General features: G+C 65.2%; 41 protein-coding genes, 2 tRNA genes and 3 pseudogenes. 20 read left to right on the top strand and 26 right to left on the bottom strand.

Translation table 11 applies throughout. The annotated features are described in order from the left end of the window. Positions 1-198: 198 nt before the first annotated feature. A pseudogene (gene tadA / locus BUA29_RS07745) lies at positions 199-576 on the top strand (tRNA adenosine(34) deaminase TadA); the annotation flags it as partial. Between the two features lie 68 nt (positions 577-644). Here tadA and BUA29_RS07740 read toward each other — a convergent pair. Further along, the gene (locus BUA29_RS07740) at positions 645-1,148 is read right to left on the bottom strand and encodes a DUF2721 domain-containing protein (RefSeq protein ID WP_072756036.1); all 504 of its coding nucleotides are present in this window, start codon (positions 1,146-1,148) and stop codon (positions 645-647) included. 60 nt (positions 1,149-1,208) lie between these two features. On the opposite strand from BUA29_RS07740, the gene orn reads away from it, so the two are divergent. Next, positions 1,209-1,784 carry an oligoribonuclease gene (orn, locus tag BUA29_RS07735; protein ID WP_072756035.1) on the top strand — a complete coding sequence of 192 codons (576 nt, stop codon included), beginning with the start codon at positions 1,209-1,211 and terminating at the stop codon, positions 1,782-1,784. A gap of 50 nt (positions 1,785-1,834) precedes the next feature. Here orn and BUA29_RS07730 read toward each other — a convergent pair. Together BUA29_RS07730 and ppsA are read right to left on the bottom strand one after the other, a co-directional pair. Beyond that, positions 1,835-2,704, bottom strand: a pseudogene (locus tag BUA29_RS07730) (mechanosensitive ion channel family protein); the annotation flags it as partial. 62 nt (positions 2,705-2,766) lie between these two features. Next, complete coding sequence (gene ppsA / locus BUA29_RS07725) at positions 2,767-5,154, bottom strand: phosphoenolpyruvate synthase (protein ID WP_072756033.1); 2,388 nt, start codon at positions 5,152-5,154, stop codon at positions 2,767-2,769. 73 nt (positions 5,155-5,227) lie between these two features. Between ppsA and ppsR the strand changes: the two genes are divergently transcribed. The 4 genes from ppsR to BUA29_RS07705 all read left to right on the top strand — a co-directional run bounded on the left by ppsR (position 5,228) and on the right by BUA29_RS07705 (position 6,915). Continuing rightward, positions 5,228-6,049, top strand: coding sequence for a posphoenolpyruvate synthetase regulatory kinase/phosphorylase PpsR (gene ppsR / locus BUA29_RS07720; protein WP_072756032.1), 822 nt, complete (start codon positions 5,228-5,230; stop codon positions 6,047-6,049). Between the two features lie 103 nt (positions 6,050-6,152). Next, complete coding sequence (locus BUA29_RS07715) at positions 6,153-6,659, top strand: DUF1249 domain-containing protein (RefSeq protein ID WP_072756031.1); 507 nt, start codon at positions 6,153-6,155, stop codon at positions 6,657-6,659. Positions 6,660-6,737: 78 nt separating this feature from the next. Then, positions 6,738-6,813: transfer RNA gene (locus BUA29_RS07710), tRNA-Ala, on the top strand. A 26-nt stretch (positions 6,814-6,839) separates the two neighbouring features. Further along, a tRNA-Glu gene (locus tag BUA29_RS07705) sits at positions 6,840-6,915 on the top strand. 233 nt (positions 6,916-7,148) lie between these two features. Here the strand turns inward: BUA29_RS07705 and smpB are convergent. Continuing rightward, a complete protein-coding gene (gene smpB, locus BUA29_RS07700; RefSeq protein WP_072756030.1) occupies positions 7,149-7,643 on the bottom strand; it encodes an SsrA-binding protein SmpB in 495 nt (164 codons plus the stop codon). Positions 7,644-7,705: 62 nt separating this feature from the next. On the opposite strand from smpB, the gene BUA29_RS07695 reads away from it, so the two are divergent. Next, entirely contained in the window at positions 7,706-8,137 is a 432-nt protein-coding gene (locus tag BUA29_RS07695; RefSeq protein ID WP_072756029.1) for a type II toxin-antitoxin system RatA family toxin, read from the top strand. Continuing rightward, positions 8,137-8,406, top strand: a complete 270-nt coding sequence (locus BUA29_RS07690; RefSeq protein WP_072756028.1) for an RnfH family protein — start codon at positions 8,137-8,139, stop codon at positions 8,404-8,406. The genes BUA29_RS07695 and BUA29_RS07690 overlap by 1 nt, the downstream gene beginning before the upstream one ends. Here BUA29_RS07690 and BUA29_RS07685 read toward each other — a convergent pair. Next, complete coding sequence (locus BUA29_RS07685) at positions 8,403-8,810, bottom strand: outer membrane protein assembly factor BamE (protein ID WP_072756038.1); 408 nt, start codon at positions 8,808-8,810, stop codon at positions 8,403-8,405. The genes BUA29_RS07690 and BUA29_RS07685 overlap by 4 nt on opposite strands. Before the next feature lie 209 nt (positions 8,811-9,019). Here BUA29_RS07685 and fur point away from each other — a divergent pair, with 209 nt between their 5' ends. Next, positions 9,020-9,418 (top strand): ferric iron uptake transcriptional regulator, encoded by a 399-nt coding sequence (fur, locus tag BUA29_RS07680; protein ID WP_072756027.1) that lies wholly within the window; start codon positions 9,020-9,022, stop codon positions 9,416-9,418. A gap of 10 nt (positions 9,419-9,428) precedes the next feature. Here the strand turns inward: fur and BUA29_RS07675 are convergent, their stop codons facing one another. The 6 genes from BUA29_RS07675 to BUA29_RS07650 are packed head-to-tail and all read right to left on the bottom strand — an operon-like array spanning position 9,429 to position 14,939. Further along, positions 9,429-10,316: a copper resistance protein B gene (locus BUA29_RS07675; protein WP_178137908.1), complete on the bottom strand. Its 888-nt coding sequence runs from the start codon at positions 10,314-10,316 to the stop codon at positions 9,429-9,431. A 2-nt stretch (positions 10,317-10,318) separates the two neighbouring features. Further along, entirely contained in the window at positions 10,319-12,049 is a 1,731-nt protein-coding gene (locus BUA29_RS07670) for a copper resistance system multicopper oxidase (RefSeq protein WP_072756025.1), read from the bottom strand. A gap of 2 nt (positions 12,050-12,051) precedes the next feature. Beyond that, entirely contained in the window at positions 12,052-12,252 is a 201-nt protein-coding gene (locus tag BUA29_RS07665; protein ID WP_072756024.1) for a heavy-metal-associated domain-containing protein, read from the bottom strand. A 54-nt stretch (positions 12,253-12,306) separates the two neighbouring features. After that, a complete protein-coding gene (gene arsJ, locus BUA29_RS07660; RefSeq protein WP_072756023.1) occupies positions 12,307-13,539 on the bottom strand; it encodes an organoarsenical effux MFS transporter ArsJ in 1,233 nt (410 codons plus the stop codon). Between the two features lie 5 nt (positions 13,540-13,544). Beyond that, entirely contained in the window at positions 13,545-14,549 is a 1,005-nt protein-coding gene (locus BUA29_RS07655; RefSeq protein WP_072756022.1) for an ArsJ-associated glyceraldehyde-3-phosphate dehydrogenase, read from the bottom strand. A gap of 54 nt (positions 14,550-14,603) precedes the next feature. Next, positions 14,604-14,939 carry an ArsR/SmtB family transcription factor gene (locus BUA29_RS07650; protein ID WP_072756037.1) on the bottom strand — a complete coding sequence of 112 codons (336 nt, stop codon included), beginning with the start codon at positions 14,937-14,939 and terminating at the stop codon, positions 14,604-14,606. Between the two features lie 119 nt (positions 14,940-15,058). Between BUA29_RS07650 and BUA29_RS07645 the strand changes: the two genes are divergently transcribed. Then, positions 15,059-17,278 carry a heavy metal translocating P-type ATPase gene (locus tag BUA29_RS07645; protein ID WP_072756021.1) on the top strand — a complete coding sequence of 740 codons (2,220 nt, stop codon included), beginning with the start codon at positions 15,059-15,061 and terminating at the stop codon, positions 17,276-17,278. A gap of 92 nt (positions 17,279-17,370) precedes the next feature. Then, a complete protein-coding gene (locus BUA29_RS12530; RefSeq protein ID WP_084602403.1) occupies positions 17,371-17,802 on the top strand; it encodes a DUF4124 domain-containing protein in 432 nt (143 codons plus the stop codon). A 6-nt stretch (positions 17,803-17,808) separates the two neighbouring features. Here BUA29_RS12530 and BUA29_RS07635 read toward each other — a convergent pair whose 3' ends face one another. Genes BUA29_RS07635 through BUA29_RS07600 form a run of 8 tightly spaced genes read right to left on the bottom strand, consistent with a single transcriptional unit; the run spans position 17,809 to position 25,014 of the window. After that, the gene (locus BUA29_RS07635) at positions 17,809-18,363 is read right to left on the bottom strand and encodes a lipocalin family protein (protein WP_072756019.1); all 555 of its coding nucleotides are present in this window, start codon (positions 18,361-18,363) and stop codon (positions 17,809-17,811) included. Positions 18,364-18,408: 45 nt separating this feature from the next. Beyond that, positions 18,409-19,455: an SAM-dependent methyltransferase gene (locus BUA29_RS07630; protein ID WP_072756018.1), complete on the bottom strand. Its 1,047-nt coding sequence runs from the start codon at positions 19,453-19,455 to the stop codon at positions 18,409-18,411. A 17-nt stretch (positions 19,456-19,472) separates the two neighbouring features. Then, positions 19,473-20,246 (bottom strand): DUF1295 domain-containing protein, encoded by a 774-nt coding sequence (locus BUA29_RS07625; protein WP_072756017.1) that lies wholly within the window; start codon positions 20,244-20,246, stop codon positions 19,473-19,475. A 17-nt stretch (positions 20,247-20,263) separates the two neighbouring features. Then, positions 20,264-20,773, bottom strand: coding sequence for a DUF2878 domain-containing protein (locus BUA29_RS07620; RefSeq protein WP_072756016.1), 510 nt, complete (start codon positions 20,771-20,773; stop codon positions 20,264-20,266). Continuing rightward, positions 20,770-22,023, bottom strand: a complete 1,254-nt coding sequence (locus BUA29_RS07615) for an SAM-dependent methyltransferase (RefSeq protein WP_072756015.1) — start codon at positions 22,021-22,023, stop codon at positions 20,770-20,772. The genes BUA29_RS07620 and BUA29_RS07615 overlap by 4 nt, the downstream gene beginning before the upstream one ends. Beyond that, positions 22,020-22,796, bottom strand: coding sequence for a DUF1365 domain-containing protein (locus BUA29_RS07610; RefSeq protein ID WP_072756014.1), 777 nt, complete (start codon positions 22,794-22,796; stop codon positions 22,020-22,022). The genes BUA29_RS07615 and BUA29_RS07610 overlap by 4 nt, the downstream gene beginning before the upstream one ends. After that, a complete protein-coding gene (locus BUA29_RS07605) occupies positions 22,793-24,058 on the bottom strand; it encodes an NAD(P)/FAD-dependent oxidoreductase (protein WP_072756013.1) in 1,266 nt (421 codons plus the stop codon). Before BUA29_RS07605 ends, BUA29_RS07610 begins: the two co-directional genes overlap by 4 nt. Before the next feature lie 2 nt (positions 24,059-24,060). After that, positions 24,061-25,014, bottom strand: coding sequence for an acyl-CoA desaturase (locus tag BUA29_RS07600; protein ID WP_425443771.1), 954 nt, complete (start codon positions 25,012-25,014; stop codon positions 24,061-24,063). Positions 25,015-25,158: 144 nt separating this feature from the next. On the opposite strand from BUA29_RS07600, the gene BUA29_RS07595 reads away from it, so the two are divergent. Further along, complete coding sequence (locus BUA29_RS07595) at positions 25,159-25,791, top strand: sigma-70 family RNA polymerase sigma factor (RefSeq protein WP_072756011.1); 633 nt, start codon at positions 25,159-25,161, stop codon at positions 25,789-25,791. Beyond that, on the top strand, positions 25,788-26,459 hold the full coding sequence (locus BUA29_RS07590; protein ID WP_072756010.1) for a ChrR family anti-sigma-E factor: 672 nt from the start codon (positions 25,788-25,790) through the stop codon (positions 26,457-26,459). The genes BUA29_RS07595 and BUA29_RS07590 overlap by 4 nt, the downstream gene beginning before the upstream one ends. 78 nt (positions 26,460-26,537) lie before the next feature. Here BUA29_RS07590 and folE read toward each other — a convergent pair whose 3' ends face one another. The 4 genes from folE to BUA29_RS07570 form a co-directional block, all read right to left on the bottom strand. After that, positions 26,538-27,203: a GTP cyclohydrolase I gene (gene folE, locus BUA29_RS07585; protein WP_245770526.1), complete on the bottom strand. Its 666-nt coding sequence runs from the start codon at positions 27,201-27,203 to the stop codon at positions 26,538-26,540. 158 nt (positions 27,204-27,361) lie between these two features. After that, positions 27,362-28,891, bottom strand: coding sequence for a cryptochrome/photolyase family protein (locus tag BUA29_RS07580; RefSeq protein ID WP_072756008.1), 1,530 nt, complete (start codon positions 28,889-28,891; stop codon positions 27,362-27,364). Next, positions 28,888-29,076: a hypothetical protein gene (locus BUA29_RS07575; protein WP_072756007.1), complete on the bottom strand. Its 189-nt coding sequence runs from the start codon at positions 29,074-29,076 to the stop codon at positions 28,888-28,890. Before BUA29_RS07575 ends, BUA29_RS07580 begins: the two co-directional genes overlap by 4 nt. After that, positions 29,073-29,648: a lipocalin family protein gene (locus BUA29_RS07570; RefSeq protein WP_072756006.1), complete on the bottom strand. Its 576-nt coding sequence runs from the start codon at positions 29,646-29,648 to the stop codon at positions 29,073-29,075. Before BUA29_RS07570 ends, BUA29_RS07575 begins: the two co-directional genes overlap by 4 nt. Before the next feature lie 239 nt (positions 29,649-29,887). On the opposite strand from BUA29_RS07570, the gene BUA29_RS07565 reads away from it, so the two are divergent. The 5 genes from BUA29_RS07565 (at position 29,888) to BUA29_RS07545 (ending at position 35,706) form a co-directional block, all read left to right on the top strand. Next, positions 29,888-30,964, top strand: a complete 1,077-nt coding sequence (locus BUA29_RS07565; RefSeq protein WP_072756005.1) for an efflux RND transporter periplasmic adaptor subunit — start codon at positions 29,888-29,890, stop codon at positions 30,962-30,964. Continuing rightward, positions 30,961-34,053: an efflux RND transporter permease subunit gene (locus BUA29_RS07560; protein ID WP_072756004.1), complete on the top strand. Its 3,093-nt coding sequence runs from the start codon at positions 30,961-30,963 to the stop codon at positions 34,051-34,053. The genes BUA29_RS07565 and BUA29_RS07560 overlap by 4 nt, the downstream gene beginning before the upstream one ends. Positions 34,054-34,164: 111 nt before the next feature. After that, positions 34,165-34,890, top strand: coding sequence for an SDR family NAD(P)-dependent oxidoreductase (locus BUA29_RS07555; RefSeq protein WP_072756003.1), 726 nt, complete (start codon positions 34,165-34,167; stop codon positions 34,888-34,890). 10 nt (positions 34,891-34,900) lie between these two features. After that, the gene (locus BUA29_RS07550; RefSeq protein ID WP_072756002.1) at positions 34,901-35,041 is read left to right on the top strand and encodes a DUF2256 domain-containing protein; all 141 of its coding nucleotides are present in this window, start codon (positions 34,901-34,903) and stop codon (positions 35,039-35,041) included. An 11-nt stretch (positions 35,042-35,052) separates the two neighbouring features. After that, positions 35,053-35,706: an NAD(P)H-binding protein gene (locus BUA29_RS07545; protein ID WP_072756001.1), complete on the top strand. Its 654-nt coding sequence runs from the start codon at positions 35,053-35,055 to the stop codon at positions 35,704-35,706. Positions 35,707-35,714: 8 nt separating this feature from the next. On the opposite strand, the gene BUA29_RS07540 is transcribed toward BUA29_RS07545, so the two are convergent. Then, positions 35,715-37,130: a cryptochrome/photolyase family protein gene (locus tag BUA29_RS07540; protein ID WP_072756000.1), complete on the bottom strand. Its 1,416-nt coding sequence runs from the start codon at positions 37,128-37,130 to the stop codon at positions 35,715-35,717. 229 nt (positions 37,131-37,359) lie between these two features. Here BUA29_RS07540 and BUA29_RS07535 point away from each other — a divergent pair, with 229 nt between their 5' ends. Both BUA29_RS07535 and BUA29_RS07530 read left to right on the top strand, forming a co-directional pair. After that, positions 37,360-38,622 carry an HD-GYP domain-containing protein gene (locus BUA29_RS07535; RefSeq protein WP_072755999.1) on the top strand — a complete coding sequence of 421 codons (1,263 nt, stop codon included), beginning with the start codon at positions 37,360-37,362 and terminating at the stop codon, positions 38,620-38,622. Positions 38,623-38,625: 3 nt separating this feature from the next. Continuing rightward, positions 38,626-40,401 (top strand): EAL domain-containing protein, encoded by a 1,776-nt coding sequence (locus BUA29_RS07530; protein WP_072755998.1) that lies wholly within the window; start codon positions 38,626-38,628, stop codon positions 40,399-40,401. A gap of 33 nt (positions 40,402-40,434) precedes the next feature. Here BUA29_RS07530 and BUA29_RS07525 read toward each other — a convergent pair. Beyond that, a pseudogene (locus tag BUA29_RS07525) lies at positions 40,435-41,154 on the bottom strand (ATP-binding protein); the annotation flags it as partial. Positions 41,155-41,164: 10 nt separating this feature from the next. After that, the coding region (locus BUA29_RS07520; RefSeq protein WP_143148850.1) for a transposase at positions 41,165-41,477 on the bottom strand (313 nt) is incomplete at its 5' end.

Here is a 41,477-nt window from a genome sequence, read left to right as displayed (position 1 = left end):
CCGCCGCCCCGCAGACCGGACAGGCCAGCCGGGCCGTATCGCACGACACCTCGAAGTGGATCGCCCCCTCATCCGGACGAAACGACACGCTGTCTACCGCCCACGGCGGCGTCAGCCCCAAAGCCTGGGTGAAGAGTTGTTCTTGCATCCGCCAAGGCTGACATCATCCGGCGGCCCGTTCCACACCAGACGCGATGGAGCCTGATCGTCGATGCCCAGGGGCAGGTGGTGGGGGAGGGCTGGAACCGCAACATCCGCGAGCACGATCCCAGCGCCCATGCCGAGATCGTGGCGATGCGCAAGGCAGGGCAGGCGCTGGGCAACCATCGGCTGGTCGGTTGCACCTTGTACGTCACGCTCGAACCCTGCGCCATGTGTGCCATGGCGATGGTGCATGCTCGCCTGAAGCGGGTGGTGTTTGCGGCCTATGACCCCAAGACGGGCGCGGCTGGCAGCGTCTTCGATCTGCTTGCGGATCCCCGCCACAATCACCACGTCGAGGTGTGCGGTGGCGTCCTGGCTGACCTGGCCGGGCCGATGCTAACCGCATACTTTCGCGCCAAGCGTGGGCGCTAGCGCGAGAAGTCGCACACTTCTCACACCGATGTGGCCAGGGCGCGTCGATGCTGGCATGCCAGCCGACGTTAGCGCCGCGGTGAAGTGCCGGCGTTCTGCTGGCGCACCGCCAGTTCCTGATCCAGTTCCAGATCGAAGTTCTGCACCGCCAGACTGACTTCTCGCCACAACGCCACGCTGGCCAGTAACAGGCACAGCACGCCGAGCACGGCGGTGATCGTCGGCAGTGCGCTCAGCCGTGAGGCCAGCAGCGCATCGGCGGCCAGTGCCAGGCTGGTTCCCACGAAGCAGGCCAGTGCCACGTACAGCAGGCGACAGGCCCGCAGGACCAGATGCGCACGCTGGCGATGCCGGCGGATCTGTGCTTCGAGTTTGGCGATATCGGGGTCGTCATGACGCAGCCCAGCGATCAGGCTGCGCAGGCGGTCCACCACCCGCGCCAGACGGGCATTGGCGGAGGTGAGCAGCCCGGCGGTGGCCGTCAGGAAGAACGCGGGCGCCAACATTGCAGAAAGGATGGCGTGATGGCCCAGCGCATTGGCGGCGATCGCGGTGGCGGTTTGCTGGAGCATGCGGCGTCGTCTTATCGGCAAGCCGGTATCATGCCGCTACCTGCGATGACATGCGAGATCATGAGTACCGACGACCTGCCACACAACCGGCTGATCTGGATCGATCTGGAGATGACGGGCCTGGATACTGGGTGCGACTCCATTCTGGAGATCGCCACGGTGGTGACCGATGCCCAGCTCAACGTGCTGGCCGAAGGCCCGGCACTGGCGATTGCCCATCCGCTGGCCACGCTTGAGGCGATGGACGACTGGAATCGCAATCAGCACCGTAAATCCGGGCTATGGGACCGGGTGCTGAGCGAAGGGGTACCGATGGCGGAGGCGGAGGCGCAGACCCTGGCGTTTCTGCAGGCCTGGGTGCCGGCGGGTGCCTCCCCGATGTGCGGCAACTCGATCTGCCAGGACCGACGTTTCCTGCACCGCCTGATGCCGACCCTGGAAGCCTATTTCCACTACCGCAATCTGGACGTCAGCACGATCAAAGAGCTGGCCAAACGCTGGGCGCCGCAGGTGCTGGCCGGGTTCCAGAAAGAATCCGCCCACACCGCGTTGAGCGACGTGCACGACTCGATCGCAGAGATGCGCCACTACCGCGCCCATTTTGCGGCCCTGGCCGATCCGTCCAGCAACGCTTGATCGGTACCCGCCCTGCGCCTTCAACTGGCGTTGGTCGGAGGCGGCGTTGGGTAATGCAGATGCAGGTCGCGCTGCGGGAAGGGGATATGGATGCCGTTTGCGGTGAGCACGTCGCGCACGGCCTCCACCACCTGGCTGCGCGCGTCCATGTAGTCCTCGTTGCGGGCAAAGGCGTACAGGGTCAGGGTGATGCTGCTGTCGGCCAGCGCCATCACGCGCACCACCGGTGCAGGGTCGTCCACGATCAGCGGGTTGTCACGGGCGATCTGCAGTAACAACGTGCGCGCCAGTTTCAGGTCATCGTCATAGCCCACACCGACGCTGACCTCCATCCGGCGCAGTGGCAGCATCGAGTAGTTGATGATCTGAGTGGTGGTGATCTGGCTGTTGGGCAGGATCACTACCCGATGGTCGAAACTGCGCAGCCAGGTCTGGAAGACCCGGATTTCCTGGACGATGCCTTCCTGCCCGCCGATCACCACATGATCGCCGGCGCGGAACGGCCGCAGCACGATCAGCATCACCCCGGCAGCGATATTGGACAGGGAGTCCTTGATCGCCAGCCCCACCGCCAGACCGGCGGCGCCGAGCATGGCGAGCATCGACGTGGTGGGGATGCCGAGTGCCGTCAGCGCAGTGACGATCACCAGCACCAGCATCACCGCATAGGCGATGTTGCGCAGGAAGCCGCCCAGGGTGGGATCGACATTGGCTCGAGCCAACACCCGGTCCAGGGCATTCGACAATCGGCGCACCAGCCAGCGGCCGATCACGAAGATCGCAATCGCCGCTAGCAGCCGCAGGCCCCAGGTTTCCAGCAGGTTCAGCCAGTCGATCCCGCGCACGTCCTTGATCAGGGTGACGGCTTCGTGGCGGGTGGCCTCGGTGGCAGGGGCGAACAGCGACAGGGCGGCGAGCATGCGGTTTCCGTCAGGGGCATCAGTGTGCCCGGCCTGGCGAGCAGGCCGGGCACAGGGGTTTTTCAGCCTGCTTTGGCCTTGGCCAGCGCCAGCCAGGTGTCGACCACCGTGTCCGGGTTCAGCGACACCGATTCGATGCCCTGTTCCATCAGCCACTGCGCCAGATCCGGATGGTCGCTGGGGCCCTGACCGCAGATGCCGACATATTTGCCTTTCTTGCGGGCGGCGGCGATGGCCATGGCCAGCATCTTCTTCACGGCCGGGTCGCGCTCATCGAACAGACCCGCGACGATGGCGCTGTCGCGATCCAGCCCAAGGGTGAGCTGGGTCATGTCGTTGGAGCCGATCGAGAAGCCGTCGAAGATCTCCAGGAATTCCTCGGCCAGCAGGGCATTGGACGGGATTTCGCACATCATGATGATCTTCAAACCGTGCTCGCCCTGCACCAGACCGTTCTCGCGCAGGACGTCAATGACCCTGCGGCCTTCGTCCAGCGTGCGTACGAACGGGATCATCACCCACACGTTGTCCAGCCCCATGACCTCGCGCACGCGCTTGACCGCCACGCATTCCAGCGCGAAGGCATCGCGGAAGCCCGGATCGACATAGCGGGAAGCGCCACGGAACCCGATCATCGGGTTCTCTTCGTGCGGTTCATAGCGTTGACCGCCGAGCAGGTTGGCGTATTCGTTGGACTTGAAGTCGGACAAGCGCACGATCACCGGTTTCGGGTACACCGAGGCGGCGATGGTGGCAATGCCTTCCTTCAGACGCTCGATGTAGAACTCCACCGGGCTTGCATAGCCCTTGATGCGCTCGTCGATCTTCGCCCGGGTGGCTGCATCCTGTCGGTCATACTCCAGCAGCGCCTTGGGGTGCACGCCGATGTGGCTGGCGATGATCATCTCCAGCCGTGCCAGGCCGATGCCGGCATTGGGCAGCATGCCGAAGTCGAATGCCCGCTCCGGGTTGGCCACGTTCATCATGATCTTCAGCGGCGCCGGCGGCATGTTGTCGAGATCGGTCGTGGTGCGCTCGAAGGGCAGGGCGCCGGCATAGATATAGCCGGTGTCGCCTTCGGCACAGCTCACGGTCACCGTATCGCCGTCGCGGATGGTATCCAGCGCATTGCCAGTGCCGACCACCGCCGGCACGCCCAGCTCGCGCGCGATGATCGCCGCGTGGCAGGTGCGGCCGCCACGGTTGGTGACGATGGCGGCGCTGCGCTTCATCACCGGCTCCCAGTCGGGGTCGGTCATGTCCGCCACCAGCACATCGCCCGGCTGCACCTTGTGCATGTCGTCGAGCGTGCGCACTACCCGGGCGGTGCCGACGCCGATCTTGTGACCGATGGCGCGGCCCTCGGCCAGGACCTGACCGCGGGCCGACAGGGTGTAGCGTTCGATCTGGGTGGCATGCGCGCGCGACTTCACGGTTTCCGGGCGCGCCTGCAGGATGTACAGCTTGCCGGTATTGCCATCCTTGCCCCATTCGATGTCCATCGGGCGGCCATAGTGCTGCTCAATGATCAGGGCCTGGCGGGCGAGTTCATGCACATCCGCGTCGGTGAGCGAGAAGCGGTCGCGCAGCTCGGCGGGCGTTTCCTCGGTACGCACGCGTTCGCCCGGCACATCGGAATAGACCATGCGCAGCTGCTTGCTGCCCAGCGTGCGGCGCAGGATCGCCGGCTTGCCCGCTTTGAGGGTGGGCTTGAAGACGTAGAACTCGTCCGGGTTCACTGCACCCTGCACGACCATTTCACCCAGACCGTAGCTGGCAGTGATGAACACCACGTCGCGGAAGCCGGATTCGGTGTCGAGGGTGAACAGCACGCCGGATGCGCCAACATCGGAACGCACCATCAGCTGGATACCAGCGGACAGGAATACGTCCTCGTGCTTGAAGCCGTGATGCACGCGATAGGCGATCGCACGGTCGTTGTAGAGGCTGGCGAACACTTCCTTGACCTTGCGCACCACGTCATCGGCGCCGGTCACGTTGAGGAAGGTTTCCTGCTGGCCGGCGAAGCTGGCATCAGGCAGGTCTTCGGCGGTGGCGGAGGAGCGCACGGCCACGGCCACATCCTGCTGGCCAGCGTCAGCACACAGTCGCGCATAGGCTGCGCGGATATCGGCTTCAAGGTCTGGCTGCAGCGGAGCCTCCACCACCCAGCGACGGATTTCAGCACCGGCGTGGGTCAGCGCCTGCACGTCCTCGACATCGATCGCTGCCAGTCGGTCGTAAATACGCTGGTGCAGATCATTGTGGGCGATGAAGGCCTTGAAGGCATCGGCGGTGGTGGCAAATCCCCCCGGAACCGAGACGCCAAGACCGGATAGCTGACCGATCATTTCACCCAAGGATGCGTTCTTGCCGCCGACCTGGGCGAGGTCGGTCAGGCGTAGCTCATTCAGCCAAAGGACATTGGGATGCGAGGCGGGGCGGGTCAAGGCAGGCTCCGTAGACACAGCGCAAGGGCGCGGAAGTCCGGTATTTTAGCCTGCCTGCCGATGAGGATTGCCGATGGCCACAGCCCGCCCCGTGTTCTTTGTCTCTGATGGCACCGGCATCACCGCCGAAACCATCGGACATAGCCTGCTGACCCAGTTTTCCGGCATCAAGTTCGTGACCGACCGGCTACCGTTTGTCGATACCCTGGACAAGGCGGTGGACGCCGCTGAGCGCATCCGGAGTGCCGGTGAGCAGGCCGGCGTTCGCCCGATCGTGGTCAGTTCCTGTGTCGATCCGGCCTTCACGGCTGCACTGGCAGGCAGCGGGGCGCTGATGCTGGATATCTTTGCGCCGTTCATCGAACCGCTGGAGCGCGAGCTTGGCCAGACCCGGCAGTCGCGGGTCGGATATGCGCATGGCATCGTGGATTTCGAGACGTATCACCGCCGCATCAACGCCATGAACTATGCGTTGGCGCATGACGACGGCGCACGGTTGGATTACAGCGATGCCGATCTCATCCTGGTGGGCGTCTCGCGCGCAGGCAAAACACCGACCTGCGTGTACCTGGCTTTGCATTACGGTGTCCGGGCGGCCAACTATCCGCTGACGCCCGAAGACCTGGAAAGCGAGCGTTTGCCGGCCGTGCTGCGCCAGCACCGGCACAAGCTGTTTGGCCTCACCATCGATCCGATCCGGCTGCACCAGATCCGTCAGGAGCGGCGCCCGGATTCGCGCTATGCCCAGCTCGACACGTGCAAGCGGGAAGTGGCGCAGGCAGAGGCGATGATGCGGCGGGAGGGCATCGAGATGCTCAGCACCACCCATGCGTCGATCGAGGAAATCGCCAGTCGCATCCTGGAGGCGCTGGACATCAACCGCGAGATGTTCTGATGGGGCAAGGCAAAGAAGCGCGGCCGTGACCGTCCCAGCCTGCGCCTGGAACCTGCGCACGTCAATCCTGCCGGCGCCGGCCAAGCGCATGTAGGATGACCCCATGGCCAAGCTCTCCACCCAACACCGGCGCATTCCCAGCCTCAGCCGCTTCGGCTGGCTGATGGCGCTGTATGCGGAGAATCATGCGCGTCTGCAGCGCCTATTCGATGCTGGGCATCTCCCGGTCGGGCAATACCTGTCTTCGATCGGCGATGGCCTGGACATCCGCCTGGACGTGGTGGAGCGTCACGCCTATACCAGCGAGCTGCGATTGAGCTACGACCTGATCGATCCGCAGACCGGACTGGCGGATCCGTCTGCCCATCTGCGTCTGTATCGCGACGCCCGTCAGCTGGAGGCCACGCACTGCTACGCCGGGCGACGCTGGCAGGATGTGCTGGGGTTGTTCCCGCCGCCGGAGCGACTGCTCGACCATCGTCTGCGCATGAACACGTTTCTAGGCAAGTGGCTGCAATACCTGGCCGAGCAGGGGCACGGCCAGGCCACGCTGCGGCGCTTGCCAATGCCTGTTGGCGATGCGCTGACCTGCGCTGATGTGGGTAGGTGAACGGAGATGCAAAAAAATCCGAAAAAACACTTGACGGGTTCCCGTCTGACCGCCAAAATGCGCGCCTCTCCAGCCCGTGGGGCCATAGCTCAGCTGGGAGAGCGCCTGCATGGCATGCAGGAGGTCGCCGGTTCGATCCCGGCTGGCTCCACCACTTAATTCGCTTCAAAGCCTTTTCGCGTCCCCATCGTCTAGAGGCCTAGGACACAACCCTTTCACGGTTGCGACCGGGGTTCGAATCCCCGTGGGGACGCCATTTTTTCATCGGAACTTGTAATCCGTTCGTGAACTGACCCCGCCAGTGTGGCGGGGTCAAGTTTTTTCTCGACCAACGAAAGCAGTAGTCTGCGTGCGTCGTTTCCACGTCTGCCAAGGTCGTGGCGGTGCCGATCGTGCGTGTGCGCCGCCCCCGGATATGTGCCGAGCTCGATCCACAACGACATGCCGGCTTTCCAAGCCGGCAGAGTCGCTTGCATCGATCGATATGACTTAAGCGTCCTTGTTGTGCCGACGCAGCAGGCGCTGTTTCTCGCGGTTCCAGTCACGCTCTTTGCTGGCTTCGCGCTTGTCGTGCAGCTTTTTGCCACGGGCCAGCGCCAGCTGAGCCTTGACCTTGTTGCCTTTCCAGTACAGGGCGGTGGGGATCAGCGTGTAACCGTCGCGCTGGGTGCGCCCGATCAGCATATCGATCTCGCGCCGGTGCATCAGCAGCTTGCGGGTGCGGCGGTCATTGGCGATGACGTGGGTCGAGGCCTGAATCAGCGGCGTGATCTGTGCACCGACCAGGAACAGCTCGCCATTCAGCGGCACCGCATAGGCGTCGCCGATGTTGGCGCGTCCGGCCCGGATGGCCTTCAGCTCCCAGCCCTGCAGGGCTAGCCCAGCCTCGAACGTCTGTTCGAAGCTGTATTCATGACGGGCCCGCTTGTTGAGGGCGATGGTGCCGCCGCCGTTTGGCGTATCCTTGCCGGTCTTCTTGCTCATGTGTGCATTGTCGCCGATCCTGGCCCGGTTGCGGGTCTGTCAGGCCTACAGGATTCTTCAAGATGCCCGTCATTCAGCGTAGCGCGCTGGTCGAACACTCCGCCCGCCGCATGTTCGATCTGGTCAACGATGTGTCTGCCTATCCCCGCCGCTTCGACTGGTGCCACGCCGCGCAGATTCTGGAGCAAGGGCCCGACTACATGCTGGCGCGGTTGGATCTGGGGGTGGGCGGGTTCCATACCTGGTTCACCACCGAAAACCGGCTCACTCCACCGCATCACATCGATATGACCCTGCGCGATGGGCCATTCCGGCATCTGCATGGCCGCTGGGAGTTCCATGCGCTGGATGAATGCGCCTGCAAGGTCGTGCTGCGGCTGGATTTCGAGCCGCAGCACCTGCTGTTGGGCCCGGCCCTGCAGCTGGGCATGCAAAGCCTGGCCGACAAAATGGTGGATGATTTCGTGCGCGAGGCAGATCGGAGCAGCGTCTGATGCGGGTACAACTGGTGCGCGCCCGGGCCGGGCGATTCGAGACGGTCACGGTCGAGCTTGCCGAGGGCGCCTGCGTGGCCGATGCGCTGTCGAAAGCCGGCTGGACGTTGGATCAGACCTGGGTGGCGCTTGCGGTGTACGGGATGGCGGCCGAGCCCGCGACCCCGTTGCGCGATGGCGACCGGGTCGAGTTGCTGCGACCGCTGCAATGTGATCCGAAGCAGGCCCGGCGGCGCCGGGCACAGGCGCGGCGGGCCGTGCGGGGTTAACCGCCGCGGCGCCTTCTCTTGTCTTTGTCCTTGTCTTTGGCCAGATTGGGGCCAAAGAAACGGATGGCGTTGTCAGCCAGCATCTTGTCCTGCTCAGGGAAATATTCGCCTTCCCAGCGGGCCAGTTGACCGTTTTCAAACCACAGGGTCATGGTCTTGACCACCGGCGCGCCGGTGCGGCCGATGCGTTGGCTGGCCACATAGTCCCAGCGGTTTTGATGGAACGGATCACGGATCGACGGCGTTCCCAGCAGCATCATCACCTGGCGCTGATCCATGCCGGCCTGGAGCTGATCTACCGCGGTCTTTTCCAGCAGGTTGCCCTGGAAAATCGGTTGCCGGTAGATCACCCCGCAGCCGCTGACGAGCAGGGTGGCCAGGACGAGAGGAAGCAGTTTGCGCATCGGCAGGACCGGATGGATGAGTGGCATGGAGTGCCGATGATACACTCACACGCATGTGCCACGCCCGGTGTCGGTCATCAGGCATGCGACATTCACCTACGGTTGCGCCTGGTGCCTGCGGCGATGCCCGTCAATGCGGTGGGGCTGCTGGCGAAAGCGCACCACGAACGGTCGGGATGCGCGTGGGCCAGGTATGAGGGAGAACTTCGATGGCGCCGGATCTTCGCAAGGCAGGACTCAAGGTCACCCATCCACGGCTGCGCATCCTGGAACTGCTGGAGCATGCCAAGCCGCGGCACATGACCGCCGAGGACATCTACAAGCAGCTACTGGCCGAGGGTGAGGACATCGGTCTGGCCACGATCTATCGGGTGCTGACCCAGTTCGAGGCCGCGCATCTGGTGCTCAAGCACAACTTCGAAGGCGGTACTGCGGTCTATGAGCTGGACCGCGGCATGCACCATGACCACATGGTCGATGTCGATACCGGCAAGGTGATCGAGTTCCAGAGCGAGGAGATCGAACGCCTACAGCAGCAGATCGCCGAACAGCACGGCTACGAGCTGGTCGATCACGCCCTGGTGCTGTACGTGCGCAAGAAGCCCTGACGCCACCCGTTTAGAACCAGACCCGAACGCCGGCTACCCAGCCGTGGGTCTGGGTCGGCGCACCTGCGGCACGCACAAACCCGGAACTGTTGCCGTGATGTGCTTTCCACGCGTAGCCGAGATAAGGCGCGAACTCGCGGCGGATTTCATAGCGCAGCCGCAGCTCGGCCGAGGTTTCCACAAGCCCGGTGCCGACTTGGCGTGCTGGATCGTCGTGGCCGGACAGCACCGCTTCCACGCGCGGCTGCAGGATCAGTCGGTTGGTCAGCAGCAGGTCGTATTCAGCTTCGGCCTGCAGCAGGCTGCGGCCACCACGACCAAGGTAGGCAGTGACCTGCACTTCGAACTTGTACGGCGCCAGGCCCTGCACGCCCAACGCCAGCCAGTCGCGGGCAGGGCCATGTCCGCGGTCGTGACGAACACCCACCAGGACATCCCACCAGGCATCCAGCGGCCGCCCCCACAGGGCGTCGAGGTGGCCGTCTGTCGCGCCGTGGCGGCGTGCTCCTTCGCTGCGCAGCCAGAGCCGGCCACGGTCATGTCCGACCCAGGCCTTGCCCGCCCAGGTCAGGGTGTCATCCTGGGTGGACTCCAGACGATCGGCCTGCACCATCCACACCAGCGGATCGCCATGCGCGTGGGCTGCGTGAAGCACCGGAAAAGCCGCAACGCGGTCAGCATCCGTCAGTGGCGGAACCTGATAGGTGCCCGGCGCGGGGTGGGCCGCCATCGCGCGATGTGCCGCGTGCGGATCGGTCTGGTCTTCGTCCGTGGCCTTCGCCGGCGCCGCGCGCACGTCCTGCGCGGCCTTAGGCGCGTGCATCGCGTGATGGTCGTGGGTCTGTGCGCCAGCAGTGCCCAGCCACAGCGTCAGCGGGAGGAGGGGCCAGGCGCGCATGGTCATTCATCCACCCGCACTTCACGCATCATGCCGCTTTCCATGTGCAGCAGCATGTGACAGTGGAAGGCCCAACGGCCCAGCGCATCGGCGGTGACGCGGACACTGCGTTTGGTGCCTGGCGGCACGGAGACGGTGTGTTTGCGGACCAGGAACTGGCCGTGTTCGTCCTCGAGGTCGCTCCACATGCCATGCAGATGAATGGGGTGCTCCATCATCGTGTCGTTGACCAGCGTGATGCGCACGCGCTCGCCATAACGCAGCCGGATTGGCGCGGCGTCGGCAAAGCGGATGCCATCGAAGCCCCAGGTGAAGCGCTCCATGTTGCCGGTGAGGTGCAGCTCGATGGTGCGCGACGGTTCGCGGTCGTCGGCCGGGGGCTGCAGGCTGTGCAGGTCGGCGTAGCGCAGCACCCGGCGGCCATTGTCACGCAGGCCGATGCCAGGGTCATCCAGACGTGGCACAGGCATCATGGTTTGCATGTCCACATCCGGGTTGCCGGTCTCACTGGCGGGGTGGCGCTGCATGGCGCTGCCGTGCGTTCCGTGATCCATCCCGGTCATGGCCATTGCCGCGCCGCAGGTCATCTCGCCCACTTTGCCGTGTCCACCGTGGCCCATGTCGTCCATCGTCAATCGCGGACGTGGGTCCAGGACAGGGATATCGGCCTGCATGCCAGGACGTGGGGCAAGGGTGATCCGGGTGTAGCCGCTGCGATCCATCGCCTGGGCGAATACGGTATAGGCCGCATCGTCCTGCGGTTGCACGATCACATCGAACGTTTCCGCCGGCGCGATGCGGAACTCGTCAATGTCCACCGGTTGGATCGGTTGCCCGTCGGCGGCCACCACGGTCATCGTCAAGCCGGGGATCCGTACATCGAAAAACGTCATCGCCGCACCGTTGATGAAACGCAGGCGGACTCGCTCACCGGGCGTAAACAGCGCGGTCCAGTTCTGTGCGGCGGTATGGCCGTTGGCCAGGTAGGTGTAAGTGTGACCGTTGACATCAGCCAGGTCGGTGGGGCTCATCCGCATCGCGCCCCAGGCCTTGCGATCGGCCAAGGTGGCGTGCAGGCCCATGGTTCGGACATCGCGGAAGAAATCACCGACCGTGCGCTTGTAAAGGTTGTCGTAGTCGCTGCGCTTTTTCATCCGCGCCAACAGGCGGTGCGGCGGGAGGTCGGTCCAGTCCGACAGCAGCACCACGTAGTCGCGTTCACAGGCCAGCGGATCGGGGCCGGACGGGTCGATGATGATGGCCCCCAGCAGGCCGGCCTGTTCCTGCAGGCTGGAATGGCTGTGGTACCAGTAGGTGCCGCTCTGGCGCACTTTGAACTGGTACAGATAGTCGCCACCGGGTGGGATGCCATCGAAGCTCATCCCCGGAACGCCGTCCATGTTGGCCGGTAGCAGCAGGCCGTGCCAATGGATCGAACTCGTTTCCGCCAGCGTGTTGCGCACGCGGATGCACACGGTGTCGCCTTCGCGCCAGCGCAGGATCGGGCCGGGAAGGCAGCCATTGACGGTGAATGCCGGCACGGTTCGGCCGGTGATGTTCACTGGAGTGCGGCCAATGACCAGGTCGAACCGGTCGCCATGGAGCACAGCGGGCTGCGCGGCGAAAGGCGTGGCCCACGCCGGGCGCCGCCATAGCCCAAGTCCGAGCGCCGCACTCCCCAGCGCAAGCCCTTGCAGGAGGCGACGACGGATAGGGTCTGGGGACGTGGGCATCTTCAGTCGTCCAGCAGACGCGCCGGATAGTTTTCCTCGGCTAGTGCGCGGATGGCAGCCTCCGCGCTGAAGTTGCCTTCGGCACGCACTTCGCCCTTGGACAGATCCACCTGGACCGAGGCGTTCGGATCCAGTGCCTGCAGGGCGGCAGTGATGGCGCGCACGCAATGCTGGCAGTGCATGTTTTCGACATTCAGTCGCATCAGCAGACTCCGGTTGCAGATACCAATAGTGTCCGATAATCCATGGCCGTCAGGTCAAGCGGCCTGGATCGGCACCTGCGGATGCGTATGCCGCGGCAGTGCCAGGGAGATCACGGCAGCCAGGGCGATAAATCCGGCCGACCACCACAGGCAGGCCACCAGGCCCGCATGCTGGAACACCCAGCCCGACAGCACTGTCCCCAGCAGACGCCCCATGGCGTTGGCCATGTAATAGAAGCCGACATCCAGCGATACGCCATCTTCGCTGGCGTATTCGACGATCAGATAACTGTGCAGGGCGGAATTGAGGGCAAACAGTACGCCAAACAGCGCCAAGCCACCGATCAGCACAGCCTCGGCGTTGCGCCCCTGGTGCAGGGCCAGCGCCATTGCCACCATTTCGGCGCCCAGGAGGGCCGCCCAGACGAATGCCGTGCGGCCATCCGGCAGAGGCTTGCCGCGCCGGTTGATCAGCCACGGCGCCAGCGATTGCACCAGCCCGTAGCCGATCACCCAGGCGGCCAAAAACCCGCCGACCTGCCAGAAATCCCAGCCCAGCCGGTCATACAGAAACACCGGGAGTGCCACCACAAACCAGACGTCGCGCGCGCCAAACAGAAACAGCCGTGCGGCCGACAGCAGGTTGATCGCCCGGCTCTTGGAGAAGATGTCGCGGAACTTTGGTTTGGCTTTGGCCTTGCCGAGGTCGCGCTTGAGCAGCCACACGCTGGCAAGCCCGATCAGGAGCAGGGCTGCGGCCATCACTGCGACGGCCGCGCGGAAGCCCAGCCAGGCCAGCAGTGCGCCGCCGAGGAAAAACCCCACCCCCTTGAGCGCATTTTTCGATCCGGTCAGCGCCGCCACCCAGCGGAACAGGGCCCCCTGCCGGTCGGCCGGAACCAGCCCCTTGATGCTGCCCTTGGCGCTCATTTTGTTGAGGTCCTTGGCGATTCCCGAGAGCGCCTGGGCGGCCATCACCCAGGGCACGCTCAGCGCCGCTGGCGGCACCAGCAGCATCGCCAGTGCCACCACCTGCAACAAAAGGCCGATGTTCATGGTGCGATTGAGGCCAATCCGCGCCCCCAGCCAGCCTCCGACCAGGTTGGTGATGACCCCGAACACCTCGTAGAACAAGAACAGCAAAGCCACCTGCAACGGGCTGTAGCCAAGCTGGTGGAAATGCAGCACCACCAACATGCGCAGGGCGCCATCGGTCAGGGTGAACGCCCAGTAGTTGCCGGTGATCAGCAAGTACTGACGAACCTCGGCGGGTAGGCGCGACAGCATCCGGCTCACTCCGCGCTACCGACCAGCTGCACCAACTCGACGCTGCGGTTGGCGTAGCCCCACTCGTTGTCGTACCAAGCGTAAATCTTCACCTGGGTGCCATTGATCACCAGGGTGGAGAGGGCATCGACGATGCTTGAGCGCGGGTCATGCAGGAAGTCGATCGACACCAATGGCCGCGTCTCATAGCCGAGGATGCCTTTCAGCGGGCCTTCGGCCGCCGCCTGCAGCAGTGCGTTGACTTCTTCGACGCTGGTCGGGCGGGCGACCTCGAACACGCAGTCGGTGAGCGAGGCATTGGTGAGCGGCACCCGCACCGCATGGCCATTCAGCCGCCCTTTGAGTTCCGGGAAAATCTCTGCGATGGCCGTGGCCGATCCGGTGGACGTGGGAATCAGGCTGCTGCCACAGGCACGCGCACGACGCAGATCTTTGTGCGGCGCATCCACGATCACCTGGGTATTGGTCAGGCTGTGGACGGTGGTCAGACTGCCGTGTCGAATCCCGATGCCTTCATGGATGACCTTGACCACCGGTGCCAGGCAGTTGGTCGTGCACGAGGCCGCCGAGACGATGCGATGCACGGCAGGATCGAAGCGGTGGTGGTTGACCCCCATCACCACATCCAGTGCGCCGGGCGATTTCACCGGTGCGGTGACCACCACCCGCTTCACCCCCTGGTCGAGATACGGCTGCAGCAAATCCGGTTTGCGGAATTTGCCGGAGGCTTCCAGCACCACATCGCAGCTGGACCAGTCGGTATCGGCAAGCGCTTTGTTGCGACTGACCGGGATCGACACTCCGTCGATCGTGATGGCCTGGTCGGTGGCGCCGATGTCGCGCTGCCAGTGCCCCTGCACTGAATCGAAGCGAAGCAGGTGGGCAAGCGTGGCCGGATCACCGGCGGGGTCATTGATCTGCACGAACTGCAATGCCGGGTTGTCCCAGCCGGCGCGTAGAGCCAGCCGACCGATGCGGCCAAATCCGTTGATACCGACGCGAATCGTCATGGGGGGCTTCCTTCTTGGGCAGATGAGGGGACGAGGGGGCGAACCTTGGGGCCGTCAGCACCGGGCCTGGCAAGCTGCAGTGGCCGTCAGGCAGTTGGGCTCACCGCTGTGCTGGCAGCAATCGCGGGTGAGAAAGTCGATCAATGCCTGGACGGTTGGCAGCTGGGGGCGGTAGCGCACATGCCGACCGCACGGCTCGGCGGTCACCAGACCAGCGGCACGCAGGGTTTTGAGGTGAAACGACAGGGTGGCGCCGGGCAACGACAGCGCCTGAGCCAGTTCGCCGGCCAGCTGGCCGTCTGGCCCGGCCTCGATCAACCTGCGGAAGATCGAAAGGCGGGTGGGGTGTCCCAGCGCCGCCAGCGCGCTGGTCGCGGCATTCATTTCCATCATTCCAGAATAGTGGTTTGATGGAATCCTCTCAAACCCGGATGAAACTTCGATGACAGTGGTTTGATGACATCTCCCAACAAGGCTGACAATGCTTGCCCTGTCACGACTCGATCACTATGACCACTGAATCGACCTCGACCTCACTCCGGCTGGAGATCACCGGGATGACCTGCGCGTCCTGTGCGGCCCGGGTGGAACGGGCGCTGCGCAAGGTGGAAGGCGTGCGCGAGGCCAGCGTCAATCTGGCGACAGAGACCGCAACCGTGGTGGCGGAAGCAGGTGTGTCCACGGATGCACTGGTGCAGGCGGTGGAACGGGCAGGCTATGGGGCGCGACGGCATGTCGAAGCCACACCCTCCGCCGCTGCCAGCAGTGCCGGGCACGAAACCCGGTCACTGTGGTGGGCCGTGCTGCTGACGCTACCGCTGGTTGCGCCGATGCTGCTGATGCCGTTCGGCGTGCACTGGGCGTTGCCAGGCTGGGTGCAGTGGCTGTTGGCAACGCCTGTGCAGTTCTGGTTGGGCGCACGGTTTTACCGCGCCGGATTCGCGGCGCTGCGGGCACGCAGCGGCAACATGGATCTACTGGTGGCGCTCGGCACCAGTGCGGCGTACGGGTTGAGCGTGTATCACCTGCTGCAATCGAACGGGCAACACGACGCGCCGTTGTATTTCGAATCGTCTGCCGTCGTCATCACCCTGGTGTTGCTGGGTAAATGGCTGGAAGCCCGGGCCAGACGGGAGGCGGGCGAGGCGATCCGTGCCCTGCAGACGTTGCGACCGGAGACGGCGCGGGTGGTACGCGCAGGCGTGGAAACCCAGGTTCCAATCGAGGCAGTCAGCGTCGGCGATGAAGTGGTGGTGCTGCCCGGTGAGCGCATTCCGGTGGACGGGGTGGTGCTGGAGGGGCGTAGTCAGTGCGACGAGTCCCTGCTCAGCGGCGAGTCGCTGCCGGTGCCCAAGGGCCCTGGCGATCGGGTGACGGGTGGGGCACTGAACGGCGAAGGTCGATTGCGCATCCGCACGCATGCAGTTGGTGCTGAATCGGTGTTGGCGCAGATCGTTCGCTTGGTCGAAGACGCGCAGGCCCGGAAGGCGCCGGTACAACGCATCGTGGACAAGGTCAGCGCAGTCTTCGTGCCGGTGGTGGTGGCGTTGGCCGTGCTGACCCTGCTGGGCTGGGGGCTGCTCCGTGGCGACTGGACCCAGGCGTTGCTCAATGCCGTGGCGGTTCTGGTGATCGCGTGTCCGTGCGCGCTGGGGCTGGCGACGCCGGCGGCGGTCATGGCCGGAACCGGAGTGGCAGCCCGCGCTGGCATTCTGATTCGGGACGTGGAAGCACTGGAAACCGCCCGTCGATTGCGCACGGTGGCATTCGACAAGACTGGCACGCTCACTGTTGGGCGGCCCGTGCTGATGCAGTGCCGGGCGCTGGACGGCGATGAAGAGGCACTGCTGGCCCTGGCGGCTGGCCTGCAGCAGGGCAGCGAACATCCGCTGGCCCGAGCAGTGCTTGATGCCGCGCGTGCCCGTGGCATCACCGCCCCCGCACTCACCGACATCGCCGCGGTCGCAGGACGCGGGGTGCAAGGTCGGAATGGGCCGCACCGGGTGGTGCTGGGACATGGCCGCTGGATGGCCGAACTGGGCATCGATATGACGCCGGTGCAGCCTTGGGCCGATGCCGCAGCGCAAAGTGGCCAGACCGTGTCCTGGCTGGCAGAGGATGCCGGGCAGGGCTGGCGGGTCCGTGGTCTGCTCGCATTCGGGGATGTGCCCCGCCCGCAGTCGGCACAGGCAATTGCGGCGCTGCGTGCGATCGGCGTTCAGCCGTTATTGCTTTCCGGGGACAGCATCGCGGCCGTGCGCGCCCTGGCCGCCCAGATCGGACTGGCCGAACACGAAGTGCATGCCGAGCTGCTGCCGGAGGACAAGCTGCGCATCATCCGGGCGCTGGCTGCGCAAGGTGTCACCGGCATGGTCGGCGATGGCCTCAACGATGCCCCGGCACTGGCTGCCGCACAGGTCGGGTTTGCCATGGGCAGTGGCACCGAGGTGGCCATGCATGCGGCCGCCATCACCCTGATGCGACCGGACCCGCGGCTGGTGGCTGATGCCATCGACATTTCCCGGCGCTGTGTCGGCAAGATTCACCAGAATCTGTTCTGGGCCTTCCTCTACAACGTCATCGGCATTCCACTGGCCGCCGCCGGCATGCTGGATCCGATGATTGCCGGTGCGGCGATGGCCCTGTCCAGCGTCAGCGTGGTCAGCAATGCCTTGCTGCTGCGGCGCTGGACACCCAGGGCACATGACGGGCTGTCAGGCAACGACTGACCGAGGCGCACACGCGGCGATCCCCGACGCGATACCGAGCGCATGCCCGATCCCGTGCCAACTCACGGCACGGCAGGCTGACGGCAGGTTCCATGCGAATGCGTGCCATGCATCATGCTCGCCTGCTGCCGTATCTGCTGCTGAGTCTGACCGTCCCGGTGCAAGCCGGCCAGCTATACCGCTGCCTCGATCGGGCGAACGGTGTGACCTATCAATCCCAGCCGTGCGCCCATGGGCAGCGGACCGACCGGGTCATCGCGTACACGCCCGACCCGCCAGTCGTGCCCACCGCCCGTGCTGACAACCCAGGCGCGCACACGGCGCACCCGCGCGCGGCCCGCACCGGGTCTAGCTTGCGGCCGATACGGTTACGCCATGCCCCGACGCGACTGACGACCGCCGCTGACCGCTGCCGCGCCGCCCACGCCAAGCGCCAGGCAGCCCTGGAGCGGCTGGGGCTACGTCGAACGTTTGCCCAGCTGAGCCGGCTGGATGCGCAGGTGCGCGCTGTTTGTGGTGGCTGAGCCCGTTCAACGATGACTGCCGGTGCGTGCCGTGTGCGGGATATCACGCCAGTGCTCTAACGGATATCCGGCATCCGCCAGCAGCTGGCGCGCATGCGCACGATCGGCTGCGCTCACCTGCGGGGTGCGGGAAAACAGCCAGGCGTAGTCACGGGCATCGCGCGCCACCAGCATTGCTCCGTAATCGGCGCGCAGCCAGACCACTTTATATTGCGACTTGAAGGGGCCGAACACACGCACGTCCCACACCGCATTGCCGGTGCCCGGACGCACCGTGGCGGGCGCTTCGGTGTGCCGGCGTGGCCCGTCGGCGCGTTTCTCGTGGAAGGTGAGGGTAGTCAGGATGCTGCCGTCATCGCGCAGCGTGTAGGTCTGCACGGCATTCCAGGCGTGGCGCTCGAACGGGGTGGGGATGCCGCCGACCAGATACCAGCTGCCCATGAAGCGCGGCAGATCGAGCTGGGCCACCGCCGGAATGGGTGGCAGGCGGGCGGCGGCCTGGGCGCAGGAAAACACCAGCGTGAGCCACAGCATCCGCCAGCGGGTCAGCCTTCTGGACATGCTGGCTCAGCGCTTGGCCCGCTCGAACAGGTAATGCGACACTAGCTATTCCTGGCCATCGGCGTAACCGAACAGCTCGGCACAGGCCATCCAGAACATCCGCCAGCGCTGGTACCACAGGCCGGCCGCGTCGCCGTAGGCCTCGCGCAGGATCGCCATCACCTCGTCACGATGCGCGTCCTGCTGTTGCAGCCAGTGGTTGGCCGTCTTCTCGTAGTGGGTGCCGTCTAGCAACCATTGCTGGCGGATGTGCAGTGCGTCCTGGAAATGCAGCAGGGTGTCGGCCGCCGGCATCAGGCCGCCAGTGAAGAAGTGCCGGCCCATCCAGTTGTCTTCGCCCTGCGTCTCGAACGGGTAGAGCAGGGTGCGGTGCGCGAAGATGTGCACGAACAGCCGGCCGCCCGGGCGCAGCCAGCTGCCGATGCGCCCCAGCAGGCGCTCGTAATTGCGCATGTGCTCGAACATCTCGATCGACACGCAGCGGTCGAAGGCGTCCGTCGGCAGCTCCAGTGCGTTCACGTCACGGGTCAGCACGCGCACGTTCTCAAGCCCGCGCTCGCGACAACGGGCTTCGATGAAGCCACGCTGGCCGTTGGAGTTGGACACTGCGGTGATGCGGGCGTTCGGGAAGCGCTCGGCCATCCACAGCGTCAGCGAGCCCCAGCCGCAGCCCAGCTCCAGAATGTCCTGGCCGTCGGCCAGCCCGGCGCGTTCGCAGTACAGCGCCAGCATCGCCTTCTCCGCCTCGCCCAGCGTTTCGTCGCCGCGCGGGTAGTAACAGCAGGAATACTTCAACCGTGGGCCGAGGCACCGGGTGAAAAACGCCGGCGGCAGTTCGTAGTGCTGGGCATTGGCGGCCTCGGTTTCGATCGCAAGCGGGCTTTCCCGTAACGCAGCAAGCCGCGCACGCTGGCGCGCCGACTGGGCTTCCACGCCGCCGGCCAGTTCTTCTTTCAGGCGCTGTTCGCACAGGCGGCGGATGCCGGCGCGGATCAGGGCATCCGGCAGCCAGCCGCGTTCGGCCAGGCCCAGCAGACCCGGAGCGGGCCGGTCGCGGGGCAGTTCGTCGTGTTGCAGGGTGACCACGGACATGGGCGCTCCTTTCAGTGTCAGGATTTGGGAAACCAGGGGAACAGCATCGGGGTGCGGCGCTGGTAGTCCCGGTAGTCATCGCCCCGCGTGCGCAGGGCCTGCTGTTCAGTGAACGGAATGCCGCTCAGGTAGCGCAGGAACAGATACATCACCACCGGCCCCAGCCAGCCCAGCCAGGCCAGCGGGCTGCCAATGGCGGCGATGGCGTAGCTGAACCAGTGCAGCCATTCAAAGAAGTAGTTGGGGTGCCGCGAGTAGCGCCACAACCCGCTGCGACAGGTCTTGCCGCGGTTGGCCGGATTGGCGCGGAAACGTGCCAGCTGTGCATCTGCCAGCGCCTCACCGGCAACCGAAAACAGCCAGATCAGCGCCGCCGCAGCGAGCTGCCAGGTCGCCGGGGCGGGATGCGCGGCCACCGCCGCCAGCGGCAGTGCGAACAGCACCACCAGCAGTGCCTGGAACTGGAAAAAGCCGAAGAACATTGCCTGGCTGCCGTGCCAGTGCTCGCGCAAGGCGCGGTAGCGGCCGTCCTCGGGTTCGCTCCGCACGCGTGCCCACAGGTGCAGGGCCAACCGCAGCGCCCAGGCAGTGCCCAGCACGCCCACCAGCAGGCGGGCGGATAGCGCACCGGTGCCGGTCGAGGCCAGCACCAGTGCGGCCATGCCCAGCCCTGCCGACCACAGCACATCGACGATGCCGGCGTTGCTGCGCCGACGCTGCCAGATCCAGCCCAGCACCATCATTGCGGCCGCCAGCAGCCAGATCAGCAGGACTTGTTCGCTCAGACGCATGATGCACCTCGTCAATGTCAGGGTTGTAGGCCGCGCCGGGCACGCCAGGCGAGCAGCGGCATCGCCACTGCCCAGCCTGCCGCCAGTGCCAGCAGGCTCTGCCAGTGCGGCTGGGCGAACTCGACGACGTGCCAGCCGCGCGCGGCGCCGAGATAGGCCAACGGGCCGCCGATGGCTCCCAACACCGCGGCCAGCAGTAGGCGCCGATGCAGGTAGCCCAGCAATGGCACCACGCACAGGGAAAACGCCAGCCACAGCGTCAGGATCCACAGCGGCACGCCATGTGCCGGGGCTGCTGCGTAGTCCAGCAGGCCGGTGCGCACCCACAGGGTTTCCAGCACCAGACCCAGGCCCACGCCGAGCAGCGCCAGCCGGGCTTCCAGCAGGCGATGCGATGACACCCACAGCCGCCACAGCGCAAACAGCACAGCCGCGATGACACCCGGCCACCACAGGCCGTGGCCAGCACCGATCACCGCTGCAAACCAGACGGCCTGATACCCCAGCAGGGTCAGCCAGACGGTCATGCCGCCTCCGCTCCGGGCGGGCGCCAGCCGGGTTTGGCCAGCAACAGATGCGCCACGCCCAGGGCGCGCTCGCGGAACCCGCCTTCGCAATAGGCCAGATAGAACTCCCACATGCGAATGAAGCGTTCGTCATACCCCTGTGCGCGCACTGCCGGCAGCTGGGCGAGGAAGCGTTCCCGCCAGGCCTGCAGGGTGCGGGCGTAGGACAGCCCGAAATCTTCCAGCCCCACCAGCGCCAGATCGCTGCTACGGGTCTTGGCCGCCAGCATGGCGTTGATCGAGGGGATGAAGCAGCCCGGGAAAATGTGCCGCTTGATGAAATCGACCGAAGTCAGCGCCTGTTCGTAACGGTGATCCTCGATGGTGATGGCCTGCACCAGCGCCAGCCCGTCCGGCTTGAGCAGCCGCCCGATCTGGCCAAAGTAAGCGGGCTGATACTCGGCGCCGATGGCCTCGATCATCTCGATCGACACCAGCTTGTCGTACTGGCCGGTGAGGTCGCGGTAGTCCGATTGCAGCAGGGTGATGCGGTCGCCAAGCCCGGCGGCCTGCACGCGTTGACGCGCCAGCGTGTACTGCTCGTGCGAGATGGTGGTGGTGGTGACGCGGCAGCCGTAGTGCTTGGCGGCGTGCACGGCAAACCCGCCCCAGCCGGTGCCGATCTCGATCACATGATCGTTGGGGTCTAAGTTCAGCTTGCGGCAGATCAGATCCAGCTTGCGGGTGGAGGCCGACTCCAGCGTGTCATCGGCACCAGCCCAGTAAGCGGAGGAGTACATCATGTCCTCCGACAGGAACAGCCGGAAGAAATCGTTGCCGAGGTCGTAATGGGCGGCGATGTTGCGCCGGCTGCCCGAGCGGGTGTTGCGGCGGAGCAGGTGGATGGCCTTCATCGCCAAGCCGCCCAGCCGCGCGCTGCCGGTTTCCATGCCATCCAGCAGGTCGCGGTTGCGCACCAGCAGGCGCACCAGGCCCACCAGGTCACTGCAGCGCCACAGGCCGTCCATGTAGGCTTCGCCCGCGCCGACGCTGCCATGGGTGGCGATTGCCCGGTAGAAACCGGGGTCGAGCACCTCAAGGGTCACTTCAAGCCCACCTTCGGCAGAACCCAGGATGACGTTGCCGAGCGCATCACGCAGCACCAGCCGGCCATGCGAAAGGCCAGTCAATCGTTCCAGCAGGCGCTGACGCAGGAAGCGGTCGAATGCGCTAAACCGCGGGGCAGCCTCCGTTTGGATGAGAGCATTCACGGGCGATCTCCAGACAGTCGGGGATGTTCATGAAAAGGCGTGCGCTTCAGCCACAGCCGCAGCGCCTGCCAGTAGATGGCGGCCACCACCTGGGTGGTCATCAGGGGATAGCGCCACAGCACGCGGGCCAGTGCCGCGCCGGTCAGTGGGCGGCGGTGCAGGGTCAGATGGGCGTCGAACTCGCGCGACTGACCGTCGAACACGTCCATGTGCACATGCAAATCCTCCGCGGGCACACTGAAACGCCAGTCATAGCGGCGCGCCATGCCAATGAAGGGGGAGACGTGGAAGGTCTTGTCGAACCGCCAGTGCAGGCTGCGGCCATGCCGGGTGGCCCATGCGACCGGCAGCACGTAGGCATGGCGTTCCAGCCAGGGGGTATTGGTGATCTCGGCGACGATGCTGTGCAGGGTCTCGCCATCGGCGTCGAAGCAGTAGTAGAAGCTGACCGGGTTGAAGATCAACCCGGCATAACGCAGATGTGTCAGTAGCCGCACCGGGCCAGCCGGGCGCTCGCCGGTGGCGGTCTCGACGCGATCCTTCACGGCTTCTTTGAGTGGGCGCTCCGGCGGGCCAAGGAAATCCGACCGACGGAACTCGGCCAGTGCGCGTCGCGTCGCCGACCACAGCCAGCGCCCACGAAACACCGTTTCCAGCTCATCGAGATCCAGATACAGCTGTGCCATCCGGTATTCGAACGCATGCGGACGCGGCAAGTGGCGACGATGCCGGACCGTGCCTTCGTACACTGCGCTGCACAGGTGCGTGCTCATTGCGAACTCCCGTCCTCGGGCCAACGGACGCCCAGGCCGGCGGCGACTTCGACGGCGCTCCTCATGCCGTCCTCATGGAAGCCCCAGCCCCAGTAGGCGCCTGCAAACCAGGTGCGACGTACTCCCTGGATCAGGCCTTTGCGCCGTTGCGCCGCGACCGACGCCGGGGTGTAGACCGGGTGCTGGTAGTGCAGGCAGCGCAAAACCTTGGCCGGGTCGATGGCCTCGCTGCGGTTCAAGGTGACCACGAACGGCTCGGGTGACTGCAGGCCCTGCAGCAGGTTCATGCAGTAGCTGACCGTGCAGGGCGCGTCCGGGGTGCCGGGCACGTAGGCGTTCCAGGCGGCCCAGGCTTTGCGATTGCGTGGTAGCAGGCGGGCATCGGTATGCAGCACCACGTCGTTGGGCTGGTACGCGATGGCACCCAGGATGTCGCGCTCGTCGGGGGTGGCATCCGTCAACAAGGCCAACGCCTGGTCGCTGTGGCAGGCCAGCACCACCTGATCGAAACGCTCACCCTGCATTTCCGCACTGTCGATGACCACGGCATCGGCCTCGCGCCGGATCCGGTGCACTGGGCATTGCAACCGTTCCTGCACCTGCCAGCGCGCACGCATGGCCGCCACGTAGGTGGAGGACCCGCCGCAAACCACTCGCCATTCGGGACGGCCGCTGATCTGCAGCATCTGGTGGTTGGCCATGAACTGCACCAGATAGCGCACGGGAAACTGCAGGATCTGGTGGGGTGGCGAAGACCACAGGGCCGAGGCCATCGGCACCAGGTGATCATCGCGGAAGGCCTGGCCGTAGCCGTGTTCATCCAGCCATTCACCAATACCAGGCCCCGGGCCGTCGCCATCCAACAGGCTGGGGGCTTGCCGGTAGAACCGCAGCAGGTCGCGCAGCATGCCCCAGAACCGCGGCGAGAGCAGATTGCGGCGTTGGCAGAACAGCGTATCCAGCGAGGTGGCGTTGTATTCCAGCCCGGTGCGCGCGTTGTGCACCGAGAAACTCATGGTGGTGGGCTGGCTGGCCACGCCGAGCTGGTCGAACAGGCGCGTGAGCAAGGGATAGTGCACCGGGTTGTGGACGATGAAGCCGGTATCCACCCGGTAACGCCGTCCGGCCTGCTCCACGTCGTGGGTATGGGTATGCCCGCCCAGATAGTCATTGGCCTCAAACAGCACCACCTCATGCCGGGCCGAGAGCAACCAGGCGCTGGCCAGACCAGAAATGCCGGATCCGATCACTGCAATCCGCATGGTCAACGCTCCACCCGTTCCAGCACCCAGGCGGGCACCGGTTTGAGATCACGGATCAGCCCAAGCAAGGCCAGCAGTTTCAGACCGTACCAGGTCAGGTCGATCTCCCACCAGTAAAACCCTTGCCGGGCACTGCTGGCATAGAAATGGTGGTTGTTATGCCAGCCCTCGCCGAAGGTCAGCAGTGCGAGCCAGAGGTTGTTGCGGCTGTCGTCGGTCGTTGCAAAGCGCCGACTGCCGAACCGGTGCGCCAGCGAGTTGATGGTCACCGTGGCATGAAACAGCACCACGGTCGAGACAAAAAATCCCCACACCAGCAGCTGTGGGCCGCTGGTATTGAGCGCCGGAGCGAAGCGGGCCAGCAGCGCACCCAGCCCGTACAGGCTGGCCGCCAGCGCCAGCGGCACCACGACATCGAAGCGGTCAAGCCAGCGAAGCTCTGGGAAACGCGCCAGATCCGGCACCCGGTTGAAGTCGGTCGCAAATGCTTCCTTGGTCAAAAACCACCCCATGTGGCTACGCCAGAAGCCGTAGCGCGGCGAGTGCGGATCCTGCTCGGTATCGGCATAGCGATGATGGTGCCGATGGTGTGCGGCCCACCACAGCGGCCCACGTTGCACAGCGCTGGCGCCAAGCAAGGCAAAAACGAACTGCACCGGCCGTGAGGCGCGAAACGTCCGATGGGAAAAATACCGGTGATAGAAGGCGGTAATGGCAAACATCCGCACCACATACAGCACAGCGGCCACCACCACCGCCGTTGGCGAGATGCCCACCCAGAGCACGCCCAGGCAGCCCAGATGCAACCCGATGAACGGGATCACCCGTGGCCAGTCGATCCGCCGGTCGCCCTGGCCGTCTTGCGTGGGAATGGCACTGGTATCAAACCACTGTCGCAGCCAGCGCATGGCGGATCCAACGGGGTGAGGCGAGCGGCGGGGTGAGTCCAGAGGCATCGCAGACGTCCTGTGTGTACGTCGAGCTTACGGCATGGGGGCCAGACTGGATGCATGGGCGGCGTCGGTTGCGGTGTGGGACTGCATCCATACGCGCGCAGGCTGCGTAAGGGAGATGACATTTCAGACCGGCTTCGATTTACCATGCCTGCACCCAACCGCCACGGAGACCTGTCGCCATTCGAGGCGACCCGCGCCATGAGCTCCCTGGACAACGTCCACGCCGCAGCGATCGACTGGGGCACGCAGATGCAGGCGGTGGCGCTCCGGCGTGACCGCGATGCGTTCATGCGGATCTACGATCACTTCGCGCCGCGTGTCCGGCTGTACCTGCGTGGGCTGGGCGCATCGGAGGCGACTGCCGATGAGCTGGCACAGGAGGCCATGCTGCGGCTTTGGCAGCATGCCGCCAGCTATGACCCCAGCCGCAGCCAGGTGTCCACCTGGTTGTTCCGAATCGCCCGCAACCTGCATATCGACCGCCTTCGTCGCGAGCGCCAGTGGCAATCCGTCGATGAAGAACTCGCCCCGGAGCCAGAGGAAGAAGCGCAGTCACCCGGCTTCTCCACCGCTGAAAGCTATGCCGCGCACGTCGATCTGAACGAACGGATCGAGCGCCTGTCTGCACTACAAGCCCGACTGATCCGCATGTCCTATCTGGAAGCCAAATCCCACCAGGAAATCGCCGACGAGCTCGGTATGCCGCTGGGCACGGTCAAATCCACCATCCGGCGGGCATTCATCCGCCTGCAATCCAGCTTGCGGGGTGAGGCATGACACCGCGCCACCATCTCGATCCCGCCACTCTGGTCAGCCGCGCTGCCGGTGCGCTGTCACCGGAGATGATGGCCGTGGTCGATACGCATCTGGAAGGCTGCCCCTACTGCCGCCAGCAACTGGCGCGGGCGGAACGGGTGGGCGGGGTGCTGCTCAACCAGCGTCAACCTGCCGGCGCCGGTGATACGCGCCACGACCAGCTTCGTCAGGACATGCTGGCACGCCTCCAGGACACGACGCCGGTTGCACCATCGCCGCGAGAATCAAGCACGAATCGGCCCGCTGTTGATGCGTTGCCACGCCCGCTGCAGCCCTATTTCGGCCGGCGTTGGAGTGATCTGCGCTGGCGCTGGGTCGCCCCCGGCGTCCACATGATCCGCGCCCCTGAAGTCAGCGGCCACACTCTGATTCTGCTCAAGATTGCACCTGGCAAAAGCATGCCGATCCACAGCCATGGCGGCAGCGAGCTGACCCAGATCCTCAAGGGCGCCTATGACGATGAACTCGGCCACTTCGGCCCTGGCGACATCGCGGATCTGGACTGTGAGGTCGAGCACCAGCCGGTGACTTCGCCAGGGGTGCCTTGCATCTGCGTGGCGGCGCTCGACGGGCCGTTGGTTTTCCGTGGCTGGTTGGCGCGCAAGCTGCAGCCGGTGGTTGGCCTTTGATCGGCCTGCATACGGTTGCCTGAACGACAACAGGCCCGCAGGTGTGGACTGCGGGCCTGCTCGTGAGGGCCGGAATGTTTAGTCGCGCTTGGTGAACGTCAGGAATTCCCGCCGCAGGGCCGCGTCCTCGAGAAAGCGGCCGCGCATGACGCTGTTGACCATCTTCGCGCCATCATCCTCCACACCGCGCCAGTGCATGCAGTAGTGATCGGCTTCCATCACCACGGCGATACCGACTGGCTTCAGACGCTGCTCCAGCAGATCGGCAATCTGAACCACCGCCTCTTCCTGGATCTGCGGCCGACGCATGATCCAGTTGATCAGGCGGGCATATTTGGACAGGCCGATCAGGTTGGAATCGGCATCGGGCAGTACGCCCACCCACACCCGCCCCATGATCGGGCAGAGATGGTGCGAACAGGCGCTGCGCACCCGCAAGGGCCCGACGATCATCAGCTCGTTCAGGCGCTCGGCATTGGGGAACTCGGTGACTGCGGGCATGGCCTGGAAGCGGCCAGCAAACACCTCGCGCACGAACATCTTGGCCAGGCGGCGGGCGGTGTCGCGGGTGTTATGGTCGTTGTCGGTATCGATGACCAGCGCGCGCAGCATTTCCTGCGCCTTGGCGGCCACTTCCGCCTCGATCGCTTCCAGCTCACCGTCTTTCAGATACTCGGCGATGTTGTCATTGGCGTGGAAGCGGATGCCTGCGCTGGACAGGCGTTCGCGGACGCGCTGCGACACGGAGATCGGTGCAAGGCGTTGAAGAGGGGCTGGATCCCGCATGGGAGTTGACATGGTGTGGCCTCAAGGCAGGGAAGGGGGCACACGCAGCACACCGGCAGAGCCGGGCACCACTTATGACCGCATACGCCCGCCAATGAGCTTTGGATGCGGTGGGTCTAGAGTTGGTCAAGCTGCGCCAGCAGCTCCGCCGAGCGCGCCGCCAGCGCCTCCCGCTTTGCGGCCGGCATGCGCGCCAGTTGCCGATAAGGCATTGCCAGCCGCGGATTGCCGGCCAGGTGCTTGCTGTTGCGGTCCAGGAAGTTCCAGTAGAGCGCGTTGAACGGACACGCGCGTGGGCCGATGTGGGCATCACGACGGTAGTGGCAGTGCCCGCAGTGATCGCCCATACGATGCAGGTAGGCCGCCGATGAGACATAGGGCTTAGTGGCCAGCAGGCCGCCGTCAGCGAACTGGCTCATTCCAAGCGTATTGGGCAGTTCCACCCATTCAAAGGCATCAATATAGATACCGAGATACCAGCGATGCAGCGCCTGCGGGTCCAGCCCGGCCAGCAGGGCGAAGTTGCCGATCACCATCAGCCGCTGGATGTGGTGGGCGTATGCATGCGTCAGTGACTGCCCGATCGCCGCGCGCACGCAGGCCATTCGGGTCTGCCCGGTCCAGAACCAGTCCGGCAGTGGGCGGTCGTGTGCAAAGGTATTGCTGGCGTCGTAGCCGGGCATGCGCGCCCAATACACGCCGCGCACGTACTCGCGCCAACCCAGGATCTGGCGGATGTAGCCCTCCACCGCCGCCAGTGGCGCACGGCCGGCACGTCCTTCGGCTTCCACCCGTGCAATCACCTCGGCCGGTGAAAGCATCTTCACGTTCAATGCGAATGACAGCAGGGAGTGGAAGAGCCGATGGGCGCGGCTACTCAGCGCGTCCTGGTAGTCACCGAAGTGCGGTAGCGCATGTTCGACAAACGCATCGAGCTGGCCCAGCGCTTCCTCGCGGTCGATCGGCCAGCGGAATGCATCCGCCGACGGATTGCCGAAGCTGGCGACACCCGCGGCCTGGATGCTGGCCCACAAGGCGGTGTGATCGTGGATCGGCCGCAAGTCTGGCGGCTCCGGCGGATCACCACGCCAGGGCTTGCGGTTTTCGGCATCGAAGTTCCAGCGCCCACCCAGCGGGGCGCCGTCTGGCTCTAGCAGGATGCCGTGGCGTTGCCGCATGTACCGGTAGAACAGCTCCATGGTCCAGCGTTTGCGCGTGCCGAAAAAACTCGCTACGGCATCGCGTGCCGCGAGGAAGTGGTGGCTGTCCACGCAGTGCGCGGGAATGGGCAGGCGGGCGGCGTAGTCTTTGAGCTGCGCGTCCAGCCGCCATTCGTCCGGCGCCTGGTATTCAAACGCAGTGGCTCCGTGCAGCGCCATCAGCTGGTTCAGATTGGCGGTCAGCGACGGCAGGGTGTCGGGATCGTCAATCCGCAGATAGGCCACGCGATGACCGGCGGCGCGCAAGCGATCCGCAAAGCGACGCATGGCCGCAAAGATGGCAATGATTTTCTGCGCGTGGTGGAGGACGTAATCGGTTTCCTGGCGGACTTCCATCAGGACGTACAGAACATCCGGCGACACCGTATCGAACCAGGGATGCCGCGGGTTCAACTGGTCGCCCAGCACCAACCGCAGGCAGGTCATCCGGTGTGGCGCCCGGGTTGAGTGCGCCAGCCGTTGCGGCGTGCGGCCAGCGCAGTGAAGACGACGAGTGCCGCCAGCACCAGCGCGATCGTGGCGGCGACATCGGCACCGGGCAGACCGCCGGTATTGGACAGCCAGGCCACCAGCGGCATCAGTAGCGCCAACAGCAGAACCACCACATTCATGGGCACTCACCGTCGAACTGGTCGCTGCCTGGGCCCTGCTCGGGCCAGCGTTGCGGCACCCGCTGGATGCGCGAGACGTCGTAGCCAAACGCACGGGCACGGGTCAGCATGGCCTGCCAGTCCGCCTCGCTCACGGTGGGTGTGCGCGCCATGTACCAGAGGTAGTCGCGGGCATCGCGCACGACGAGCACCTGGCTGTAGTCCTCGGCCAGCCAGCCGACCTTGTACTGGGCCTTGAACAGGCCGAAGAAGCGCACCTTCCATTCGGCGTTGCCGGTACCGGGCACCACCAGACCGGTCGATTTCAGGCGCTTGACCGGGGCATCGAAACGGTCAGGCCGGTAGCGGTACCAGGTGCAGACATTGCCATTGCGATCCAGCCGGTAGGTTTCCACCGGATTGTGATTGCCCTGTTCCAGCCAGGTGGGAATGATGCCGATGACGTACCAGCGGCCCATGTAGCGCGGTAGATCGACCTGCGCCACGGGCCGGATCGGCGTGGCCGCTTCGGCGCAGCCGGTCAACAGGATGGCAAGCAGCGCGGGCAGAGCAGCGGCAATCAGGCTGCGCATGGCGGAAGACTCCAAAGCGGGGATGCCTGTGTTACGGCAGGCCGGTCAGGCTGGATGCAACCGCCGCCTGCATCCAACGCAGGTTGGTTGCGCGTAAGCCCGGTGTTGCAATGCCGGGGCGGCACTCACGTGCGTCACATCGATGTCGCCGAACGCTGAAAGACGCTTTCGCCTCTGGTCGCCACGCGGCCCAATATGTAAACTTTAAAGTTTAGAAATAAACCCAGAGACGTTCAGCCATGCCTGTTGCCCATCGCGCTGCCCTGGTGGCCGCCATCGCCAGCCTGCTCGCACTGACTACTGCATGCCAGCGCACGTCTGACGCCAACGCGGCAGCGGATGCCGCGCCCTATGTCCGCACGGCGACCGTGACGCCGGTGACGGCCTCATCCCGGGCGCTGTCAGGCACCGTTCGGGCGCGCTTTGAATCGCCGCTGGCCTTTCAGGTCGGTGGGCGGATCCTGACGCGCCAGGCCGATGCCGGGCAATCGGTTCAGGCCGGGCAGGTGCTGTTCACCCTCGACCCGATCGATCTGGAACAGGCATTGCGCAGCGCCGAGGCCGACCTGAAAGCCGCCGAAGCAGCGCTGCGCACCGCGCAGGCCGATTTCGAACGGTTCCGCCAGTTGCAGGACAGCCAGTTCGTCAGCGCTCAGGCGGTGGAACGGGCCGCGCTGGTGGTACGGCAAGCGCAAAGCGGGCGTGATGCCGCGGCGGCGCGCTTTGCCCAGGTGCGCAATGCCCTGGGGTATGCCCAGCTGCGCAGCCCAGCCGCGGGCGTGCTGATGGAGGTCAGCGGTCAGCCCGGGCAGGTGGTCAGCGCGGGGCAACCGGTGGCGGTGCTGGCACAGGCCGGTGAGCGTGAGATCGAAGTCTTCTTCCCCGATGGCGTGTTGCCACCGCCTGCAGGCGAGGCGGTTCTGCCCGACGGACAAACGCGGCCACTCACGCTGCGCGAAGCCGCGCCCGTGGTCGATGCGTCCGGACGCACCCGGCGCGCCCGTTACACGGTGCCGAATCTGCCGCAGACGTTGGCACTGGGCAGCATCGTCTCGACCCGGTTTGCCGATGGCGGCAACCCGGCCACCGCGCAGGCACAGTGGCGGGTGCCGATCGGCGCGCTGGATGAGCGCGGTCATGGCCCGCGCGTCTGGCGCGTGCGCGATGGTCGCCTGGAACCTGTGCCGGTGCGCGTGCTGGCACTGGATGATCGTCAGGCCACGGTCGCGGGTGCGCTCAAGGCCGGTGAGCATGTGGTGGCCCTGGGCACCCACCTGCTGAAGGACGACATGCGCGTGCGGGAGCTGGTGCGATGAGCTTTCCCAACCTGTCGGCGCTCGCCGTGCGCGAGCGCGCCGTCACGCTGTTTTTGCTGATTCTGTCGGTGCTGGGCGGGTTGTACGCCTTTGCCTCGATGGGGCGCGCCGAAGACCCGGCCTTTACCGTGCGCGTGATGCAGGTCAATGTCGCCTGGCCCGGCGCCTCGGCGCAGCAGCTGCAGGAGCAGGTGGTCGATCGTCTGGAAAAGCGCATCCAGGAGGTGGAATACCTCTACCGGATTGAGACCACGGTGCGCCCGGGGCAAGCCACCTTGCAGGTGGAGTTCCAGGACTACACCCCGCAAGCCAAGGTGCCGGAGCTGTTCTACCAGGTGCGCAAGCGCATGTGGGACGAGGCACGCACCATGCCCAGTGGCGTGATCGGCCCGATCGCCAACGATGATTTTTCCGACGTCTATTTCAGCCTGTTCGCGCTGACCGCGCCGGGGCTGCCGATGAGCGATCTGGTGCGTGAGGCCGAGCGTCTGCGCGATCAGTTACAGCGCATCGAGGGCGTGCACAAGGCATTGGTGCTGGGCGAGCGCAGCGAGCGGGTCTATGTCGAGTTCGACAATGCCCGCCTGGTGAACCTGGGGCTGTCGCCGCAGGCCATCTTCGAGGCTATTGACGCCAGCAACCGGCTGGTGCCCACCGGCCGGATTGAAACCGACGGGCCGCGTCTGTACATCCGGCTCGATGCCGACTTGAGCGACCCCGACACGCTGGCGGCGTTGCCGATCCGCGCCGGCAACAAGGTGCTGCGGCTGGGTGATATCGCCACCATCCGCCGCGGTTATGAGGAGCCGCCTTCGTATCTGGTGCGGGCGCGCGGTCAGGACGCCGTGCTGCTTGGCGTGGTGATGAACAAGGGCGAAAACGGCCTGGAACTGGGCAAGCGCCTGCAAGCCTATCTGGACCAGGAAAAAGCCGAGCTGCCGCTGGGCATGACGCTCACGCAGCTCACCAACCAGGCCGATGCCATTGCCAAAGCGGTCAACCTGTTCCAGATCAAGTTTCTGGTGGCGGTGATCGTGGTGATGGGGGTGAGCATGCTGGCCATCGGCTGGCGTGCCGGGCTGATCGTTGGCATCGCCGTGCCGGTGACGCTGGGGATCAGCTTCCTGGTGATGAAGCTGATGGGCATCAATCTCGATCGCATCACCTTAGGCGCGCTGATCATCGCGCTGGGGCTGTTGGTGGACGACGCGATCATCTCGGTAGAGATGATGTTGGTCAAACTGGAAGAGGGCTGGGACAAGGTGCGCGCTGCCGCCCATGCCTGGAACGTGACGGCCGCGCCGATGCTGTTTGGCACCCTTGTCACCGTAGCGGGTTTTCTGCCGATCGGCTTTGCCCGCTCGGGCGTGGGTGAATATGCCGGCAACATCTTCTGGGTGCTGGGCATCAGCCTGCTCGTCTCCTGGCTGGTGGCGGTGGTGTTTGCGCCTTACCTTGGCGTGAAAATACTGCGTGAGGTGCCACCTTCGCAGCGGCACGATCACGCCAGCATCTACCACACGCCCTTCTATCAACGTCTGCGTGCGCTCATCACCTGGTGTGTGCGCCATCGCGTGGTCGTGGTGGCCGGCACGGTGGGGCTGCTCGCGCTGTCGATCGTGGGCATGGCCACGGTGGTGCAGAAACAGTTCTTCCCCAATTCCGACCGCACCGAGGTACTGGTCAGCGTCTATCTGCCGCAAGGCACGGCGATCGACGTGACCGACAAAACCGTGCGTCAGCTGGAAGCGATTCTTTCGCCGATGCCCGAGGTCAAAACCCTGTCCGCGTATGTAGGTGCGGGCGCGCCGCGGTTTTTCATCTCGGCCAACCCTGAGCCGCCCAACCCGGCCTTTGGCAAGCTGATCGTGGTGGCGCAGGACGAAGCCGCACGCGACCGCATCATGGCCACGCTGGAGCACCATATCCGTGCCGGTGAGTTTGCCCAGGCGCGGGTGCGCGTGGCGCGGCTGCTGTACGGGCCGCCGGTGATCTGGCCGGTGCAGTTCCGCGTGTTCGGCCCGGATCCCAACCAGGTACGCGCGATCGCCTACCGCGTGCGCGAGGTGATGGCACAGAACCCGCACGTCGTTGACCCGCACCTGGAGTGGGACGAACGCGCGCCCGTGCTGCACCTGACCGCCGATCCGGATCGGCTGCGCCTGCTGGGCCTGACCCCGCAGGATGTGGCGCAACAGCTGCAGTTCCTGCTCGACGGCGTGCCGGTGACGCAGTTGCGGCGCGACATCCGCAGCGTCGATCTGATCGCGCGCGGCGCACTCAACGGCAAGCGGCTCGACGCGCAAACCGTGGGTAGTCTCGAGCTGCTCAACCGCGACGGGCGTAAGTTGCCGCTGGCGCAGCTCGGCCGGGTGGAGGTGCGCTATGAGGAGCCAGTGATCAAGCGCTACAACCGCGAGCCCTTCGTGGCGGTGCAGGGCGAGGTGCGCGGCGCACAGCCCAATGATGTCACCAATGCCGTCTGGAAGGCGCTGGAGAAAGTGCGAGCAGACCTGCCGCCCGGCTACCGCGTCGCCATCGGCGGCTCGGTCGAGCAGTCGGGAAAGGCCAATGCGTCGATCGCCAAACTGCAGCCGGTGATGGTGGCGTTCATGCTGATCTTCATCATGCTGCAGATGCGCTCGTTTGCCGGCACCTTCATGGTGGTGGCCACCGCCCCGCTGGGCCTGATCGGTGCGGTGCTGGCGCTGGTCGTGTTCCGGCAACCGTTCGGGTTCGTGGCGCTGCTAGGCCTGACGGGACTGGCCGGCATCCTGATGCGCAATACCCTGATTCTCACGCAGCAGGTCAGCGACAACTTCGAGGCGGGGCTGGGCGCGTTCGACGCCGTCGTGGAAGCCGCCGTGCAGCGCGCCCGCCCGGTGGTGCTGACCGCGCTGGCGGCGATACTGGCCTTCATCCCCCTGACCCACGACAGTTTCTGGGGGCCGCTCGCCTATGTTCTGATCGGCGGCGTGGCGGTGGGTACTGCCATCACCCTGCTGTTTGTGCCGGCGTTGTATGCACTGTGGTTCCGGATCACGCCGGACGGCGCGACACACGCCGATCCAGCCCCAGGACAGGTCTGATTCGACCGCAATGCCGGCACACTGACGAACGCCAGATCGCCGGGTGCTGCATCCGCCCGGCAGTCCTGCCCGTAGCGGTTGATGACGGTCAACAGCAAGAGGGCAGGACGCATGGCAGGCAAGATCCTGGTGTATGGCGCCACTGGTGGCATCGGCAGTGCGCTGTGTCGGCGTCTGGCGTCGGAAGGGCACGCGCTGCACCTGGTGGCACGCGATGCGCAGCGTCTGCAGGCGCTCGCCGACCCACTGGGTGCTACCTACACCGCCGTTGACGTGCTCCAGCCCGGCGCAGTTCAACAGGTGGCGGCAGATGCAGGTTCATCGCTGTCAGGTCTGGCCTATGCCGTGGGCAGCATCAACTTGAAGCCGTTTACCCGGTTGACGTCCGAGGATTTCGAGCGCGACTTCCGGCTGAACGCTGCGGGTGCCGCGTTGGCGATTCAAGCCGCACTGCCGGCACTCCGTGCTGCCGGCGAACGCGCCTCGGTGGTGCTGTTTTCCTCGGTGGCGGCAAGCCGTGGCTTTCCGATGCATGCCTCCATCGGGATGGCCAAGGCCGCGGTGGAAGGGCTGGTGCGGGCGCTGGCGGCGGAACTGGCGCCTGCGGTTCGCATCAACGCCATCGCACCATCGCTGACCGAGACACCGCTGGCGCAGGGCATCGTAGGCAACCCGCGCATGCGCGAATCGATCGCCGCGATGCACCCGCTGGCGCGGCTGGGAACACCCGACGACATCGCAAGCCTGGCTGCATTTCTGCTCTCGCCGCAGGCTGACTGGATCACCGGGCAGGTGATCGGGGTGGACGGCGGTCGCGGGGTGGCGGCCGGTAAATGAGGCGGCTGCCATGTCACGCATGCGCAAGAAAAGCGAGTTGCCGCAGAAGATCTGCGCGACCTGCGGCCGGCCGTTCCAGTGGCGTCGCAAGTGGGCGCGCGATTGGCCTTCCGTTCGCTACTGTTCTCAGCGTTGCCGTGGGCGCAGGTGAGGAGACACACGATGGGCAAGCAGGTGCTGTTGGTCGGTGCCACCGGGCTGGTGGGGCAGGGCGTCTTGCAGGTGCTGCTGGAGGCGTCTGACATCACAGGCGTCACCGTGCTGGTTCGCCGTCCATACACTGCGCCACACCCCAAGGTGCGAGTGCTGCAGGTACCAGGATTCACCCAGGAGGCGCTGGGCCGCCTTGATCTGCATGGCCATGACGCCTGTCTGTATTGCGCCGGCCCGCTGCCCTTAGGGATGACCGAAGCGGCATACCGCGAGGCGACGGTGGCCACGCTGGCACGCGTCGTCGAGGCGTATGCAGCGGCCAATCCCGGGGGCTTCGTCGCCTATGTCTCGGGCATGGGCGCCGATGCCGGCAGCCGGGTCATGCCGCTGCGCGTCAAGGGCGAGGCGGAAGCCGTTCTTGCCCGATCCGGTCTGGCCTACACCTGCCTGCGGCCGGGTATCGTCCGCCCAGTATGCGGGGTGCGTTCACCGCATCCATTGCGGCGTGTGCTCTATTGGCTGGGCAGCCCGGTGCTCGCGCTGGCCCAGCACGGGTTGCCACGCCTGATGACCAGCACGCGTGCGGTCGGCGAGTGCATGCTGCGTTTGCTGCGGATGGATGGGCCCAAACCGGAGGTGATCGAAAACGCCGATATCCACTGACAGCCTCATCACCGGGCCAGCGCACTCCACGCCGCCAGCGCCGCATCCCGCGAAGCGGCAAGATCCACCATGGGCGCCGGGTAGCCGCAAGCCGCCAGCGCCGCGGCGTGTTTATCGGGTGCGTGCAGCACCTTGGCCGGCAATGGCGCCAACTCCGGCAACCAGCGCTTGATGTAGGTGGCGTCCGGGTCGAACTTAGCTGCTTGCAACAATGGGTTGAAGACCCGGAAGTAGGGCGCCGCATCCGCGCCGCAACCGGCCACCCACTGCCAGCCCAGCGTGTTGTTGGCCAGATCGGCGTCCACCAGGGTGTCCCAGAACCAACGCGCGCCATGCAGCCAGTGCTGACGCAGGTTCTTGGTCAGAAAACTGGCCACCACCATGCGCACACGGTTGTGCATCCAGCCGGTGTGCCAGAGTTCGCGCATGCCAGCGTCCACCAGCGGGATGCCGGTGCGCCCCTGTTGCCAGCGCGCCAGTGCCTCCGCATCCGGGGGTGCCCACGGAAATGCATCGAAGCGCGGATTGAAGTTGGCCTCCGGTGTCTGCGGGAAGTGATAGAGCAGGTGACAGGCAAACTCGCGCCAGCCCAGCTCGCGCAGATAAGGCTCCAGATCCGGGCGACGACGTACATCCATGGCAGCGATGTGTTGCAGCAAGCCGTGATGGATCTGGTGTGGGGTGATTTCACCGAAGTGCAGATGCGCCGACAGACGCGAAGTGCCATGCCGGGCCGGTAGATCCCGGCTTTTCGCATAATCATGAACTGCACCTTCGGCAAACAGCGCCAGTTGCGCGTGCGCCCCGACTTCACCGGGCGTCCAGGTCGCCGCCAGCCCCTCGTCCCAACGGATCTTGGGCAGCAGCCCCAGCGCCGCGGTCGGCAGGCTGCCATCCAACGTCAACCAGTGGCGCGGACGTGCTGCAGGCAGTGGGTGCCGGGATGGCAGCTGCGTGCGCAGCTTGCGCCAGAACGGGGTAAATACCCGATAGGGCTGACCGTCCACTGTGGCCAGCGTCCAGGGCTCATGCCAGAGATTGCCGGGGAAGCTCTGCACGTCGATACCGTCTTCGCGCAGGGCCGCTTTCAGCGAGGTGTCACGGGCGATCGCATCCGGCTCATAGCGCCGGGTCCAGTACACGGCGCTCGCGCCGGTTTGCCGAATCAGACCGCGTAGTGCCGAGTGTGGATCGCCCACAACGACATGCAGATCGCCCGCCTGGGCACGCAGTTGTGCGCGCAGCGCTTCCAGCGAATGATGCAGCCACCAGCGGCTGGCGGCACCCGGTGGCCAGCTCGAATCCTCGTCGGCTGGATGCACATAAACCGGTAACACCCGATCATGCGCAGCGCAGGCCGCACTCAGGGCAGGATGGTCAGACAGACGCAGATCGCGCCTCAACAGCACGATGGCAATGGACATAGGGGCGGAGTTCGGTGGCCGACGCAAGGGTAGCGGTGTTACGGCGCAGGCGGCCAATCCGATGCAATGCCTGCAGCCGTGTTGCGGCCACCCTCTAATGCCGTTTTTTACATAATATGCATTATGCGAAGTAACGAATGGCGCACGCCCGCTATGCTGACGCATGCCCCAGCCAGCATTAGACTGACTTCCATGCAGAACGGAACTGCGTCTGGACGAAAGGACGGCCATGCCCGGCATTCGTGAAATCCCGGTCGAACGGCTGCGGATTGGCATGTATCTGCACAAGATCGGCAGCTCCTGGCTGGAGCATCCCTTTCTGCGCAGCAGTTTCCTGCTGGAGCATGAAAAAGACCTTCAGCGCATCCTTGAATCCGGGATCCAGACCGTCTGGATCGACGAGTCACGCGGTCTGTCCATGGATGACGTTGAAGATGCGCAGGAACAGGATGCGGACACTCCCGACATCCCTGCCGCCGATGACGCCACCGAAGGTTTGAGCGAAGACGAGCGCGTTGCGATCGAACAGGACCGCATGCCATCGCAGGTGCGGCCACGCCATGTGCCACTGACGGCCGAGATCGAGCGTGCCCGCCAGATCTGCCAGGCGGGCAAGCAGCAGGTCATGGCGATGTTTGAGGAGGTGCGGCTGGGCAACAGCGTAGATCCGGCGGCTGTGCTGCCGCTGGTGGAAGAAATGAATGCTTCGGTGCTGCGCAATCCCGTTGCATTGCTCAGTGTCGCCCGGCTGAAAACCCACGATGACTACACCTACCTGCACTCGGTGGCGGTGGCCGCGCTGATGCTGGCGCTTTCCCGTCAGCTTGGCCTCGACCCCGGCCTGACCAAGCGCGCCGGCTGTGGCGGGCTGATGCATGACCTCGGCAAGGCCTTCATGCCGCTGGAGGTGCTGAATAAGCCTGGCAAGCTCACCGACGAGGAGTTTGCCATCATGAAAACCCATCCGGAGGCCGGTGCGCGTGCTCTGCAGGAGGCCGGGGCCGAATATGAGGTGGTGGATATCGCCTTGCATCATCATGAACGGATCAATGGCCGGGGCTACCCCTATGGCCTCAAGGGCGAGGAAATCACCCTGCTGGCCCGGATGGGCGCCGTTTGCGATGTCTATGACGCGGTGACCTCGGTACGCGCTTACAAGGCGCCCTGGGATCCGGCCGGCGCATTGCGGGAAATGGCGCGCTGGGAGGGCCATTTCGACCGCAACGTGTTCAACGCGTTCGTGAAGACCGTAGGGATCTACCCGGTCGGTGCTTTGGTGCGCATGGCCTCCGACCGACTGGCGGTCGTTGCCGAGCCGGGCAAAACCTCTCTGTTGACCCCGATCGTGCGGGTGTTCTACTCGCTCAAACGGCAGGAGATGATCCCGGTGCAGACCCTGGATCTGGCCGACCCGGCCTGTAACGACCGTATCGTCGGCCCGGAAAATCCGGAAAAATGGCCCTTCACCAATCTTGAAAAGCTGTGGCTTTAGACCATGGCACATACCGGCAACTTCGGACAGACCGCGCCTGCCTCCCGACTACCGATTCACCGGCTGGGGGCCAGCGGCCCCAGCCTGGCCAGCGTACTGGCGCAGGTCAGTGGTGCCGGGCGTCGGCTGGCGCTGCTGCACGTCGATGTGGATGGTCTGGGTTCGATCCATGCCACGCTTGGGGAAAACATCGTCGAACAGGCGCTGACGGTGGTGGCTCGGCGGCTGGCACAGGCCATCCCGAGCGACGCCTGGCTCTGGCAGCTGGGCAGCGAGGAATTTTTGGTGGCCATGGCTTACCGCGATGGCGAGCCGGATGGCCAGGCCCTGGCCGAGCAGCTACGCGAGATGTTCGATACACCGGTACAGGTGCCGCCGTATGTGCTCGACATTACCTTGGCCATTGGCATCGCGCTGTTTCCCGATCATGCGCATGATGCCGATGCTCTGCTAACCGCCGCCGAACAGGCCATGCGGCGGGCTGTACGCGGTGGGCCGGGCGGACAAGTCCTGTTTGCACCGGATGTTGAACTTCACTCTGATGAGCCAAGCCCGCCGGGCGGTCGTCGTTTTCTCGATGCCATCGCTCGGAACGAGTTCCAGCTGCATTACCAGCCGGTGATCAGCGGGCGTGATGGCAGCATCGTGGCCTGTAGCGCACTGCTGCGCTGGCACAACGAACGGGAAGGCGTGCTGCGGGCAGGCCGCATTCTGCCTGCGGTGGAACGTGCAGGCCTTGCCGAACCGGTGGGTCTGTGGACCATCGAAACCGCCCTCCAGCAGATCCGTCACTGGCGCGATATCGGGATTGACTATGTGACCGCTTCGATCCCCCTGGAAGGCGCGCTGCTGCTGCGCCGTGAATGTCTGGAGCTGATCGGTGAGCTGTTTCACCGCAGCGGCATTCCAGGCAATGCGGTGGAGTTCGAACTTTCGGAAAGCGTGCTGCAGATGGACGCTCCCCATGTGGATGAAAACCTGTCCGGTCTGCGCAGTCTCGGCGCCTCGCTCACCCTGGCCGATTTCGGCATGCGGGGCCTGAGCCTGACGGCGCTGGCCCGCTACCCGCTGGATCGGCTCAAGATCGACCGCGGTTTTCTCCGCGACATCACCCGCAAACCGCGTAACGCCGCGCTGGTTCGGGCCATCATCGCGATGGGCCACCAGCTGGGCATGACCGTGGTCGCCAAGGGGGTGGAGTCGGAGGCGGAGCTTGCCTTCCTGCGTCGTTATCGCTGCGACTTCTTCCAGGGCTATCTGTTCAGCCCTCCCCTGCCCGCGCCTGGCATCGATGAGACACTGCGCCGCCGCTATCTGCTGCCGCAGATTTTCCGCTCCGAGAGCGACGAGCAGCCCACCCGCACCCTGCTCCTGCTGGACGACGAGGAAAACGTGCTACGCGCGCTGACACGGTTGTTGCGACGTGACGGATACCGGCTGCTCACTGCCAACAGTGTCAACGAAGCCTTCGACCTGCTGGCGCGCAACCAAGTGCAGGTGATCGTGTCCGACCAGCGCATGCCGGATATGAGCGGCACCGAGTTTCTGGCGCGCGTCCGCGAGATGTATCCGGATACCGTGCGGCTGGCGCTGTCCGGATATACCGATGCCGGCACCATCAGCGAAGCGATCAACCAAGGGGCGGTGTACCGGTTTCTGCTCAAACCCTGGGACGATGCCGAGTTGCGCGGACATATCCGTGCCGCATTCCGGTTGGCCGAGCAGCAACGGCAGGCAACCCCCAAAGACTTCGACGCGGATGACAGCGGGGCGTCCTGACCGGCCACGGGCACCGATGCCAATAACGGCTTCTCAGGATTGGCTTGGCAGTGGGCTGGCGTCTTCCTGACGCGGCTGCCGGATCGGCAACACGACCCGGAACGTACTGCCCTGCCCCACTTTGCTGGTGACTTCGATACGGCCATGGTGCTTGGCGATGATGCTGTAGGAAATCGCCAGCCCCAGCCCGGTTCCGCGGCCGATTGGCTTGGTGGTAAAGAACGGATCGAACAGATGCGGCATTGCCTCGGGCGGGATCCCGCAGCCGGTGTCGGTGACGCTGATCCACACCTCGTCGCCCTCCTGACCGCTGGCCAGCACGATGGTGCCGCGCTGCTCGATGGCCTGGCTGGCGTTGAGCAACAGGTTCAGGAACACCTGGTTGATCTCCGAGGCCAGGCATTCCACCAGCGGCAGGGGGGTGTAGTGCTTTTCCAGCCGGACCTTGTACTTGAGGTCGTTCCAGACGATGTTGAGGGTGGAATCCAGCCCCTGCAGCAGGTCGGCCGGCTGCATTTTCTGATCGCGTCCAATCCGCGAGAAATCCTTGAGATCCTGCACGATCTTGGTGACTCGCTCGATGCCCTCGCGGGACTCACGCAGCAGGTTGGGCAGATCGCCAAGAATGTAGTCGATGTCCAGCTGGCGGCGCGCCTGCAGAATCTCGGACCGCCCTGCCAGTGGGTCCTCGGAGAAAAGCGCGGCATGGTAGCGATCAAGCAGGGTCAAAAGCGGGCTCAATCGCGATTCCAGTGGAAACGGTTCATGTCTGATGGGGAGCATGGAGCCAAGGGTGACGGGGTAGATGCCTGAGCTTGGCGCACAGCAGGTAGCTGATGGCGATCAGGTTGGCGTCAGTGCGATAGCCCTTGGCGCGGGCCTTGGCGGCCTGGATCTGGGCGTTGAAGGCCTCGACCTGGCCGTTGGACAGGCCGGTGTCGAAATGCCGCAGGATGCCGGTGAGGTGGTCGCGGATGGTGGCACCGAGCTTCTTGAAGGGCGTCAGCCGACACCGTCGTGCCCAAGAGACCCACTTTCGGAGCAGCGGTTCGGCGGTGGGGCGATCCGATGCCATC

This window comes from Thermomonas hydrothermalis (assembly GCF_900129205.1).
GTDB classification, from domain to species: Bacteria; Pseudomonadota; Gammaproteobacteria; order Xanthomonadales; family Xanthomonadaceae; genus Thermomonas; species Thermomonas hydrothermalis.
The sequence above is the reverse complement of the archived record's forward strand: the minus strand, read 5'-3'. Positions and strand labels throughout refer to the sequence as shown.

What these genes read in the sequence shown, in the direction of transcription:
- BUA29_RS07740 (WP_072756036.1), bottom strand. Translation starts at nt 1,148, where the DNA reads ATGCTCCAGCAAACCGCCACCGCGATCGCCGCCAATGCGCTGGGCCAT.
- orn (WP_072756035.1), top strand. Translation starts at nt 1,209, where the DNA reads ATGAGTACCGACGACCTGCCACACAACCGGCTGATCTGGATCGATCTG.
- ppsR (WP_072756032.1), top strand. Translation starts at nt 5,228, where the DNA reads ATGGCCACAGCCCGCCCCGTGTTCTTTGTCTCTGATGGCACCGGCATC.
- BUA29_RS07715 (WP_072756031.1), top strand. Translation starts at nt 6,153, where the DNA reads ATGGCCAAGCTCTCCACCCAACACCGGCGCATTCCCAGCCTCAGCCGC.
- smpB (WP_072756030.1), bottom strand. Translation starts at nt 7,643, where the DNA reads ATGAGCAAGAAGACCGGCAAGGATACGCCAAACGGCGGCGGCACCATC.
- BUA29_RS07695 (WP_072756029.1), top strand. Translation starts at nt 7,706, where the DNA reads ATGCCCGTCATTCAGCGTAGCGCGCTGGTCGAACACTCCGCCCGCCGC.
- BUA29_RS07690 (WP_072756028.1), top strand. Translation starts at nt 8,137, where the DNA reads ATGCGGGTACAACTGGTGCGCGCCCGGGCCGGGCGATTCGAGACGGTC.
- BUA29_RS07685 (WP_072756038.1), bottom strand. Translation starts at nt 8,810, where the DNA reads ATGCGCAAACTGCTTCCTCTCGTCCTGGCCACCCTGCTCGTCAGCGGC.
- fur (WP_072756027.1), top strand. Translation starts at nt 9,020, where the DNA reads ATGGCGCCGGATCTTCGCAAGGCAGGACTCAAGGTCACCCATCCACGG.
- BUA29_RS07675 (WP_178137908.1), bottom strand. Translation starts at nt 10,316, where the DNA reads ATGCGCGCCTGGCCCCTCCTCCCGCTGACGCTGTGGCTGGGCACTGCT.
- BUA29_RS07670 (WP_072756025.1), bottom strand. Translation starts at nt 12,049, where the DNA reads ATGCCCACGTCCCCAGACCCTATCCGTCGTCGCCTCCTGCAAGGGCTT.
- BUA29_RS07665 (WP_072756024.1), bottom strand. Translation starts at nt 12,252, where the DNA reads ATGCGACTGAATGTCGAAAACATGCACTGCCAGCATTGCGTGCGCGCC.
- arsJ (WP_072756023.1), bottom strand. Translation starts at nt 13,539, where the DNA reads ATGCTGTCGCGCCTACCCGCCGAGGTTCGTCAGTACTTGCTGATCACC.
- BUA29_RS07655 (WP_072756022.1), bottom strand. Translation starts at nt 14,549, where the DNA reads ATGACGATTCGCGTCGGTATCAACGGATTTGGCCGCATCGGTCGGCTG.
- BUA29_RS07650 (WP_072756037.1), bottom strand. Translation starts at nt 14,939, where the DNA reads ATGGAAATGAATGCCGCGACCAGCGCGCTGGCGGCGCTGGGACACCCC.
- BUA29_RS07645 (WP_072756021.1), top strand. Translation starts at nt 15,059, where the DNA reads ATGACCACTGAATCGACCTCGACCTCACTCCGGCTGGAGATCACCGGG.
- BUA29_RS12530 (WP_084602403.1), top strand. Translation starts at nt 17,371, where the DNA reads ATGCGAATGCGTGCCATGCATCATGCTCGCCTGCTGCCGTATCTGCTG.
- BUA29_RS07635 (WP_072756019.1), bottom strand. Translation starts at nt 18,363, where the DNA reads ATGTCCAGAAGGCTGACCCGCTGGCGGATGCTGTGGCTCACGCTGGTG.
- BUA29_RS07630 (WP_072756018.1), bottom strand. Translation starts at nt 19,455, where the DNA reads ATGTCCGTGGTCACCCTGCAACACGACGAACTGCCCCGCGACCGGCCC.
- BUA29_RS07625 (WP_072756017.1), bottom strand. Translation starts at nt 20,246, where the DNA reads ATGCGTCTGAGCGAACAAGTCCTGCTGATCTGGCTGCTGGCGGCCGCA.
- BUA29_RS07620 (WP_072756016.1), bottom strand. Translation starts at nt 20,773, where the DNA reads ATGACCGTCTGGCTGACCCTGCTGGGGTATCAGGCCGTCTGGTTTGCA.
- BUA29_RS07610 (WP_072756014.1), bottom strand. Translation starts at nt 22,796, where the DNA reads ATGAGCACGCACCTGTGCAGCGCAGTGTACGAAGGCACGGTCCGGCAT.
- BUA29_RS07605 (WP_072756013.1), bottom strand. Translation starts at nt 24,058, where the DNA reads ATGCGGATTGCAGTGATCGGATCCGGCATTTCTGGTCTGGCCAGCGCC.
- BUA29_RS07600 (WP_425443771.1), bottom strand. Translation starts at nt 25,014, where the DNA reads ATGCCTCTGGACTCACCCCGCCGCTCGCCTCACCCCGTTGGATCCGCC.
- BUA29_RS07595 (WP_072756011.1), top strand. Translation starts at nt 25,159, where the DNA reads ATGCCTGCACCCAACCGCCACGGAGACCTGTCGCCATTCGAGGCGACC.
- BUA29_RS07590 (WP_072756010.1), top strand. Translation starts at nt 25,788, where the DNA reads ATGACACCGCGCCACCATCTCGATCCCGCCACTCTGGTCAGCCGCGCT.
- BUA29_RS07580 (WP_072756008.1), bottom strand. Translation starts at nt 28,891, where the DNA reads ATGACCTGCCTGCGGTTGGTGCTGGGCGACCAGTTGAACCCGCGGCAT.
- BUA29_RS07575 (WP_072756007.1), bottom strand. Translation starts at nt 29,076, where the DNA reads ATGAATGTGGTGGTTCTGCTGTTGGCGCTACTGATGCCGCTGGTGGCC.
- BUA29_RS07570 (WP_072756006.1), bottom strand. Translation starts at nt 29,648, where the DNA reads ATGCGCAGCCTGATTGCCGCTGCTCTGCCCGCGCTGCTTGCCATCCTG.
- BUA29_RS07565 (WP_072756005.1), top strand. Translation starts at nt 29,888, where the DNA reads ATGCCTGTTGCCCATCGCGCTGCCCTGGTGGCCGCCATCGCCAGCCTG.
- BUA29_RS07560 (WP_072756004.1), top strand. Translation starts at nt 30,961, where the DNA reads ATGAGCTTTCCCAACCTGTCGGCGCTCGCCGTGCGCGAGCGCGCCGTC.
- BUA29_RS07555 (WP_072756003.1), top strand. Translation starts at nt 34,165, where the DNA reads ATGGCAGGCAAGATCCTGGTGTATGGCGCCACTGGTGGCATCGGCAGT.
- BUA29_RS07550 (WP_072756002.1), top strand. Translation starts at nt 34,901, where the DNA reads ATGTCACGCATGCGCAAGAAAAGCGAGTTGCCGCAGAAGATCTGCGCG.
- BUA29_RS07545 (WP_072756001.1), top strand. Translation starts at nt 35,053, where the DNA reads ATGGGCAAGCAGGTGCTGTTGGTCGGTGCCACCGGGCTGGTGGGGCAG.
- BUA29_RS07540 (WP_072756000.1), bottom strand. Translation starts at nt 37,130, where the DNA reads ATGTCCATTGCCATCGTGCTGTTGAGGCGCGATCTGCGTCTGTCTGAC.
- BUA29_RS07535 (WP_072755999.1), top strand. Translation starts at nt 37,360, where the DNA reads ATGCCCGGCATTCGTGAAATCCCGGTCGAACGGCTGCGGATTGGCATG.
- BUA29_RS07530 (WP_072755998.1), top strand. Translation starts at nt 38,626, where the DNA reads ATGGCACATACCGGCAACTTCGGACAGACCGCGCCTGCCTCCCGACTA.